Genomic DNA, 55,657 nt, shown 5'->3' on the forward strand with positions numbered 1-55,657 from the left:
AGATTTGCTGGTGTTCGGCGTTGATCCCCGCCAGGTAGGTGCTGCGGTTGCTCTGCCCGGTATAGGCGGAGTTCATCCGGGTGCGCGGGATCAGCTTGGTGCCCAGGTGTTTCATGATGTCGATGAGGTACGGGTTGCCGGCCGCTTTGGCGATCTTCAGGTGGAACTGGAAGTCGGCGTTGGTGGTACTGCCGGACTTTTCCGGGCCTTGCAGCAACGCCTGCAACGCTTGCTCCAGCTCGTCGATGGCCTGTGGCGTGGCCCGTTCGGCGGCCATGCCTGCAGCCTGGACTTCCAGGCTTAGGCGGAACTCCAGCAGGTCGAGGACGTCGGATAACAGCACAATGGTGGCGGGCCCGACGTTGAAGCCTTCGGGTGCCGGCATGTCGAGGACGAAGGTGCCGACGCCATGCTGGGTCTCGACCAGGCCTGCCGCCTGCATACGCGACAAGGCATCACGCACTACCGAGCGACTGACGCTTTCGGCGGCCATGATCTGCGTTTCGGTGGGCAGTTTGTCGCCGCGTTTGAGGGTGCCGTCACGCATGCGTTGGGCAAAGCGTTCGACCAACGATTCGGCCAGGCGGCGAGGTTTGATTCGGGCAATAGCCGTGAGGTCAGACATCATCGTGCTCTTGTGAGATCAGCGGGCATTATAGTGCGTTTTGACGTAAAACTGCGGTTACAATCGTTCATCGTCTGGTTTTTGAATGGATCCTCTGATGGAGCGTGTCAACCCTGAACGACGTGTCAGCCTGGCCCAGCAACTGGTGCTTGAACTGTCACGTAGCATTCTGGCCGGCGAGCTACCGGCAGGCACCAAGTTGCCGACCGAACAAGCCTTTACCGAGGCGCGCAAGGTCAGCCGTACCGTGGTTCGCGAAGCGATGTCGCGGCTGCAGGCAGAGGGCCTGGTCGAGACCCGCCGAGGCATCGGCACGTTCGTGGTCGACACCACCCGGCCAGGCGACTTTCAGGACAGCCAGCACGAGAAGGGCAGCGCCCTCGATGCGGTGGCGCTCATCGAATTGCGCCTGAGCCTGGAGGTGGAGTGCGCCGCGCTTGCTGCGCAGCGTGCTACGTCAAGCCAGTTGCAGGCCATTGCCGACGCCCTGGGCGAAGCCAATGCCGTGGGGCCGTTGCACCAGGACAGCACGCGCATCGTATTCGAGTTTCACCTGCAAATTGCCCTGTGCACCGGCAACAGCTTCTTTATCGATGCCATGCGCCACCTGGCCGATACCCTGATGCGTGGCGCGCAGAGCAACGTTGCCCAACAGCAACGCGCACAACAGGTGCGTGAGCGCGAGCAGATTCATGCTGCACTCGCGCACCAGGACGCCGATGCCGCCCGGGCAGCGATGCGGCTGCACCTGACCAATGAACTGCACCGTGCGCAACAAGCGGCCCAGCCCGCGGCGTAAAAACTCTGAATTTTCCCGTGGTGGGCGCAGTCGACCGTGTATAGCCCACTGACGGAGTACGCACATGTCTCGCCCCGATGAACCCAAGCCTTACACACCTACCGAAATCGACGACACCGAAGACCGCATGGGCAGTGTCCATGAGCTGGACTTCAGTGACCGTCACGACGAACGCGAAGGGCGGGTGGGCGACGAACGACCTGCCCGTGAAGATGAGCAGGAGTTTCCGCCACAGCGCGTCGCCGAAAGCGGCATGACGGGTGGCGAAGCGTTGAGCGACAGCCTGCACGAAGACAACGTCACTTATGACGACATGAGCCCGGATACCTTGCTGGACGAGACCGGTGCTCGCGACCCGTTTGAAGAGGGTGACGGCGAAGGGCCGGCAGACCAGTCGTTGCGGCAGGTCAATGCTAATGAGATTGGCGGCGGCTTTGGGTTGGATGAGGCTGAACTGGCGCGTTCGGCGCCATTGGACGGTGAGCCGTGGACCGATGATGTGGTTGATGAGGAGGATAAGTCCTAAGCGCTCGCTGTACCACGCTGGCCGTTTGTTAGGGCCAAGGGGGCCGCTGCGCGGCCCATCGCAGGCAAGCCAGCTCCTACAGGAGAGCGAGATTCCGTGTAGGAGCTGGCTTGTCGGCGATGGGCTGCGCAGCAGCCCCAATTCCCCGCGCCGATGCCCTGTAGAGCGCTAGGCCGGATTATCACGCTGGCGCATGGCCTTGGCGCGTTTCTCCAGAATCAGGTACGTGATCACTGCCAACAGCAGCGGAAGCAGGTAATACAGCGTGCGATACCCCAGCAATGCCGCTACCAGCGTGCCCTGTTGCATCTGGCCATGCAGCAACGCCAGAAATACCGTTTCAAGCACCCCAAGCCCGGCCGGGATGTGCGCAACCACGCCCGCTACGCAACTGATCAGCAGTATCCCGAGGATCGACGGGTAGAAGGCTTCCCCAGGCAGCAACCAGAAGATCAGCAGGGCCATCAACGCCCAGTTGCTGGCGCCAAGGGCAACTTGGGCCAGCGCCAGACGCCAGCCAGGCAAGGTGACTTCGTGCTCACGCCATTGCCAGGTGCGTTTTTTCGCAAAGCCGCAGGCCAGCAAGTAGCCGATGGCGATTGCCAGCAAGCCAAAACCGATCAGTTGCAACCCCGTTGCCCCGACTGCCCAGCTGTCCGGCAGGTCTACCAGGCGCAGGGCGAATACCGTACCCGCCAACAGCATGTAGCCCATCCAGTTGGTGAGTAAGCCAAGGGTCAGGATGCGGGTGATGGTCGCGGTATCCAGACCTAGCCGGCCGTACAGCCGATAACGCAACGCGACGCCGCCCACCCAGGTGGTGAAGTTGAGGTTGAAGGCATAACAGACGAAAGCCACAGGCAACACCTGCCTGGCAGGCAGGTTGTGGCCTGTATAGGCACGCGCCAGCAGGTCGTAGCTGGCAAACGTCAGGTAGCTGAACAGCGCAACCGCCAACCCGATCGCTAAAGTGCCAGGCTTGTAGGCCAGCAGCGACTGGCGCACCTCGTTCCAGTCCAGGTTGCGCGCCAGCATGAACAGCAAGGCTGGAATCAACAAAAGGAAGAGCAAGGTGAACAGGCGCTTGGCCCAGATTTGCCAACGTTTACGGGCCATCACGTCTGGCCCTCATGCATATCGCCGTGGGCTTCCACCTCCGGCTGCACCGAGCGCAGGCGCTGGCGGTGCGCCGGGAACCAGCCGGCAATGCGCGGAAAGTGACGTATGGCGTGGAAGCACAGGAAAATCAGCGGCGCCCGCCACCAGTAACCGCGGACCATGCGCTCCAGGGTGACGGCCTTGCACTGTTCGCTGGCCAGCGACTGCAGGTGCTGATGCAATTGTTGGTTGAAGCCGTGATCGCGGATGAACAGGTTGGCTTCAAGGTTCAACGACAGGCTCAAGGGGTCGAGATTGCTCGAGCCGACAGTGGCCCACTGGTCATCGACCAGCGCGACCTTGCCATGCAAAGGCCGGCGGCAGTATTCATGAATGTGCACACCGTCACGCAGCAGGTAGTTGTACAGCAGCCGCGACAAGGCCCGCACCCAGCGCATGTCTGGCTGGCCTTGCAAGATCAAGGTCACGTCCACCCCACGCCGCGCCGCATTGCGCAGCTCCCGCAGCAACCGGTAACCCGGAAAGAAATAGGCATTGGCCACCACGATACGCTGCCGGGCAGCGCGGAAGGCTTGCAGGTACTGGGCTTCGATGGCCGTTCTGCGCTGGCCATTGTCGCGCTCGACCAGCAGGGCAGTGATAGCCCCGGTGGGCTCGGTGACAGGCCGCACCTCACTGGGTGGCTGCAGCACGGGGGACATCAGGCGACGGCTGGTGGCATGCACTTGCGCAACCACCGGGCCGGTAACCTCCACGGCATAGTCCTGTTTGGCCATGGGGCCGTAGTCGCCCAGGTGATCGGCACTGTAGTTGATACCGCCGATGAACGCGCGCTGCCCATCGATGACCACGATCTTGCGGTGCAGGCGGCGGAACAGGTTGGTGCGCATGCCCACCAGCCTGGGCTGTGGGTCGAAGGCATGAAAGTTGACGCCGGCTTCGGTCATGGCCGAGATGAAGGTGTCGGGCAGGTCGGCAGTGCCGTAACCATCGACCGCCACTTCGACGCGCACGCCGCGCTGCGCGGCGTCTATCAACACCTGCTGCAACTGCTGGCCGACCTTGTCATCGAAGATGATGAACGTCTCCAGCAGGATTTCCTCCCGCGCCTGGGCCATCGCTTCAAACACGCGTGGGTAATACTGTTCGCCATTGATCAACAGCTGCACGCTGTTGCCCTCTAGCCAAGGTCGGTTCATAGGCTGATCTCCGCAGTGAGGGGGGCATGGTCGGAAAGGTGCGACCATGGGTATTTCGACAGCACCTGCGCCTTGCTCGGCATGGCATTGCGCAGGTAGATGCGGTCAAGCCGCAGCAGCGGCAAGCGCGCCGGAAAACTGCGCGCCGGGGTGCCGAAACGCTCGCCAAAGGCTTCGACCAGGTGTTCGGACAGCGCCACATCCGCTTTCAGGCGCCAGTCATTGAAATCGCCGGCAATGATCACCGGCGCATCGGGCGGCAAGCTGTCGAGCAGCTCCAGCAACAGGCGCACCTGGCGCTGGCGGTGTGATTCCCGCAGGCCCAGGTGCACGCACACTGCATGCACCTCTTTATGCCCAGGCACCTCCAGGCGGCAATGGAGCAGGCCACGCTGCTCATTGCCGTCGATGGAAACATCCCGGTTGTCGAACTGGCTGATGGGGAATTTCGACAGCAAGGCATTGCCGTGGTCGCCATGGGGGTACACAGCGTTACGGCCATAGGCGAACTGCGGCCACATGCTGTCGGCCAGAAACTCGTACTGCGGCGTTTCCGGCCAGGCTGCGTGGCGCTCGGCATGCTGCTGGTGGCTGCCGTGCACCTCCTGAAGAAACACCAGGTCGGCGCCGGTGGCGCGCACGGCATCGCGCAGCTCAGGCAGGATGAAACGCCGGTTGAAGGCGGTGAAGCCCTTGTGCACGTTGAGGGTCAGCACGGTCAGCCTTTGCACCGTGGTGACGTTGTCGATGATGCAACGCGGTGTGGGCAAGGTCTTGTTCACAGCTCAACCTCCGGCTCGACACCGGGTTCGGTGAGCAGGTCATAGTCCAGCTTCAACTTCTCCAGAAGGCGCCGGGCATCGTAGGGCGCATGGACCTTCTGGTCGTTGTCGAAGTAGCAGTAGATATCACGCGTGGCCCGCTTGGGCGGTGCGCCGGGTAGCACGGTGTGTGCGTCGTCGGCCTGGCTGCCTTGGCTCCAGCGCAGAATGCGCTGTTTCCAGCGGCGCAAGGCCTGCGCCGTGTAGCCACTGCTGTAGAGCTCCACATCACCGTGCAGGCGCATGTAGACGAAATCGGCCGTGACATCTTCGACATAGGGCCATTTCCCTGCACTGTCGGCCACGACCAGCGCCACACGGTGTTTGCGCAACAGCTTCACGAAGGCTTCGCAAAGAAAGCTCTCGTGGCGGATTTCCACGGCGTGGCGCAAGCGTGCGTTGCCTTTGATGTCAGTGCCGCCATTGCCCTTGAGCCGCTCGTCACACCCTTGTGCGCATTCGCGCGCCGCTTTTCGGTTACGCGGCAGCAGCGCCAGAAACCGCGCAAAGCGTGCTTCGTCGAACTTCATGTTGGGTGGGAACTGCCACAGAAACGGGCCCAGCTTGTCGCCCAGCAACAAAGGCCCGGAAGCAAAGAAATTGGCCACCGGCGCTTCGATGTCCTTGAGCCGCCGTACATGGGTGATGTAGCGCGGTGCCTTTACCGAGAATACAAAGCCGTCCGGCGTCTCCTCACGCCACCCCCGATACCGTTCGGGCGTCTGCAGGCTGTAGAACGAGCCATTGATCTCGATGCTGTTGACTGCCCGCGAGGCGAACGCGAGTTCACTGTCCTGGCGCAGCCCTTTGGGGTAGAAATCCTTGCGCCAAGGGCCATAGCGCCAACCTGATATACCAATACGGATCTCGCTCACGCTGCCTTCCTCATTGCCAGCTTTTTGAGAGGTCGCTCTGAAGGTGCGACTGATGCGCGGCCGTGAGGTTCAGCACGGTTGACCAACGGGGAATGCACGCAGAGTTGAACTTTGCCGCGGTTGGCGTCTCCACCGCATAGCGGGTGCAAAAGACGACTACACCCCCATGACGGATTGGCCATTCACCGGCATGAACCGCCAACCCTGGAGGCAAACATGGCCAGACACATCATCCATTTCACCGGGCCGATCAACTCATCCACTTGCGGCAACCTGATCAACACCTGTTCGCGCGCCATGCAGCAGGGCGCACAGCTGCTGCAACTGAACATCGCGACCATGGGCGGGGAGTGCAGCTACGGGTTTACCTTGTACAACTTCCTGCGGGCGCTGCCGATTCCGCTGCATACCCACAACCTGGGGACGGTGGAATCGATGGGCAACATCCTGTTTCTGGCGGGCGAACATCGCACCGCCTGCGCGTTCAGCAAGTTCCTGTTTCACCCCTTCCATTGGACGCTGCACGGGTCGGTCGACCACGCCAGGATGGCCGAATACGCCATGAGCCTGGATTACGACCTGCGGCTGTACGCTCAAATCGTGGCAGAGCGAACCGAAGGCAGTGCCGAAGTGCTGGACGTGCCCCGTTACCTGATGGCCTACCCGCGAATACTGGGGCCCGAGGAGGCACTGGAGAGCGGGCTGATCCATGCCATCGACGAACTGCCGATCGAGTCCGATTCCACCCAGTGGAGCGTGCATGCCTAATGCCGCCACGCAAGCATTTGGCCTGGGGACGTTTGGCGCCACCCGTCAGCCGTGTGCAATTCGATTGAGCATTGCCCGTGTTTGCTGGCTCGGAATCAAGGTACGGCCCAGCAACCTTTCCATCGCAAGGAGATACCACATGGCACGTGATCAAGAACGTACCAGCCAGCGCGGCGGCACCAAGGAAACCAACTCGGGCAATTTCGCCAACGACCGGGAAAAAGCCTCCCGCGCCGGGCACAAAGGCGGCAAGGTGTCGGGCGGCAACTTCGCCAACGACCGTGAACGCGCCGCTGAAGCCGGCCGCAAGGGTGGCCAGAACAGCCATGGCGGCGGACGGCGACCGTAGCGATTGACCTAGGTTGGCAAATTTTTTGAATTTTCTGGCACTGCCCAGATCAATCAAAAGGTCATCCATGGAGAAGAGGAGGCCCCTGCGATGCCTGGTCCACAGCTGTACATCATCGACTACCAACTGCATGGCCAACCGCGCAGTTTCATCATCCGCCTGGAACGGTTGGACAATGCCGAGGCCTGGCATTGGGCCAGCTGTGATGCGGGCATCGGCATCATTCCGAAATTCGGGCGGGAAAAGATCAAGAAAGTCAGCAGGCCAATGGCCGAACGGTATGGGATTACCGCCGTGAGCTGGCGTATTTCCGGGAGCAAGCCCAATCAATCGGTGGGTGACCCAGCCGTGGTGGGTTGATGAATGAATGAGCGATGGGCTGCGAGGCAGCCCATCGTTTGGCAGGTAGGCTACTCAGTCAACCTTCTTCAATACCAAGGTCAGAATGTCATAGCTGGCCACCAGCTCACCCAGCTGGTTGGTAACCTCAACGTCCCACGCCACCACGCCTTGCGGCTGCCCCAACGGGCTAGCCTTGCCCTGGTCGATCTTGCGCTTGCAGGTCAGGCGCGCCTGGATCGTATCGCCAATGCCTACAGGGTTGATGAAGCGCAGGGTATCCAGGCCGTAGTTGGCCAGTACCGGGCCGGCGCCAGGGGATACAAACAGGCCTGCCGCTGCCGACAGCACGAAGTAGCCATGGGCGATACGCTTGCCAAACTGCGATTCCTTGGCGGCGATCTCGTCGAAGTGCATGTAGAAGTGGTCACCCGACAAGCAGCCGAAGTTGACCAGGTCTGCCTCAGTTACCGTACGGCGGTGGGTTAACAGTGACTCGCCGATACGCAAGTCCTGGAAGTAGCGACGGAACGGGTGCACTTCGCTCTCGATCACTTCTGCGCCGCGCACGTACTCGCCCGTTACTGCCGTGAGCATGCTCGGTGAGCCTTGTACGGCCGCACGCTGCAGGTAGTGCTTGACTGCGCGCAGGCCGCCCAGCTCTTCACCGCCACCCGCGCGGCCGGGGCCGCCGTGCTTGAGTTGCGGCAGCGGCGAGCCATGCCCGGTGGACTCCAGCGCGGCTTCGCGGTCCAGCACCAGCAGGCGGCCGTGCCAGGCAGCCGCCACCGGGATGGCTTTGGCGGCAACGGCGCGGTCGGCAGTGACCAGGGTCGCCACCAGGCTGCCCTTGCCGCGGGCAGCCAGGGTCAGGGCTTCGTCAAGGTCATCGTAGGCCATCAGCGTGCTGACCGGGCCGAACGCTTCGATATCGTGCGCACCACCTTCAGCATGCGGGTCGCGGGCCTGGAGCAGGGTCGGCGCAAAGAACGCGCCCTCGGCAACACCCTCACCACGCGGCGCAAAACCGTCACTGGCGCCGAACAGCTGGTCGCAGCTCTGCAGCAGGCTGCGTACACGCTCGCCGACGTCGCGCTGCTGGTCATGCGAGGCCAGGGCGCCCATGCGCACGCCTTCCACTGAAGGGTCGCCCACCACCACCTTGCTCAGGCGTTCGCGCAGGCGGGTAGCGACGGCATCGATATGCTTGACCGGGACGATGGCGCGGCGGATGGCGGTGCATTTCTGCCCGGCCTTGGTGGTCATCTCGCGGGCCACCTCCTTGATGTACAGGTCAAACTCTTCGCTGTCCGGGGTCACGTCCGGGCCGAGAATCGCGCAGTTCAGCGAATCCGCTTCGGCGGTGAACGGTACCGAGTTGCGGATCAGGTTCGGCGTCACGCGCAGTTTGGCGGCGGTATCGGCGGAGCCGGTAAAGGTCACTACATCCTGGCCCTGCAAGCGGTCGAGCAAGTCGCCGGTGCTGCCGATCACCAACTGCAAGCTGCCGTCGGGCAACAGGCCCGACGCGTTCATCAGGCGCACCACGGCTTCAGTCAGGTAGCTGGTCGAGGTGGCGGGTTTGACGATGCACGGCATGCCAGCCAGGAAGGTCGGGGCGAACTTCTCGAGCATGCCCCAGATCGGGAAGTTGAACGCGTTGATGTGCACGGCGACCCCGGCACGTGGCACCAGGATATGGCTGCCGGCAAAGTGGCCTTGCTTGCCCAGCGGTATTGCAGGGCCTTCGTGCACCAGGTTGCCGGAGGGCAGTTCGCGGCTGCCGATGCCGGCATAGGCGAACAGTGTGGCGTTACCGCCTTCGATGTCGATCCAGCTGTCGGCGCGGGTGGCGCCACTGTGGTGGGACAAGGCGTACAGCTGCTCTTTGCGCTCGGCCAGGTACAAGGCCAGGGCCTTGAGGCGTGCGGCGCGCTGTTGGAAGTCCATGGCCATGAGGGCGGCCAGGCCACGGGCGCGGGCAAAGTCCACGGCTTCGGCGAAATCCGGGCGCTCTTCATGGCTGTAGGCCAGAACGTGACCGTTCAAGGCGCTGCGCAGGGCCTGGGCGCCGTGCTGGCCGATCCAGCGACCGGCAATGAAGCTTTGCAGGGTTGGGGCGTCAGACATGCTGTTCTCCATGCTGTTCTAATGGGGGAAGGGCGCTGTTACCACAGCGCCAAGGTGTAGCCGATGATCAGGCGGTTCTCGTCCACGGCATTGGTCAGGCCATTGCCGGAACGGAAGGTGACGTTGCGCCAGCGCAGGCTGACGTCTTTGAACGGGCCGCTCTGGATGACGTAGGTGAGGTCGGTGTCGCGTTCGCGCTCACGGCCGTTGCTGACCGTGGCGGTCTCGGCGTGGCGGCCGTCGGTGTAGCGGGTCATGAAACTCAGGCCCGGGATGCCCATGGCGACGAAGTCGTAGTCGTAGCGCACCTGCCAGGAATCGAGCCCGGCGCGGGTGAAGGTGTTGTAGGTCACCAGGTTGACGGTGAACGGGTCGCCGCCGTTGACGAAGGGGAAGGCGCTGTCGCCGGACATCTGTTGCCAGGTGGCGGTGAACTTGTGCGCCCTGACGCCGAGGGTGAACATGGCGTTGAAGTTACGGTTGTCGATGTTGCCGGCACGCTCGGCGCCGTCGTTACGGCTGTCGAAATAGCGCAGGTCGCTGCGCAGGCTCAGGCCTTCGCCCAGTGGACGGGTATCGACCAGGCCGACGAACTGCTGGCGGTAGATGTCTTCGAGCTTGGCGTAGTAATAGCTGACGCTGGTCTGTGGGGTGATGGCATAGCTGCCGCCGCCGAAATCCAGGTGGTCGCTGCTGGCTGCGCCGTAGCCCATGTCATCGCGGCCGGACGAATCGCGCAGGTTGGCCTTGGTGAGGCGCCCGGCGTTGACGGTGAGGCCATTGAGCTCCTGGCTGGTCAGCAGGCCGCCCTGGAACGTGGAAGACAACAGACGGGTGTCGTTGTACACCACCACCGGCAGGATCGGCTGCAGGGTGCCCAGGCGCAGGGTGCTCTTGGAAACCCGTGCTTTACCGGTCAAGCCCAGCTCGCTGTAGTCATCGACAGGCTCGTGGCTGTTCGGGCCAAAGGGCAGCAAGCCGGTGTTGCGGCGGTCGCGGCTGGAGTCAAGCTTGAGACCCAGCTGGCCCATGGCGTCCACGCCGAAGCCCACCCGGCCTTCGGTAAAACCGGACTCCACGCGGGCGGTAAAGCCTTGGCCCCATTCCTCGGCCTTGGCCTGCGGAGCATTGCTCTGGCGGAAATCGCGGTTGATGTAGTGGTTGCGCAGTTCCAGGCGTGCATGGCTGTCGCTGACGAAGTCGGCCATGGCCGGCAAGGGCAGGGCGAGCGTGGCAAGCCAAGCGGCAGAAGAGAAGCGAGTGCGGTTCATTGTTGTTGTACCCGACATGGTTGTTCTCGAAATCAGTGCTTGCTGGCGCCGGCAGCGCCGATACCGGTCATGGAGCGAATGAACTGCGCCAGGTAGCGACCACGCTCCTCGCTGGCACGCGCGGAGGTGTCGGTGACCGAGAACACCCAGGCGCCGAAAAACGCCAGGCTCATCGAGAACAGCGCCGGGTTGCTGTAAGGGAACAGCGCCTGTTCGTTGTGCAGCACGTTGACCCACACTGCCGGGCCGAGTACCACCAGCGCCACGGCCGAGAGCAAACCGGCCATGCTGCCGCACACTGCACCACGGGTGGTCAGGCCCTTCCAGAACATCGAGAGCAGCAGCACCGGGAAGTTGACCGATGCAGCCACGGCCAGTACCAGGCCGGAGAGGAAGGCGATGTTCTGCGACTCGAACACCAGCCCCAGCACCACTGCCAGCAAGCCGATCACCAGGGTGGCGATACGCGAGACACGCATTTCTTCCTGTTCAGTGGCCTGGCCTTTGCGTACCACGCAGGCATAGAGGTCGTGGGAAACCGCCGAAGCGCCGGACAACGCAAGGCCTGCCACTACCGCAAGAATGGTGGCGAAGGCCACGGCAGAGATGAAACCCAGGAACAGGTTGCCACCCACCGCCTGGGCCAGGTGCACCGCGACCATGTTGCCGCCGCCGATGATCGCGCCTGCCGCATCGCGGTAGGACGGCTCGGTGCCGACCATGACGATGGCGCCAAAGCCGATGACAATCAGCAGCAAGTAGAAGTAGCCGATGAAACCCGTGGCGTAGAACACACTCTTGCGCGCTTCCTTGGCATCGCTGACGGTGAAGAAACGCATCAGGATATGCGGCAGGCCCGCAGTGCCGAACATCATGCCCAGGCCCAGGGAAATCGCATCGATCGGGTTCGACAGCAAGCCACCCGGCGCCATGATCGCCTGGCCCTTGGCATGCACGGCCACGGCGCTGGCAAACATCGCTTCGGTGCTGAAGCCAAAGTGCTTGAGCACCATGAACGCCATGAAGCTGGTGCCGGACAGCAACATCACGGCCTTGATGATCTGCACCCAGGTGGTTGCCAGCATGCCGCCGAAGGTCACGTAGGCGACCATCAACACCCCGACCAGCATCACCGCGTACAGGTAACTGATGCCAAACAACAGTTCGATCAGCTTGCCGGCCCCGACCATCTGGGCCACCAGGTACATCAGCGCGACGACCAAGGTGCCGAATGCCGAGGTCAGGCGCACTGGGGTTTGCGCCAGGCGGTAGGACACGACGTCGGCAAACGTGTACTTGCCCAAATTGCGCAGGCGTTCGGCGATCAGGAACAGGATGATTGGCCAGCCGGCCAGTACGCCCAGGGCGTAGAGCAAGCCGTCGTAGCCGTTCATGAACATCATGGCCGAGATGCCCAGGAAGGACGCTGCGCTGATCATGTCGCCGGCGATCGCCAAGCCGTTCTGCATGCCGGTCAGGCCGCCGCCAGCGGTGTAGAAGTCACTCGCCGAGCGGGTCCGCAATGCGGCCCAGCGGGTCACCAGCAGGGTGAAGCAGACGAACACCATGAACATCGAAATGGCAGTCCAGTTCATTGCGCGCACTCCTGCTTGACCTTGTCGTTCAGCGGGTCGAGCACGTTGTTGGCGCGGTGCACGTAGATGCCGGTGAGGGCGAACGACAGCAGCACCATGAGCACGCCCACCAGCATGCCGACGGTAGTCACGCCACCGCTGAGCGATTGGCCGAGGGTGCTGGGGGAGAACGCCACCAACAGGACGAAGCCGTAATAGATCACCAGCATGGCCAGGGTCAGGGTGCCGTTGAGGCGACGTTTGCGCCGGACCAGGTGCTGGAAGTCGGGATGGTTGGCGATGCTTTCTATGCGTTCGGGGGTCATGGCAAGCGATCTCTTGGTGTTGTAGTTGTTTTTGAGGTCACACAGGTGTTGCGGTGGTGCTTAGGGCCTCAACGCGGGCCAGGTATCAGAGCTGGTCGAAGTCGAGCACCACTTTGTCGCTCACCGGGTAGGTCTGGCACGACAGCACATACCCCGCCGCCACTTCGTAGTCTTCCAGCGCATGGTTGCTGTCCATCTCGACCTCGCCTTCGATCACCCGGCACTTGCAGGTCGAGCACACGCCGGCCTTGCACGAGTACGGCAGTTCGGCGCCGATGGCGTTGCCGGCGTCCAGCACGTTCTGGCTGTTGCGCGGCAGGTCGAAGCTCAGCGCCCGGCCATCGCTGATCACGGTGATATGGCTGAGCGCCGAATCCACCTGGCGCGCAGCTTCACGGGCTTCGCGGCGCGCTTCGCTGCCCGCGGCGGCGAACAGTTCGAAGTGGATGCGGTCCTTGGCCATGCCGTTGGCCTGCAGGCTGTCACGCACGGTTTCAGTCATGGCCTGGGGGCCGCAAATGAACGCAGCGTCCAGCGTGGCGACGTCCAGCCAGCGGGAGAACAGCTGGCCGCATTTGTCGGCATCGATCCGGCCGTTGTACAGGTCGACGTCCTGCTGCTCGCGGCTGAACACGAAAATCAGGTTCAGGCGGTCCAGGTAACGGTTTTTCAGGTCTTCGAGCTTGTCGCGGAACAGCGCACCGGAGCTTGAGCGGTTGCCGTAGAGCAGGGTGAAACGGCTGTGCGGTTCAGTGGCCAGGGTGGTGGCGATGATCGACAGGATCGGCGTAATGCCGCTGCCGGCGGCAACGCCCAGGTAGTGGCCTTCGCGGGCGGGGTCGAGCGGCACGAAGAAGCTGCCCGACGGCGGCATCACCTCCAGTTGCTGGCCAGCCTTGAGCACTTCATTGGCAAAGGCCGAAAAACGCCCGCCTGGCACGCGCTTGACAGCCACACGCAGCTCGCCGTCCTGCACGGCGCTGCAGATCGAATAGGAACGACGCACTTCTTCGTCATCCAGCTGGGTACGCATGACCAGGTACTGGCCCTGGGTGAAGCGGAATTGCGTCTGCAGGTGCTCGGGTACGTCAAAGACGATGGACACGGCGTCGCGGGTCTCGTTGCGTACTTGCTTGATGGTCAGGCTGTGAAACTGGCTCATGGTGTTCTCCACGGCTCAAATGCATTTGAAATAGTCGAATGGCTCCAGGCAATCGCGGCAGCGGTACAGCGCCTTGCAAGCCGTGGAGCCGAACTGGCTGAGCAGTTCGGTATGCGCGCTGCCACACTGCGGGCAGCACACTTGGGGCGCCTCACCGAGCAGGCTGCGCTTGCTGGTGCTGCCTTCGGGCGGCGCTATGCCATAGGTGCGCAAGCGTTGGCGGCCCAGGTCGCTGATCCAGTCGGTGCTCCAGGCCGGGGTCAAGCGCCGCTCCAGTGCGGGGGCAGCAAAACCGGCCTGTTGCAGCGCGTCACGGATATCGGCCTCGATCACCTCGGTCGCCGGGCAACCGGAATAGGTTGGCGTGACGACCAGGTGCAAGTGGCCGGCGCGCCAGTCCAGGTCGCGGACAATGCCCAGGTCAACCACGCTCACCACCGGCACTTCCGGGTCCATGACCTGCTCCAGCACCGCCCAGGCTCGGGCCAGGTCGTCGCCTCGGGCGGCACGGGCGCCGAGGTCGCTGGCGATCAGCTCACCAGGTCGCATCGGGGTAGGCCCGTGGCAGGAACTGCATTTCGGCCAGCAACAGCCCCAGGTGCTCGGTGTGCAGGCCTTTGCGACCGTCCAGGTAGAAATAGCTGGCGGCTTTGGGCAGCGGCAGCTCGACCGAGTCGAAAATCGCGCTTACCTGCTTGAGCCAGGCCGCGCCGACGGCGGCCGGGTCAGCAGCGATGCCGGCTTCGGCCAGCTGAACTTCGCTGTCGCTACCCGCGGTCAGTTCAACGGTGAAGCGCCACAGCGCTGGGATGGCGTCTAGCATGCGCCGACGGCTTTCGTCGGTGCCACCGCCCAGGCGTTGCACCCACTCACCGGAGCGACGCAGGTGGTAGGTGACCTCCTTGAGTGCCTTGGCAGCAATGCCGGCGATACGCTCATCGCGGGACGCAGCCAGGCCCTGCAGCACCGCGAAGTGCCAGGCGTCGTATAAAAACTGCTTGGTCATGGTCACGGCGAAGTCGCCATTGGGTTGTTCGACCAGCAGCAGGTTGCGGTAGGCGCGTTCGTCACGGCGGTAGGCAAGGGCATCGGCGTCACGGCCGTCGTCGAGCAATTCGGCGGCGTAGTCCAGCCAATTGCGGGCTTGGCCGACCAGGTCGAGGCCGACGTTCATCAAGGCCAGTTCTTCCTCGATGGCCGGTGCGTGGCCGCACCATTCACAGAGCCGCTGGCCCTGCACCAGGGCACTGTCGCCCAGGAGCAGCAAATAGGGGATAAGCGCTTCTTTATGCATGGCCAACCTCACATGTGTCCGACTTCGTCGGGCAGCTCGTAAAAGCTGGCATGGCGGTAGACCTTGTCGTCCGAGGGGGCGAACAGCGGGTCTTTCTCGTCAGGGGAGGAGGCGGTGATCAGCGCCGATGGCACCACCCACAGGCTCACGCCTTCGCTGCGGCGGGTGTACAGCTCACGGGCATTCTCGATGGCCATGGCGGCGTCGGCGGCATGCACGCTGCCGACATGCTTGTGGTTCAGGCCGTGCTTGCTGCGCACGAACACTTCGTAGAGGGTCCAGACAGACATTTTCGATCTCCGCATCAATCGCCGCTCACGCGGCGTTCTTGTTCTGTTGCTTGCGCGCATAGGCCACGGCGGCCTCGCGTACCCAGGCGCCGTCCTCGATGGCTTTGCGCCGGGTGGCGACACGTTCCAGGTTGCAGGGGCCGTTGCCCTTGATGACTTCGTAGAACTCGTCCCACTGGATGTCGCCGAAATCGTAGTGGCCGCGGGCTTCGTTCCACTTCAGGTGCGGGTCGGGCGCGGTGCAGCCGAGCAGCTCGAGCTGTGGCACGGTCTGGTCGATGAAGCGCTGGCGCAGCTCATCATTGGTCTGGCGCTTGATCTTCCACGCCATCGACTGGGCGCTGTTGGGGGAGTGCTCGTCACTGGGGCCAAACATCATCAACGATGGCCACCAAAGGCGGTTGATGGCGTCCTGAACCATGTCCTTCTGAGCCTGGGTACCGTGGCGCATCATGGTCAGCAGCAGCTCGTAGCCCTGGCGCTGGTGGAAGCTCTCTTCCTTGCAGATGCGGATCATGGCGCGGGAGTAGGGGCCGTAGGAGGTGCGCTGCAGCACCACCTGGTTGACGATCGCAGCGCCATCGACCAGCCAGCCTACGGCGCCCATGTCGGCCCAGCTCAGGGTCGGGTAGTTGAAGATGCTCGAGTACTTGGCCTTGCCGCTGTGCAGCTTGGCGATCTCTTCGTCGCGGTCGGCGCCGAGGGTTTCCATGGCGCTGTACAGGTACAGGCCGTGGCCGGCTTCGTCCTGAATCTTGGCCATCAGTTGCAGCTTGCGTTTCAGGCTTGGGGCGCGGGTGACCCAGTTGCCTTCAGGCAGCATGCCGACGATTTCCGAGTGGGCGTGCTGGGAGATCTGCCGGATCAGCGTTTGGCGGTAGGCCTCGGGCATCCAGTTTTTGGCTTCGATCTTGATCTCGGCATCGATCTTTTTCTGGAAGTCGCGCTCTTCGGGCGACATTTCGTCCAGGGACTTGACGCGTTTGACGCCGGTTTCGACTAGCTGTGCGTACATGTTCCGACTCCTGCTAAGGCATGAGTCATTTGTAAGCGATACAAAACATAACGTCAAACAGTTTTATGTGTATCGAATAAGATTTATGTATCGCTTTGCGGACCTTTCGCAGCACAAGGCTGCTCCTACAAGGGCGCGCACCACCTGTAGGAGCAGCCTTGCACTGCGAAAGGGCAGGCAAAAAAAAGCCCCGGACTGAGCCGGGGCCGTAAAAAGGCAGCTGATAAGTCAGCTGGCCAACCGTTTGTCGAACACGTGGCACGCCTTGCCTTCAGAACGCTTGAGCGTGCCGCAGGGCTGCAGTCGCACCTGGGTGCTGATGCCGATGTAGGTCTTGATCTGCTTGGTCAGTTCACCGATCAGCAGCTTGCGCTGGCCCTCGTCCATCGCCTGGCATTCGCCACGCAGCTCCACGTGCACCTCGACACTGTCCAGGTTGCCATTGCGATACAGATGAATCTCGTACATCTCTGAAAGCTGTTTTATTTTGAGTACCTGCTCCTCAATCTGGGTCGGGAACACATTGACCCCACGAATGATCAGCATGTCGTCACTGCGCCCGGTGATCTTGCCGATCCGCCGCATCGGCCGCGCGGTGCCTGGCAGCAGGCGGGTCAGGTCACGGGTTCGGTAGCGCACCATCGGCAGCGCCTCCTTGCTTAGCGAGGTAAATACCAGCTCGCCCAATTGCCCGTCCGGCAGTACCTCGCCGGTAACCGGGTCGATGATTTCGGGGTAGAAGTGGTCTTCCCAGATGGTCGGGCCATCTTTGGTTTCGATGCACTCCATTGCCACACCGGGCCCCATGATTTCCGACAGGCCATAGATGTCGAGGGCCTGGATACCCAGGCGCTGCTCGATGGAGCGCCGCAGTTCGTCGGTCCAGGGCTCGGCACCGAAGATGCCCAGGCGCAGCTTGAGGTCGTGCGGGTCGATGCCCTGGCGCTCGATCTCGTCGGCCAGGTTGAGCATGTAAGAGGGCGTGACCATGATGATGTCGGGCTGGAAGTCGCGGATCAGTTGCACCTGCTTCTCGGTCTGGCCACCGGACATTGGGATGACCGTGCACCCCAGCCGTTCGGCACCGTAATGCGCGCCGAGCCCGCCGGTAAACAGGCCATAACCGTACGAAACGTGCACTTTGTCGCCTTTGCGCCCGCCGCCGGCGCGGATCGAGCGGGCGACCACATTGGCCCAGGTGTCGATGTCGTTCTGGGTATAACCGACCACGGTCGGCTTGCCCGTTGTGCCGCTGGAGGCATGCAGGCGCACGACCTCTTCCTGGGGCACGGCAAACATGCCGTACGGGTAGTTGTCGCGCAGGTCGTTCTTGCCGGTGAAGGGGAACTTGGCCAGGTCGTCGAGCGACTTGAGGTCATCGGGGTGCGCGCCGCATTCGTCGAAGCGCTTGCGATACAGCGGCACGTTGTCGTAGGCGTGTTTCAGGCTCCAGCGCAGGCGCTCCAATTGGTGCTGGCGCAGGGCGTCGACGCTGGCGGTTTCCATAGGGTCAAGCAGGGCACGATCGGCATCATGGTACATGTTCATGGCTTCACTCGAATTGTTCTTGTACGCCGACCGGCGCGGGTTCGCAGCCGGGCGGTGAGTGTCATGGGCGCAGCATAACCGGCTGCGTTGTGTTCGGTAACAAGCCGTTGGTCAGAGGCGCTCGATGACCATGGCGATGCCTTGGCCAACGCCGATGCACATGGTGCACAGGGCGTAGCGTCCGGCAGTTTCTTCCAGTTCGTGCAGTGCGGTGGTGACCAGGCGCGCGCCACTCATGCCCAACGGATGCCCCAGGGCAATGGCGCCGCCGTTCGGGTTGACCCGCTTGTCGTCGTCGGCCAGGCCCAGCTCGCGCAATACCGCCAGGCCTTGGGCAGCGAAGGCCTCGTTTAGCTCGATGACATCCATGTCGGCCAGCGACAGCCCGGTGAGTTCGAGCACCTTGCGGGTAGCCGGCACCGGGCCGATGCCCATGATGCGCGGCTCGACCCCGGCCACAGCCATGCCGACAATGCGCCCGCGGGCTTTAAGGCCATGGCGCCGGGCCGCTGCGCTGCTCGCCAGCAGCAGTGCACAGGCACCGTCGTTGACACCAGAGGCGTTGCCAGCGGTGACACTGCCACCCTCGCGGAACGGCGTGCCGAGCTTGGCCAACTGCTCCAGCGTGGTGTCGCCACGCGGGTGTTCGTCGTGCTCGACGCGCTTGGCCGGCCCTTTGCGCTGGGGGATTTCGACCGGCACGATCTCCTGGGCCAGGCGGCCTCGGGCCTGGGCGGCGGCAGCCTTGTGCTGGCTGCGCAGGGCGAAGGCGTCCTGGTCTTCACGGGAGATACCGAAACGGGCAGCGACGTTCTCAGCCGTCTCAGGCATCGAGTCGGTGCCATGTTCGGCCTTCATCAACGGGTTGACGAAGCGCCAGCCGATGGTGGTATCGAACAGTTCGGCGGCGCGGCCAAAGGCTTGCTCCGATTTGCCCATGACGAACGGCGCGCGCGACATCGACTCCACGCCGCCGGCCAGCATCAGCCCGGCTTCACCGCAGCGCAGGGCACGGGCCGCGTTGCCAATGGCGTCCATGCCAGAGCCGCACAAGCGATTGAGGGTGGTGCCCGGCACCTCGATCGGCAGGCCCGCCAGCAGGCTGGCCATGCGGGCAACGTTGCGGTTGTCCTCACCGGCTTGGTTGGCGCAACCGAGGATTACGTCGTCCACTGCTGCCCAATCCAACTCCGGGTGGCGGGCGATCAGGGCCTTGAGCGGGATGGCGGCCAGGTCGTCGGGGCGCACGCCGCTCAAGGCGCCGGCGTAGCGGCCGATCGGCGTGCGCACGGCGTCGATGATCAGCGCATCGGCCAGGGTGTGTTCAGTCATCTTGTGTCTCCTGCGCGAGCACCGTGCCGCGTACTTTGTAGGATTTGCCATGGAACATCGCCACCAGCTCACCGCGCTGGTTCTCGATGCGAACGTCATACAGGCCGGTACGGCCTTTGCGGCTGACTTCGCTGGCCGTGGCGGTCAGCACGTCGTCGCGCAGTGCCGGCGCCAGGTAGTCGATGCTGCAACCCAGGGCCACGGTGGCCTGGTCGTAACTGTTGCAGGCGAAGGCGAAGGCCGAATCCGCCAGGGCGAACAGGAAGCCACCGTGGCAGGTGCCGTGGCCCTGGATCATGTCGGCGCGCACCGGCATGCGCAGGCGCGCCTGGCCAGGGCCGGCTTCGAGCAGGCTGATGCCCAGCCCTTGGGTGGCGTGATCGCGGGAAAACATGGCATCGGCACAGGCTTGTGCCAGCTCGATTTCAGTCATGCAGATTGCCTCCTTGGGCTTCGCAGCGGCGCAATAGCAGGGAAGGGCGATAGCGGCTTTCGCCGTAGCTGCGCTGCAGGTTGTCGAGTACACGCAAGGTCTGGCTTATGCCTATGCGCGAGGCCCAGGCCAGCGGGCCGCAGGGGTAGTTCACGCCGGCGCGCATGGCCAGGTCGATATCGGCTGCCGAGCCAACACCTTGCAACACGGCATCGGCGGCTTCGTTGGCCAGCATCGCCACCGTACGCAGCACGACCAGGCCAGGCAGGTCGGCGACTGCGGTCACTTTCAGGCCGGCGCGGGTTAACAAGCCAACGGCCTGGTCGCGGGCCTCACGGGTGGTGTCGGCAGACCAACTGATCGCAATGCGGGAAGCCGTGCTGTAGTCCAGGGCCAGATCGACCAGTACCAGGTTGCGCAGGCCTTCTTCGCGGGCACGCTGCGTGGCCAGGCGGCCGTCGGAAAGCGCCAACGTGGCATCGCCGACCTGGATCACGCCACTGCCGGCGCGCTCGGTCACGGCGATGCCGCTGTCGCGCAAACGCTCGACCAAGGGCTGCATGGCGCCCAGATGCCCCTCGATAACGCAGGACTCAACCTGCGCCGTGCTTTGCAGCGCTGTAGGTTGCGGGCGCTCGGCGCCTTCGGCGTAGCTATAGAAACCTTGGCCAGTTTTGCGGCCAAGGCGCCCGGCATCCACCAACTCCTTTTGCACGAGCGAAGGCTGGAAGCGGAAATCGCCATAAAACGCCTCGAACACCGAACAGGTGACGGCATAGTTGACGTCATGGCCGATCAGGTCGGTGAGCTCGAAGGCCCCCATGCGAAAGCCGCCGGCGTCACGCAATAGCGCATCCAGGCTGGCGCAATCGGCTGCACCTTCCTGCAACAGGCGCAGGCTCTCGGCGTAGAACGGCCGGGCTACACGGTTGACAATAAAGCCCGGCGTTGAGCGGGCATGCACCGGCTGTTTGCCCCAGGCTTTGGCGGTGTCGTAAAGGCTGGCGGCCACGGCAGGGTCGGTAGCCAACCCCGAAACGACCTCGACCAGGGCCATCAACGGTGCCGGGTTGAAGAAATGCATTCCCACCACTTGCTGTGGGCGCTTCAAGCCAGCGGCCAGGCTGGTGATCGAGAGTGACGAGGTGTTGCTGGCCAGGATGCAGTCGTCTGCGCACAGCGCTTCAAGCTCGTGCAACAAGGCCTGCTTCACTGACAGGTTTTCAACGATGGCTTCGATCACCAGGCGGGCATCGGCCAGGGTGTCGAGGGTGTCGGCTGGGCACAGGCGGGCGACGATCGCTTCCCGCTCGCCCGCAGGCAACTTGCCTTTTTCTACCAAGCGGGCGAGCTGACGATCGATACCCGCCACTGCCTGAGCGGCGGCGCCGGGGCGGTTGTCGTAGAGTTTGACCGGGTGGCCGGCTTGCGCGGCCACTTGGGCGATACCTGCGCCCATGGCGCCTGCACCGATCACGGCCACTTGGGTGTTGCGGTCGAGTGCGCTCATGCTCAACGCCCCTTGAACGCAGGCGTGCGCTTGTTCATGAAAGCGCTTACGCCTTCGCGGTAGTCCTCGCTGCGGCCAGCCAGGCGCTGCAGGTCGCGCTCCAGTTCCAGTTGCTGGTCGAACCCGTTATCGAAACTGGCATTCAGGCTGCGCTTGATCAGGGCCAGGCCGTAAGTGGGCTGCGTGGCGAGGTGGCGGGCGAGGGTGAGGGCCTCGTCGCGCAACGCGGCATCGTCGACCACGCGATGGATCAACCCCCATTGCTGGGCCTGTTCGGCCGTAAGGCGTTCGCCCAGCATCGCCAACGCCTTGGCCCGCGCCATGCCGACTAGCCGTGGTAGCAGCCAGGTGCCGCCAGAATCCGGCACCAGGCCGATCTTGCAGAAGGCCTGGATGAAGCTGGCCGAACGGGCGGCCAGTACCAGGTCACAGGCCAGCGGAATATTGGCCCCGGCGCCCGCAGCCACGCCGTTGACGGCGCAGATGACCGGCAGCGGCAAATCGCGCAGGGTGCGCACCAGTGGGTTGTAGAACTTATCGATGGACTCACCCAGGTCCGGCATGTCGGCCCCTGGCGCGACATTGCGATCAGACAGGTCCTGGCCTGCACAGAAGCCGCGGCCTTCGCCAGTCAACAGCAACACCCGTGCATCTTTGCTCTGGCGTACTTGCTTCAAGGCTTCGCGCACTTCCAGGTGCATGGGCGTGTTGAAACTGTTCAGCTGCTCCGGGCGGTTCAGCGACAGGAGGGCAACGCCGTCCTCGATGGAAAACAGGATGTGTTCGAACGTCATGGCAGACTCGCTTGGTCAGTCGAATGGGGAGGTGCTCAGCAGCCTTTGAACCGGGCCTGGCGTTTTTCCTGGAAGGCGCGAATACCCTCATTGCGGTCGGCGGTGCCGGCGAGCAGGGTGAACGCGTGGCGCTCGAAGCGCAGGCCACTGGCAAGGTCGGTATCGCCGGCCTTGAGCAAGGCTTCCTTGGCCAGGCGCACTGCCAGCGGCGCCTTGGCCGCGATAATGCGGGCCACTTGCACGGCCCGCTCCACGGCCAGTTCCGGCTGGGTGATTTCGCTGATCAGGCCGGCTTGCAAGGCGTGCTGGGCGCTGATGGCTTCACCGGTCAACACCATGTGCATGGCCAGCGGCTTGCCAACCGCGCGCAGCAGGCGCTGGGTGCCGCCAGCGCCGGGGATGATGCCGAGGTTGATCTCCGGCTGGCCGAAACGGGCGTCGCTGCCCGCAATGACGATGTCGGCGCACATCATCAGCTCGCAACCGCCGCCCAGGGCGTAGCCGTTAACGGCGGCGATCAGCGGCTTGGAGAACGCGGCTATCCGTTGCCAACACGCAACGCGAGGGTCATTGAGGATGCCGACCAGGTCGCGCTCGGCCATCTCGCCAATGTCGGCGCCGGCGGCGAACGCCTTGCGGCTGCCGGTAATCACCACGGCATGGGTCTGATCATCACGCTCGGCGGCATCCAGCTCGCTGGCCAGCTCGGCCAGCAACGCTGTGCACAGAGCATTCAGCGCTTCTGGCCGTTGCAGGGTGATGAGCCGGACGCCGTGCTCCGGCGCTTGCGCATCGAGATAACGAGGCATATCGGGTTCCTCTGGCTGCTCGCACGGCACATCGATTGGCCGGCATTTCTTGGAATTGTTTGCAGGGACGTGGGCTGCACCACGTTCAGGTGCGGACAGTATATGCCTTATGCGATACACCAAAGCAACATCAAAAAGTGTTTCACGTATCTCTTTGTGATGATTTCTGCGCGAAAGATGAGCTATTCAAAAAAGTGATTTAACGATTCATCCTCAGATAAATAGGGCTTTTACTGCAAAAACAGCATGCAAATAAGGCTGGCAACAAAGCGATACAGGCATTCGCACAATTGACGCGCAACATTTTTGTGATACAAGGATTCGTCACATTTCAAATCATTTCAGGAGCTTTGCCATGCCTTGCTACCGGCTAGAAGGCCTGACCCCCGTGGTTCACCCAACTGCCTATGTGCACCCGAGCGCAGTGCTGATTGGCGATGTCATCGTTGGCCCTCATTGCTACGTCGGCCCGCTGGCCTCACTCAGGGGCGACTTCGGCCGCATCGTGCTGGAGGAGGGCGCCAACCTGCAGGACACCTGCGTGATGCATGGCTTTCCGGGGGGCGATACGGTCATAGAACGCAATGGGCATGTCGGCCACGGCGCGGTGCTGCACGGGTGCCGCGTGGGCGAAGATGCCCTGGTAGGCATGAATGCCGTGGTAATGGATGGTGCCCATGTAGCCCCGCGCTGCATCGTTGCTGCCACGGCCTTTGTCAAGGCGGGGTTCGAATGCGCCGAACAAAGCCTGGTGGTGGGTAGCCCGGCACAGGTCAAGCGCCCGCTGACCGACCAGGAGCTGGCCTGGAAGCAGCGCGGCACGGCGGAGTATCAGCACCTGACGCAGCGCTGCATGACCGCGCTTGTCGAATGCCCACCGCTGACCGAAGCCGAGCAGGGTCGCCCGCGCATGGGTGACTCCGGCATCCGGCCCAAAGGCAAGGCGCCGGCATGAGCCTGTCCGTGTCACGCAATGGCCAGGCAACCCGCCGCGCAGGTATAGTCGGTGCTTTCCCCGCGCACAGTTCCTCCATGAGCACACTTGCCCCACTGAACAACCTGATCACTCGTTTTCAGGAACAGACGCCGATCCGCGCCAGCTCGCTGATCATCACCCTGTACGGCGACGCTATCGAACCGCATGGTGGCACGGTGTGGTTGGGCAGCCTGATCAACCTGCTGGAGCCGATCGGCATCAACGAACGGCTGATCCGCACCTCGATCTTCCGCTTGACCAAGGAAGGTTGGCTGACCGCCGAAAAAGTCGGCCGACGCAGCTATTACAGCCTGACGGGCACTGGCCGTCGGCGCTTCGAAAAAGCGTTCAAGCGTGTCTACAGCCCCAGCCAACCCGCATGGGATGGCGCCTGGACCCTGGTGCTGCTGTCACAACTGGAAGCCGGCAAGCGCAAAACCCTGCGTGAGGAGCTGGAATGGCAGGGCTTCGGGGTGATGGCGCCCAACGTGATGGGCTGCCCCCGTGCTGACCGCGCGGACTTGGCCGCAACCCTGCGCGAGCTGGAGGCCAGTGATGACAGCATCGTGTTTGAAACGCACACCCAGGAAGTGCTTGCTTCCAAGGCCATGCGCGCGCAAGTGCGCGAGAGTTGGCGTATCGACGAGCTGGGGCAGCAGTACAGTGAATTCATCCAGTTGTTCAGGCCGCTGTGGCAGGGCCTTAAAGAGCAACCGCAGTTCGATGCGCAGGATTGCTTCCTGGCACGCACGCTACTGATTCACGAGTACCGTCGGCTGCTGCTGCGCGACCCGCAACTGCCTGATGAGTTGCTGCCAGGTGATTGGGAGGGCAGGGCAGCACGGCAGCTGTGTCGCAACCTGTATCGGCTGGTGTTTGCCAAGGCTGAAGAGTGGTTGAATAGTGCGCTTGAAACGGCTGACGGCCCACTGCCTGACGTGAATGAAAGTTTTTACAAGCGCTTTGGTGGTCTTGCATAGCGATTATTAAGGTTAACCTTGGTTAACCTTATTCAAGATAATGCTTACCAAGATGAGCATTATGAGTTTCTTATAAAATCTTTAAGTGTGCTATGGTTAACCTTAACTCAGTTAACGTTAACCATGGCGAGCCTTATGACGACTTTTTTTCCAGTCGCTTGCGCCGATACCCTCAGTAAAATCGGCCTTTTGGTCAAGGCACGGCGCCTAGCACTCGGCCTGCGCCAAGCGGACATTACCGCTGCCATCGGCGTCTCCGCGCATACCCTTCGCAAGATCGAAGGCGGCTCGGCGCTCGTCGACCTGCGTTCATTCATGCTGGTGTTGTGGCGCCTGGGTATCAGCGAAACCGTTTTCGCCTCGCTGGAAGGCATAGAGCAAACCTCCCAGATCACCCGGTTCAGTGATGACGATGATGCCCACCAGAGCCTGGCATCCCGCCGCGTGCGGCTGGCCAAACCCAAGCCTGAGGAGTTCTGATGCCCCGTGCCTACATCTATATGGAGCACCCCGAGACAGGTGAAGTCATGACCCTTGGCCGGCTGACCCTCAAAGGCAAGCTCGGTGAATTTCTTTATGCACCTGACCACGTCGCGCGCGGCGGCTGGGTCCCCGACCCAATCAATTACCCGTTACGCGCCGAGGCCTACACCGGCATCGCCAAGAACCGCGGCATACCCGGCTTCATCAATGACGCCATGCCCGATGGCTGGGGCGAGCGGCTGCTGCATCGGGCGTACGGCCAAGAACTCGGCCCCCTCGACTTCCTGCTCAAGTCACCCAATAACGACCGCGTAGGCAACCTGATGGCAGGCGGCGCAACAACGCCCGCACCCGGCCTGGGCGATGGCGCAGTACCGACCTTGAAAGGCCTGGCCAAGTTCGTCGCTGCGTGCGAAGCGGTGTACGACGGCCAGCTCGACGCTGAGTCGGTGGCCACCCTCAACGTGCGCCAACAGCGTTCGGCCCTGGGTGGCGCACGGCCAAAACGTACGCTGCAGGATAACGGCATGCTGATTCTGGCCAAGCCGCGTGATCGCTTCGACCATTATGACCTGCCCTCGATCGAATACGCCTGCATGACATTCGCCGCAGGGAAGGGCTTGAACGTGGCCAAGACCGCGCTGCATGCTGAAACCCCTTCGACGTTGCTGATCGAACGCTTCGACCGCACGCCCATTGCACAAGGTGCCCGACGTATCCCGATGCTCAGCGCGCTGACCTTGCTGGATTCAGAGTGGAACGGCGCGCACCATCGGGATTGGCGCTATGCTGCTGTGGCCGATGAAATGCGCCGCCGAGGTGTGCCCGAGACCGACCTGCAGGCGCTGTTCAAGCGCATGTGCTACAACGCCCTGGTGGGCAACTCCGACGACCATCCACGCAACCATGCGGTGATCTGGGTTGACGGCGGGTGGCGCCTGTCGCCCATGTACGACGTGCTGCCCATGCTTGAAGAAGGCCCCGCACAGACCTTGGCCATGGCAGTTGGCCGGGAAGGCAGCCAGATTAGCCGCGCGAATATGCTCAGCCATCACGCGCACTTTGCCCTGACGCGGGAGCATGCAGAGCATCTGCTGGTGGAGGTGGCGGGCTGGGAGGACGAACTGAAGGCGTATTACGCGCAGGTGCTTACCGGCAGCGACCTGGACATGGCGGTTGATGCGGTGAGCTCGGTTCGCATGCTCGGTTAAGAAGAAGGCGGAGGCGGGTGACACTGCTTTCAAATGACATGCATTCCCATTTATACTTGCATCTCATTTCCTCTCTGTTATCGCTACCGTGCAGGCAGATCCTCCAAAGCCATCCTTGCTCGCCACCCTGGTCCGTCACTACGACGACCTGGTCGATCATGTGCGCCGACGCTTCGGCGAGCGGGTGTTCGCGCGTGAAGTCGTTCACGACCTGTGTGTTCAGTTGCTGGAGGATGACGAGAAAGAAGGGGTGCGCAAGCCCCTGGCGCTGTTACGCAAGATCGCCCACGACAACGCCATCTCGCATTGCCGCCGCGAGCGTCGGCGCAGCAGCTTGATTGTCGCCGTGGCAGAACTGCCCGACGTCGCCTGTAGCGCAGCGCCACAGGAGCGCCATGTCGACGCGGCGAAGACACTGGACAGGCTGATTGCGGCTATTTCCCGATTGCCGCCGCGTTGCCAGGCCGTGTTCATCATGCACAAGCTGCATGAGGTCCCCCAGGCTGAAGTCGCGCAGCGCCTGGGGATCTCGCTGAAAACCGTAGAAAAGCATTTGCGCGTCGGTATGATCGCTTGCCGTGAACATCTGCAATCCGAGGTGGCGCAGTGAGCCGTCCACGAAACAAAGACGATGCTGCAGTCGATGAGGCGCTGGCCGAGTGTCGCGAGACCTTGAAGCAGCGCTTCCCTTTACCCAGCTCGCCACCTGCCCGCAAGCCCCGCAAAGGCAGCAAGGTACTCCCGCTAGTATTGCTGGCCCTGGCCGCAGGTGTGGCCTGGAAGGATCCTGCGTACCGCAACGAACACTTTGTCACGCAGGTGGGGCAACGCCAGGCGATACAGCTGGCTGATGGCAGCAAAATCAAGCTGGATGGGGGCACTGAGGTACGCGTCAGCTGGCATTTGCGCACCCGGCAAGTGGCACTGGTGCGTGGCCAGGCCTTATTCGACATTTCGCCCATGCACTATCGGCCGTTCTTGGTCGATGCAGGCAACGCCGACATACGCGTGGTCGGCACCCGATTCAACGTCAACATGTACGCGGGTGACGTGCGGGTTACCGTTGCGCAAGGCAAGGTGGCAGTCACAGGGCGCGCGGCGGACCGTACCTCGCTGCTCATGCCTGGGCAGCAGGTGGTCGTGCAACAGGGCATCCCCGGTGAGGTTGTCAAAGGCAATGCCGAAGACGCCACCGCCTGGCAAGAAAGCCGCTGGGTTTTCGCCGGTACGCCACTGGCTGAGGTGGTTGCTGCACTGCAACGGTATTACGCCCAGCCGATCGAACTGACGGACCCTGATGTCGGCAAATTGCCGCTTTCAGGTGTTTTCAGCAGCGACAGCGTCGAAACGCTGTTGGCGTTACTGCCAGAGATTCTCCCGGTGAAGCTGAGCAGGGAAGGCGGGGCCGTACGCATTCAGCCCCAAGCGGAAAAAAATAATTCTCCAACGAGGTAGGGTTGGGGCCGTCACGAAGCGGCTAACTCTCTGCACCTCATCTCCTGGAGAATAACAAGTGAGTCAGCTCTTCCTGCGTACACCTTGGCACGTTTCGATTTTGACCAGCACCTTGATGGCCAGCCAGTGGTCGTTCGCGCAAACCATGGTGGTTGTCGACTTCAATATTCCTGCATCAACGCTGGAAAGCTCGCTGAATGCAGTGGCTCGCCAAACAGGTGCTCAAGTGCTGTTTTCCAGCGAGCTGACTGCGGGCAAGCAGGCGCCGGCGCTGCATGGGCGTTACACAGTGGCGCAGGCGCTGGGTCAGGTGCTCGAGCAGAGTGGGCTGGTCGTCCAGCCGCGTGATGAGCGGACTTTCATCGTTTTACCATCAAACGAAGCAGCGTCAGGTAATGCGCCGTCTACGACCGCCAGCACCATTGAACTGGCAGGCACGGAGATCACGTCCTCTCGGCTTTCCAGCGGTGTAGTACCGCAGGCACGCCAGGTCAATGTGATCGAACGCGAGCAACTGAAGCAATTGCGCCAGGGCTCTGATGGGCTGGCGACGCTGCTGGCCAAAAGCATCCCTGGGATGGCCGACTCCAGCCGTACCATCACCGATTACGGGCAAACGCTGCGCGGCCGTACGATGCTGGTCCTGGTCGACGGCGTGCCGCTGAACACCAACCGCGACTCTTCGCGAAACTTGGCCAATATTGACCCTGCATTGATCGAGCGCGTCGAGGTGATTCGCGGCAGTAGCGCTATCTACGGCGCCGGTGCGACGGGAGGGATCATCTCCATCACCACGCGGCCCGCTGGCGGCGAGCAAATGGCCGAGACCACGCTAACGGGCGTTTCGCCCTTGAGCCAAGTGGACAGCGATGGCCTGGGAGGGCAGTTGCAGCATCATGTTGCCGGCGCGCAGGGTGCACTGGATTACGCATTCGATTTCGGTGCACGCCATATCGGCGCCTCTTACGATGCCAAAGGGCACCGCATTGCGCCCGAGCCTAGCCAAGGTGACCTGTTCGATTCCAACAGCTACAACATTGGCGGAAAGGTTGGTTGGCGCATCGACGAGCTGCAACGTATTCAGCTGTCCCTCAGCCATTACAACGCCGAGCAAAACAGTGACTATACCGCCGACCCAGCGGTCAGCCGATTGCCACCTGGTTCCGTACCCGCACAACCGTTGTCCGGGTTGTCACTCGACGAACAGAACCAGATCAAGAACACCTTGGTGAACCTTGAATACGGTCACTCGGAAGTGCTCGGGGGAACATTCAATGCCCAGCTTTACTACCGCGACTATTTCACCCGCTTCACGCCCTTCGATGCCCGTGGCGTTGCCACACGTGGGCGCAATGTCGATCAAGTCATGCAGAACAGCGAAGTCGTTGGTAGTCGCATTACCTTGCGAACCCCGATCGGCGGGTCAGATACCGAACTGTTGTGGGGCGGCGACTTCAACCAGGAGCGCAGCGACATGCCGATCGATATCTTCGACCCGCAAGCGTTTGATGCGAGCGGCGGAACGGTATTCAATAAAATCGGCAAGTTGAGCTACATGCCTGACCTGACGTCACGCAGCGTAGGTGCGTTTGCACAGTTACAGCACCGTTTCAACGAGCAGTGGTCCATGGAAGGCGGCATCCGTTATGAATATGCCACCGCCGAATACGGGGACTTCATTCCGCTGTCTGAATCAAGCACCGCCAACCCCGCCACGGTGGAAGGCGGCAAAGTCCATTACGATGCATTGCTGTCCAATATCAGCCTGACTTACTCGCCCGTCAGCGGCCAGGCGGTTTATGCCGCCTTCAGCCAAGGCTTCCAGTTACCTGACATTGGCGTGCAGCTGCGTAACGCACGCCGTGGTTTCGATATTGGCTCGTCCAACCTGGAGCCGGTCAAGACCAATAACTACGAACTCGGGTGGCGCGGCGAGCTGGGCGAGGAGACCCTGGCGTCGCTGGCTGTTTTCTACACCACATCAAAACTGGGTGATGTTCAGAGCTTCAACAATGGCCTGATCCTGACCCGCACTCAGGAGCGCATCTATGGCGTTGAAGGCAGCGCTGACTGGTTGACCAGCGACGAGCATTGGGGGGCAGGGGGGAGCTTCACTTGGATGAAAGGGCGCGAGCAACCAGACGGTGGCGATTGGCAAGACATGACAGGCTATCGCATTCCACCTGTGAAACTGACAGCGTATCTTCAATACAAGCCAGACGAGGATTGGAACCATCGCGTGCAGGCGACTTACTTCGGTGCTGAGGATTACCGCCTCAAAGGTGTCGAAAGCTTTGGCAGACGCAGGGTAGATGGCTACACCACGGTGGATATCATCAGCCAATACCAGCTGAGTGAGCATGATCAGATCAGCGTGGGCGTCCAGAACTTGTTCAATCGTTATTACTATCCGCTGTACAGTCAACTGATGCGCAACAGTAACAACACCAGCCATTTGCCTGCGCCAGGCACCGTTTTGACGGCAAGTTATACCCACCAGTGGTGATCGGTAGGGCCTCTTTAGGCTGGTTTAAACATAACTACACTAAATGAATATTTAGCGTAGTTATGTCACGAAGTTGCGAACATCAAGCTGCCGTCGCTTGCCTGAAAGGAGCAGGCGACGGGCTTTGCAGGCCTTGCAGCCAATCACAATACAGACTTACACCTTGTTCGACCGTCAATGTTGCCGTCTTGTAGCCCACAGCCCGCAAGCGCTCCAGGTCTGCACAGGTGTAACACTGGTACTTGCCGCGCAAATGTTCAGGAAATTCACTGTATTCCAGTATGCCTTCCAGCAAGGCCATCTCCAGGGACAATGGGGGTTGGCCTTGGTATCTACGTAATCGGTTGATCACTGCCAGCGCAACATCATTGAACGACTGCGCGCGTCCGCTACCTACATTGAAAATGCCGCTCAGTTGCGGGTGATCAAGGAAGAATAAATTGACCCTGACCACATCATCCACCGAGACGAAATCACGCAAATGGCTACCGCTGGGGTAACCGCCGTAGCTGCCGAACAGGCTGACTTTTCCGCGGGCCTGGTACTGGTTGAAACAGTGCAGGGCCACCGATGCCATCGCGCCTTTATGCTGCTCATGGGGCCCGTAAACGTTGAAATAGCGCAGTCCAACGACCTGACTGCGCGAAGCTGACAACTGCCGGCGCACATGCTGATCGAACAGGAATTTGGAATAGCCGTAGACGTTCAACGGGCGCTCACAATCGCGCTGTTCACGAAAGTCCTGGCCAGCACCGTAGACTGCTGCCGATGAGGCGTACAGGACCGGAACCTGTTGGGCCTGGGCAATCTCCAGCAAGTCCCGGCTGTAGCGATAATTGTTGTCCATCATGAAACGGCCGTCGGCTTCGACGGTACTGGAACATGCGCCTTGGTGCAGCACCGCGCGTACGTTGCCAAATTGTCCGCGCCGAAACCGGTCCAGGAAGTCATCCTTGTCTAGGTAATCAGCGATGTCATAGTCAGCCAGGTTGAGGAATTTGTCGCCTGCGGTGAGGCCGTCGACGGCGATGATCTCGGTTTGGTTGCGTTGGTTGAGCGCCTGTACGAGGTTGCTACCGATGAATCCCGCGGCGCCGGTTACGATGATGGTCATGCCAGATCCCCATAAGGGTGCGGAGATCGGATTTTAGTGGAGGGAATCTGCAGGGATGTTAACCAGGGTCAAAGGATGGGATGGTTTGGTGGGTTGCCGGCGTTAGGCTGGTTTCGAATCTGGGTATCCACGGGCGTGTGGGTCTATACGAGTGTGCGCATAATGCATATTATGTTAAATGAAGTGTTGCGGAGAGGTTCTCATGTTTGTCACCAGCCCCCGAAAACCAAACTTGCCTCGATTGACCATACAACCCTCGAATCAAGCCGTTACGCTCCTTCTCATGCCTGTGCTCTGCTCGACGATCGGCACAATTGCGTAATCCAGCGTACAAGCCAATTCACAATCAAGCTTCACGGCTACTGCCTCCGCCAGCATCCTTTGGCGTCTACAATTTCTTTTGTTAATTTGGCACTCCACAGCCTAGGCCCCAGCGTCGGCTCACCTTGGGCCAAGCCCGGATCCCAGCAAGCAGCTCAATGCCGGCGGTCTTATCACGCCGCGTCCTAGAGACCTAAGTGCGTCTCCTCGCCTGCGCTTTCCTTTGCATCCTCAGTTCGCGGCGTATTTCCGTCGTTACGCCCAGTTCAGGCGCAGTCAGAATTCAGATATTACCCCTCAGAGTCCGCTGCTGCCTTTGATGGATGGTACTGGCGGACTCGGCTGCCGACACAGCGGGCAAGTGAGATTGTAAAGTTGTTACCCCAATGCTGGAGTCATTCATCGTCTCAAGCGATCAGTCATTCTTGAGCTTGCTCCATGCTCAGCAAAAAACCTTAGTCGAGTGGATTGAATGATCGATTCATGGCTATCACGTCGCCATGGGTCGGGTTCGGCCCGAGCCACTTGAAATGCTCAGGCAATTGATCTCGTTTAGCGGCTGCCTGCCCCCTGATAGCTGCTGATAAAGCTCTGCGCATAGTCTCAGCATCGTAATCACAGCAATAGCCTGGTGTAGACGGCTGTTGCTTCCAGGACTCCTCAAGCGAGCCTGCGTCAACCGGATCGAAACCAACCTGACCTACCAGAGTCATCACTGTTTCTTTGGCTTTCTCATCATCACCCGCTACCGCCGCTGCCAAACGACCTGGTGTACCGTCCGGAACGCCCAACTCTGCCAATGTGTACGCGAGCACATTGTTGAAAGCCTTGATTACCGGTCGCCCAATCTGCTTCGTCACCCAAACGCTTTCCGTCATCCCTTGATCAATTTCAGCAATGCGCGGGTCACGCAAACCAGGGTAGTAGTTGCTGGTATCCACAACAGGGATGCTATCCGGTACGGAGATAAATAGGTCAGGAGGGAGTGCGCTCAATGCTGGCAGAGGTATCGACAGCACTACCACATCCGCGCCGTCCACTGCGCCCCGAATGTCTGCAGGCTCTGCTCCGATTTCTTCGGCGAATGCACGAACGCCGTTGACACCTCCAGAATTTGCCACGCGAATCTCATGGCCAGCAGCTCTTAACTTACGAGCAATGGTGCCGCCGATGTTACCCGTTCCAATGATGCCGATTTTCATGGTTAAGCCTCAGTAATCGTTTGCTTGCACCGATTCTAGGCGGCTGATGTAATAATGGTAAGTACCCACCAAAAGGTGGAGTGTACCCGTTGGTAAGCGCTTGCTGAGCTGCACACCTCAAAGAATACAGGCACATCGAACTTCTGACGAAAGCGTGCAATGGCCGTTGGAGCCAGGAAACTTCCATACGCGGGATGCACTGCCAGTCGCAGACTCGATTTAACACTGCTCTTCAGCGACCGAAGCTTGTGATCAAGCATCGCCAAGCCGTTGAAGAAGGTCTCAACCTCTTCCATCAAGGCGTGTGATACACCGCCATGCTCTGCATGATGGCGTTGGAACGCCATGGACTGAAGCCGGCCAATGGCCCCGTGCTGGTGACAGGCGCCACAGGTGGTGTCGGTAGCTTCGCAATCAGCCTTCTGGCAGCTGCTGGGTACACCGTCACTGCCGCCACCGGAAAATCCAGCGAAGAAGAAGCGTATCTGAAGAGCCTGGGGGCGACGACGATCATAGGCTGACCTTCGACGACAAAATAGCGTCCGTCTAGTGTCGTTGGATGCATAGAGCAGATCTCTTGAGCGATACGTCGAATTCAAGTATCAGAACTTCCGCCTTACTGTAGCGAAAGCCCTTTCTCCACGCCCTCCTGCGCTGCCTTTGTCAGCAAACGTGTGTCGTCCGAGGGATACGGCAATGTCATCAGAACTCGATCACATAGCCAAGGATCAACCGATTCTCGTCTGCTGCATCGGCAAAATTAGAGCGCATGCTTGCATTGCGCCAACGTAGAGATAAGTTTTTCAAGAATCCTGACTGCACCACGTAAGTGATGTCTGTGGTGCGCTCCCATTCCTCGCCCTCCCCCCCGCGCGCCTTGAGCGCCCTGCCCTTTGCTGTGGCAATGCGCTGCGGATCAACCTGGTCACCCTTCACGTATCGCACGTTAAAGGTAAGACCCGGAATGCCCAAGGCAGCAAAGTTGTAGTCATAGCGCAACATCCAGGCGCGCTCTTTGGCCAGGGCGAAGGTGCTGACCTGTTGTTCGCTGAACAGGTAGGTATCGGTGCCGCCCACATAGGCGTAAGCGGTATCGCCGCTGACTTTCTGATAGCCGCCGCTGAAGGTATGGCCGAACAGGTTGTAGCCGAAGTTGGTGCTCAGGGTGCGGCTGTCCACCTCCCCTAGCAACGCCCTACCCTGATCCTGGGCGTTGAACCAGCGCCACTCAGTGAATACCTCACCTGGCCCCGCAGCGACGCGATACTTGAAACTAGCAAAATCACGGCGGAACAGGTCTTCGAGGTCGCTGGTGTGCAGGCTCACGGTGAGGTTCTTCAGCGGCTGGTAATCCGCCCCGGCGTAATACAAACGGTCACTGCTCACCGTCGCTGGGTAGGCGCCCTGTTGCGCCATTGCCGTCAGGTCTTCGAAATCGGTGGAGTCGCGCAGCTTGGTCGCATTCACCTGCAGAACGGTGAAGGTGAAATCGTCCAGATCCTTACTGACCAATTGCACCCCGTTAAACCACTGCGGAAATAGGCGACTGTAGTTCGCTGCTAGCAGCGGCAGTTGCGGGCTTAGCCCACCGACCAGCAGTTCAGTCTGCGACAGCTTCGCCTTGAACGTGGTAATTGCCTTCCCGTAGTCGCCCGCTGCACGCTTGTCGCTGCCACGCGGCAAGAGGCCGGTGCCGCTGCGGTCGGGCGAAGAGTCTAGCTTGATGCCCAACATACCGACTGCATCCAGGCCAAAGCCGACAACGCCATCGGAATAACCGGACTGCCACTTGAGCATGAAGCCCTGGGCCCACTCGGCGCGTCGCGACTGGCTGGCGGTATCACCATGGAAATCGCGGTCGAAGTAGAGGTTGCGCAGCTCCAGGCTGCCCTTGCCGTCGTCGGCAAAGCCTGCCTGGGCCGCCTGGCACGCGCAGCCAAGCGCCGCGAGCATCAGCGATGCCCGCCGGGAGGAGGATACATTCATGGTTACGCCTTGTTTTTCTTGTTGGAAAGCGCTGTTGTTCAAGCCTTGGGATTTCTGACGCAGCGCATCACCACCAGGCAAGCGATCAGGATCAGCGGTGCAATCGACAGCATGCCCATGTAGCTGCTGCCGGTAAGGTCATTGATTTTACCAACCATCACCGGCGCGACGATGCCGCTCAGTTGGCCGACCGAGTTTATCGCCGCAGTGCCCGTGGCGATGGCCAGCCCTGAGAAAGTCGATTGGGGAATTGTCCAGAAGATCGGGATGGCGATGAATGTGCCTGCGGTGGCCAGCACCAGCGCAGCCATCATGGCCACCGACGAGTCGGAGTACAGGCAAGCCAGCAGATAACCGCAAGCGGCGGCCAGAAGGCAGTACACCAAGTAGCGCTTGCGCTCACCCGTACGGTCGGATCGGCGGGTCAACCACACCATGCCAATGCAGGCCACTGCATACGGCAATGCCGACAGCACGCCGACCCACAGCATGTCCCGCACGCCGGACGACTTGATCAGGTGTGGCATCCAAAAGTTCAGGCCGTAGGAAGCAGTTTTCACCACGTAGTAAATGAACGCCATGATCGCCACTTCGCGGGTCAGCAGCACCTGCCAGATCGACCCCAGCATTGGTTTCTGCACGCGCCTGTCCTGAGCCAAGTTCTCCGCCAGCAGGTCTTTCTCCTGGCGGCTAAGCCATCTGGCCGACTCGATGTCGCGGTCAAGCTTCCTTAGCACCAGCAGCCCCAGAAGCACGCATGGCAAACCCGACATCAGAAACAGCCAGTGCCAGCCCGCCAGGCCCAATACGCCATCCATGGTTCCCAGCAGGAAGCCCGCAGCCGGCCCGCCCACCGCTCCGGCCAAGGGCACGGCAAGGAACCACAGGCCGTTCATTTTTGCCAAGTGTTTCTTAGGGAACCAGCAGGCCAAGTAGAACAGGATCGCCGGGCCGAAACCCGCTTCCATTACTCCGATCAGAAAGCGCAGGAAATACAGCGTGTAATGGGTGTAGGCGAATACCAGGGCCGCCGTGGCCAGGCCCCACGACACCATGATCCGGCAGATCCAGGCCGGCGCCCCATAGCGCTTGAGGCCCAAACTGCTCGGCACTTCGAACAGCACGTAGCCGATGAAGAACATGCTCGCGGCCAGTCCGTAGGCGGCGTCGCTCAGGCCCAGCTCAGCCTGCATCTGAGTCTTGGCGAAACTGATGTTGATGCGGTCAAAGTAGGAAAAAAGGAAACAGATGATGGCCAGCGGCATGATGCGCCAAGCCACGCGGCGGTAAAGCAGCAGTTCGTCGATGTGGCTGTCGGCGCGCTCGCGCGCCACTTCGCCAGTCAAGGCAACCATGGTGAATCTCCATTTTTGTAATTATTGGAGAGCGACGGCGCCCGTTGAGGGCGCCGCGTACAACGTATCAGCCAATGCGCACGAGCTTTTCCTTGAAGGCCTGGCCCTTGCGCACGTACTCGGCGGCATTGGCGTGCATGCCGGCGACGGCTTCGGGGCTCAGCTCACGCACCACCTTGGCCGGCGCGCCGAGAATCAGCGAGTTGTCGGGGAACACCTTGCCTTCGGTGACGATGGCGCCGGCTCCGACCAGGCAGTTGCGGCCGATCACCGCGCCATTGAGCACCACCGCCTGGATCCCGACCAGCGCGCCATCGCCGATGCTGCAGCCGTGCAGCATGGCCTGATGGCCGATGGTGACGTTGCGACCCACGGTCAGGGCAAACCCTGGGTCGGCATGCAGCACCGCCCCTTCCTGAACATTGCTGTGCTGGCCGATGCGGATCGGCTCGTTGTCACCGCGCAACACTGCCTGCGGCCACACGCTCACGCCCTGCTCCAGGGTGACATCGCCGATTACCGTGGCGTCCTCGGCGATGAAGGTTTCCGGGTGAAGGGTCGGGGTCAGTGTGTCGTATCGATAGATGGCCATTCAGTGCACTCCCTGGGCCGGGTCGTCGGTTTTCAGCACCCCCGCCGCACACAGCTCGGCGATGCGTTCATCGCTATAGCCCAGCTCGCGCATGACCTTGTGCGTGTGTTCGCCAATCCGCGGGATCGGCCGGCGCGGCTGCAGGCGCTGGCCATCCAGCGACAGCGGCAGCAAGGGCATCGGCGTGCTGCTGCCATCTTCCAGCAGCAGGTTCGCCATGCCACCGCTCTGGATCAGGTGCGGGTCGTCGAACAGTTCTTCTGGGCGGCGGATCGGCGCGAACGGAATACTGTTCGCCTCCAGTTCCGTAGCCAATTGCTGGGCATCGAGATTGGCGAACACCTCGGCCAGATGCGCCAGCAGCCGCGGCCGCTGCAATACCCGGTCATTGTTGGTCGCCAAGGTCGGGTCGTCGAGCAAGGCGGTCTGGCCCAACAACTGGCACAGGGCCTGCCACTGGCCTTCACCCGTGGCAGCGACGAACATCTGCTCGCCGCCCGCGAAGGTGAACACGTCGTAGACCGCCCAGGCACTGATGCGGTTGGGCATCGGCGCCGCTGCCTGGCCGGTCACCACGTACTGCTGCATGTGCTGGGCCGCGAGCAACACGCAGTTTTCGTATAGTGCACTCTGCACTTCGCGGCCGACACCCGTGGTGTTGCGCTCGTTGAGCGCGGCCAGTACACCAATGGCGCCGAACATGCCGCCCATGATGTCGTTTACCGAACTGCCGGCGCGCAAGGGGCGGCCCACCGGCCCGGTCATGTAGGCCAGGCCGGCCATCATCTGCACCACTTCGTCCAAGGCTAGGCGGTTGTCGTACGGGCCACTGAGGAAGCCCTTGTGCGAGGCATAGATCAACCGTGGATTACGCTGGCGCAGCGTGGCGTAGTCGAAGCCCAGTGTGTGCATGCGCCCGGGTTTGAAGTTCTCGATGAATACGTCGGCGCTGTCGATCAGCGTCAGCACCGCCTCACGGCCCTGGAGGGTGTCGAGGTCGACGGCGATGCACTGCTTGTTGCGGTTGAAGGTGCGGAAGAACCCCGCCCCCGCCCCGAGCAAGCGGCGAGTGCCGTCCCCGCGGGTGGGTTCGATCTTGATCACTTCGGCACCCAGGTCACCCAGGATCATGCCGCAGGTGGGGCCCATGACCATGTGCGAAATCTCGACGACACGAATGCCGTCCAAGGGGAGTCTGGACATTACGCGTTCCTTCGGTAGTTGAGCGGCAGGCCGGCGCGGGCAATAGCGCCGTAAAGCGGTTCATCCGGCAGCACCTCGCGCAGCAGCTGGCGGGAAGCGATCAGCGCTGGCAGGTCGATACCCGTGTCAAAACCCATGCTCTGCAGCATGAACACAAGGTCTTCGGTCACCGTATTGCCCGACGCACCTGGTGCGAACGGGCAACCGCCAAGGCCGGCAAGCGATGCATCCAGCTCGCGAATACCCTGCTGCACCGCCACCAGGCTGTTGGCCAGGGCCAGGCCACGGGTGTCGTGGAAGTGCGCGGCACGCAGTCGCTCGCCGGCAATGGAGCGAACGGCCTGGATCACAGTAGCCACCTGGCCGGGGTTGGCGTAGCCGGTGGTGTCGCCCAGCGAGACCAGGTCGCAGCCCGCCTCGATCACCTGGCGGGTCAGCTCGCACAGGTCGGCCAATGGCACATCGCCCTGGCGGGTGCAGCCAAAGGCCACCGACATGCCGGCGATCATCTGCACATCGTGACGCCCCAGCTCGTTGCGCAGTTGGCACATGCGCCCCAGTTCCTCGACCATTTCCTGCGGCGTACGGCGCACGTTGGCCAGGCTGTGGGCGGTGCTGACGGATACCGGCGCGACGATACGCTGGGCGCCTGACTCCAGCGCATCCTGCGCACCACGCAGGTTGGGTGCTAGCACCGTTACCAGCAGATCGGGGTACGTCAGGGCATGGCCCACCACCTGTCTGGCATCGGCCATCTGCGGCAGCAGCCGGGCCGGCACGAACGAGGCAACTTCCATATGGCGCACGCCAGCGGCATAGGCGCGATCGATCCAGCGCAGCTTGGCGGCAGTCGGCATTACCGTGTGCAGGCTTTGCAGGCCATCGCGCATGCCGACTTCGTTGATTGTTATTGTTGTCATCGCGGTCTCTCTGTCTGAAGCGTGGGGCCAGACTAAGAGCAGGACGACAGGCAGAAAAGACGTGTTTCACGGGTTGATCCATCGTCAGCCGCGATGGATCAGCTCCGTGTTTGCCAAGCCGGCGCACGCAGCAGCAAATGGTCGAGCAAGCGACGCGCAGACAGGCTCAAGGCATGGCGGTCGCGCATGCAAATGACGAACTCGCCAAGCGCCCAGTCATCGGTCAGCGGGATCACTCTCAGGTCGAACAGCTGCGCATAGCGCGCCACCGCCTCCTGCGGGAACACTGCGAGGCCCAGGCCGAACTGCACCAGACGATAGGCCGCGTCAAAGGACGACACGTACGAGCGAAAACGCAATTCCTTGCCCGCCGCCTCAGCGCTGTTGCGCATGAAGGTATTGAGCGTGGCGAATGCAGACAAACCCAGATGCTCGTAATCCAGCGTCTCTTCGAACGCGATACTGCCCCGCCCGGCCAGCGGGTGATCGGCGCCAACTACCACGGCCAGATGATCCTGCCGGTACGGCACGAACTCCAGGTCGCCAACGGCCATCGACTTGCGGCAGATGCCCAGGTCTGCATTGCCCTCCGCTACCCCGCGCACCACATCCGGACTGAAGCGTTCTTCGATATCCGCCTGAATCAACGGATTGTCGAGCATGAAGTCCGATAATTCCTCGGGAAGGAACTCCATGATCGACGAGACATTGGCTAGCACACGCACATGCCCGCGTGCGCCGTCCGCGTATTCACTCAGTTCGCTTTGCAGAGATTCGATGGCGCGGGTCAGTCCTCGTGCATGGCGCAAAAGTGCGACACCCGCCGGGGTAGATTCGACGCCACGCTTACTGCGTTTGAGCAGAGTAATACCAAAGCGCGCCTCAATGTCCGAGATTCTCTTGCTGACAGCGGAGGGCGCCATGTATGCACGCTCGCTGGCTCGGGCGATAGTGCCTTCTTCGCAAATGATTACGAACAGGTGCAACGATAAGTGATCGAGGTGCTGCATCACATTTCCCACTACTAGAGACGACGAGCATAGCTGCCGCAGCAGCTGAGCCAGGGTGCTTGCATTTCCTTCATCGCCTTAGCTTGACTCCGCCGGCGGGGATTTCCAAGAAGCCAGTGCACACCGTCTGATTCTCCAGCGTCAACGCCTTGGGCTTCGGCAGCTCAAATTGCTTGAGCCGATAGTGCTTTGAACATCCACTGCTTAAACTGAGAAACTGCATGGGGCTGCCTAGGTCGGCGTGGATGCACTAGGTAGTGACCAACGTACCGAACGCTATTGCTGACATGGCGAAGCGGACTGACCAAGCGACCGCTCGCCAATTCCTGCTCGGCTAACAAATCAGATTCAAGTACTACGCCCAGACCTCCTGCAGCAGCAGCTATGCCCATAGAGCTCCGGTCAAACGCCAAGCCGTAGTTACTCGGTGGCTGCATTCCATTCGCTGCAAACCAGCCTCTCCACTGGACGGACTGACCGTCGCTTTGGATTAGGAACTGAGAATATAAATCCTGAGGGGTGCGCAGATGCTTGGCTACCTCCGGGCTGCACAGCGGTGTTAACTCCTCGATGCGCAGCGGCGTCTTCTCATGAGGCGACGGTCTGGGCTCACCGTAGACGATGTCCAGGTCGAAATCATCGTTATCGAACAGCGCATAGTCTGTGCTCGCTGAAATACGCAGATCAATTCCTGCGTGGTCTTCTAGGAAACTCGCTAACCGCGGCACCAACCACTGGCTGGCGAAGGTGGGCGCCGTGTGCAGACGTAGAGGTACCGCAGGCTCGTTGGTCGCGATCGCAAGGCCTCGACTCATTTCTTCAAACCCGCGCTGAACGTGATCCAGCAGCATGGCGCCTTCTAGCGTCAGGGATGTGTGGCGCGTGTTCCGCGTGAAGAGGGTAAGTCCTGCGGCCGCTTCCAGTTTGCGAATCGCATGGCTGACCGCGCTCGGGGAAAGATCGAGCTCCTTTGCTGCCTCGACAAAAGAGCAGGTACGACCCGCTGCTTCAAAAACTCTGAGGGCAGGGAGAGGCACCCGTTTCAAAAGCTTCATAGATGAATCCAGTTCATTAGTTGACGAATTTAAACCTTTTGTCGAGCCACTATTTTTACATGAATATCAGGGCATTACCCAATACGGTTGCTGACTGATGAATAGATTGCGTCAGTAAACCCGGATCGCTGGTCACCAATGGAGAACAATATGACCGAGATTCACCACCCGCCTTTGGCCAGGATGTCGGAACACGCGTGGCGTATTCGGCGTTTCGCCTTGCGCATGGGAGAGGTTCAAGGCCAGGGCTATGTGGGCCAGGCGCTGGGCTGGGCCGACGTGCTTGCTGTCGCCTACTGCCACGCCATGAATATTCGTGCTGATGACCCGAAATGGGAAGGTCGTGACCGCTTCCTACTGTCACACGGGCATTACGCCATTGCTCTATACGCCGCCCTCTTGGAAGCAGGGGTTCTTCCAGAAGAAGAGCTAGAAACCTACGGCTCCGACGACAGCCGACTGCCGATGTCCGGGATGGCGACCTATACGCCCGGCATGGAGATCTCGGGTGGTTCACTCGGTCAAGGCTTAGCGATCGCGGTAGGCCAAGCTCTTGCTCTGCGCATGAAGGGCAACGATGCCTTCGTCTACAACTCGATGTCCGACGGAGAACTGGATGAGGGGGCGGTGTGGGAAGCAGCTATGTCGGCATCGCATCATCAGTTGGGCAACCTGATCAACTTGGTAGACATCAACCGCCAGCAGGCTGATGGCCCCTCCCATGACATCCTCCAGTTCGAACCCCTGGCCGATAAATGGGCAGCGTTTGGCTGGCATGTACAGCGTGTAGACGGCAACGACCTGCAAACCGTGATCGAGGCGTTCGACATTGCTCGCGGTTTTACGGGGGACAAACCTCGCGTGATCCTGTTCGACACGCTAATGGGTAAGGGTGTGCCTTTCCTGGAGCAGCGGGACAAGAACCACTTCATCAGGGTCGAGCCCGAGGAGTGGCAGCAAGCACTTACAGACCTCGACGAGATCTATGCGACCCGGAGCCCACAATGAACGCCGCCTCCTCTACAAAGCCGAAACTCACCACTTCGTCCATGATCGCCTCTATCGCAAGCGAGGGTCAGCGCACCACGTCAGCACCGTTCGGCCACGCCTTGATAAAGGCAGGCCAAAAGAACCCACGCATTGTCGGCATGACTGCAGATTTGGCCAAGTACACTGACTTGCACATTTTCGCCCAGCGCTATCCAGAGCGTTTCCTGCAGATGGGCATGGCTGAGCAGTTGCTCATGGCTGCTGCCGGCGGCATGGCCAAGGAAGGCTTCGTGCCTTTCGCCACCACCTACGCGGTATTCGCCACCCGACGCGCTTATGACTTCATTCATCAAGTGATCGCTGAGGAAAACCTGAACGTCAAAATCTGCGCAGCGCTGCCGGGCTTGACGACTGGGTACGGCCCGAGCCATCAGGCTACAGAAGATCTGGCGATGATGCGCGCGATTCCGCAGATGATGGTTATCGATCCTTGCGATGCATTGGAAACCGAGCAGTGCGTGGCCGCGATCGCCGAGCACGACGGCCCTGTCTATATGCGCCTGCCTCGTGGGCGGGTACCGCTGATTCTCGACGAGTACGATTACCGATTCGAACTCGGTAAAGCCCAGCTCCTACGAGATGGCAACGATGTGCTGGTCATTTCCTCCGGCCTTATGACGATGCGTGCTCTGGAAGTCGCAGACGAACTGGCCAAGCACAAAGTGGACACCGCCGTTTTGCACGTTCCGACAATTAAGCCGCTCGATGTCCAGACCATCCTGGAGCAATGCCGGCGCGAAGGCCGTCTGGTGGTCATTGCGGAAAACCACACTCAAATCGGCGGCCTGGGTGAGGCCATCGCCATGGCGTTGTTGCAGGCCCGCGTACAGCCTGAAGTACGTCACGTTGCGCTGCCCGATCAGTTCCTGGATGCAGGCGCACTGCCGACATTGCACGACCGCTACGGCATCTCCAAAGACGTCATGGTCGCCAACATTCAGCGCTGGCTAGGCTGACCATTCTCTGGCCATACGGTGGTACCCGCTCACGTTGAACGCCCTTCTGCCTGGGCTCGTTGAGCGGGCTCGTGCCGTACAGCCCGATACTCCTCTGGATCGTCCCAATAAGTACAAAGGTGATGGCGATGCAAAAAGGCACCAGTCTCCTGAAGAAAAAACGTGTATGGATCTATGCGTTTCTCTTCACCCTGACCTTGATCAACTACGTCGACCGGGTCTCGCTCTCAGTCGCATCCAAAGTCCTCAAGGAAGAATTCGATATCTCGCCAGTTGCGATGGGATACCTCTTCTCATCGTTCGTGTGGCTCTATTTCCTCGCTCTCATCCCCATGGGCTATCTGGTGGGCCGCTTCGGCCCCAAGAAGGTTAATGGTTATGGGATCGGTGTTTGGTCGGTTGCAACGGCCTGCACTGCATTGTCGACTGGTTTCATCTCTTTGCTCAGTTGCAGGCTGATCATGGGCATGGGAGAAGCTACCACCTACCCCGCCGGTGCCCGGGTCATTCGCGAATGGATGCCGCTTAAAGAGCGCGGTATGGCCACTGCGGTCTTCCACAGCGGCAGCCTGGTTGGGCCGGCCATTGGTGCCATTGGTTTCGGCTGGCTGATCAGTACATTCGGCTGGCGCATCGCATTTGTCGTGGCCGGTGCATTGGGCTTCGTCTGGCTGGCTGCCTGGTTGAAGTGGTACAGCCATCCCGCTAAAGCGCCGTGGCTGGGGGATGCCGAACGCGCAGAAATTGCCGCTGGCAGCGTCTCTTCCAGTGCAGACCCTGCCCGGACTGTTTCCCTTGGTCTGAAAGGCCTCGCTCGCTCTAGCAGCATGTGGGCCATCGCCTTGTCCCATGGATGTGCGGTCTATGCCACCTACTTCTTCCTGACCTGGTTGCCAAGCTATCTGCAAGCCGAGAAAGGTCTGACGGTGATGTCGAGCGGTATCTACACCGCGATTCCGTATCTGGGCGCTGCAATTCTTGCCATCGTCATTGGTCGCTGGAGTGACAAAGTGATGCGCCCAGGGGCCGCAGAATCGGGACAGAGGCGCATGGTCGTTGCCAGCGTCTTGCTGGCGTCTTCGGTCATCTTCCTGGTTCCTGCAATCGACAATACCTGGGCAATTCTTTTCGTAATCACGCTTTCGCTAGCCACTTGTGCCTCAGCGATTTCCCTGAACCTCTCGCTGGTCAACGATCTGGTGCGCTCGGAAGACGATGTCGGCACTGCAGCTGGCTTTATCACTGCAGTCGGCAATCTGTTCGGTCTCCTCGCTCCGATCGTGACTGGCTACGTGGTGGCCGGCTCTGGCAGCTTCGCCTTGGCCTTCGTCGTCGTCGGCGCATTACTTGTGATCGGCTCAGTCCTCTCGATGTTCTGCACACGTCGGCCCATCGGCTTTACAGCCTCCGGCAAACAGGCCGTGGCCTGAATCAATAGCAAATGAAGGAAGTAGTGGCGTCATGAATCAACGTAGTAGTGAATCCCGCAGCAACGGCCGGGCCTCGGCTGGTCACAGCGGGAAATGGCGGCTGGCGACCGTCGTGTTAGCCCTGGCGCTGGGGGCATTTGGCATGGCCCTTTTTGGCGGAGGCGTATGGCTGATGGCTTTGGGCGGTAGCTGGTATTACGCCCTCACTGGGGCGGGATGCGTAGTAACCGCTGTTCTGCTGTGCAGGCAACGATTAGCAGCTGTGTACCTGTTCGCCGTGATCTGGGGCCTGACACTGGTCTGGGCTTTATGGGAAGTCGGACTCAACTGGTGGGGGCTTGTACCACGTCTCGTGGCAATCACCGTCATCCTATTGTTGATCCTTGCCGTGTCGCCGTCATTGCGTCGCGCCCCCCGCTCTGCTGCGTAAAGAGGTTTGTAATGTTCCTAACAGTCAAATGCAGAAGCGCACTGGCGCTCGCCGTTTCTTGCGCGCTTCAGGTGCAGTTCGCTCAAGCTCAGCAGATGCCGCAGGTCGGCAGCGATTGGCCATTCTATGGCGGCGATCACGACGCTCAGCGCTTCAGCCCACTCAAGCAGATTACCCCGGAAAACGTCGGGCGCCTGGAGCGCGCATTTGTGTATCACACACGGGACTTGCCGAATCCTGGCAGTCGGTACTCGCCTGAAACAACCCCGGTCAAGGTCGGCAACGACCTGCTGATGTGCTCTGCTAAAAACATCCTTATTTCGATCAATGCTGCAACCGGCAAGGAAAACTGGCGTCACGACCCTGGAGTTCCTGATCAGGCCATTCCTCACGCAGCAGCATGCCGCGGCGTAGCGGTGTATACCGCGCCAGAGATCCCTGAGTCCGCACAATGCCGCAGCCGTGTGGTAGAAGCGACACTGGATGCGAGGCTGGTAGCTGTAGATCTGCGCACGGGCGAGCCTTGCAAGGACTTCGGGCAAAACGGCACCGTAGATCTTTGGGAAGGTCTGGGCAAAAAAGTCCCCGGCTGGTATGCGGTTACAGCGCCACCTACCATCGTCAATGGCGTGGTGGTCACGGGAGCACAAATCCGCGACGGTCAGGACGAGGATGCACCTTCTGGGGTGATTCGCGGCTACGACGCGATCACCGGGAAAATGGCCTGGGCTTGGGATCTGGGTAACCCTGAAAACGTTCATGGCCCAGCCGAAGGCAGCACCTACACCCGTGGCACCCCGAATATGTGGACGGCTGCAGTGGGCGATGAGCAGCTTGGCTACGTCTACCTGCCGATCAGCAACTCTTCAATTGATTACTTCGGTTCCAACCGTAGCGAGGAAGAAAACAAGTATTCGACCTCACTGGTGGCCGTCGACGTGAAGACGGGCAAGGACGTATGGCACTTCCAGACCATCCGCCATGATGTGTGGGATTATGATCTGGGCAGTCAGCCAACCCTTCTTGATTTCCCTGATAAGGACGGAAAACCAGTGGCTGCAGTGCTGCTGCCGACGAAGCAGGGTGACATCTACATCCTGGATCGCGCAACTGGCGAGCCTCTGGTTCCGATTGGTGAAGTCAAGGCACCAAAAGGCGGCTCCGTTGAACCCCAATTCCTGGCTAATACTCAACCTACCTCCGAGTGGCACACTCTACGCAAGGCGCCGAAAACCGAAGCGGACATGTGGGGCTTCTCACCACTCGATCAGTTGATGTGCCGCATCCAGTTCCGCCAGGCCAACTACGAAGGCTACCTGACGCCGCCATCGGTGGATCGTCCCTGGATTCAATACCCAGGCTACAACGGTGGCTCCGATTGGGGTTCGGTCGCGATCGACCCAGTTCGACGACTGCTAATCGCCAATTACAACGACATTCCTAACCTCAACCAGCTCATACCGCGTGAACAGGCAGACAAGATGGGGCTCAAACCTATCTATGCGCCAAAGGTTGATGAGACCTCGCTGAACAAGGCTGGCAGCAAATCGGGCAAGGGCGAAGGTGGAGCATCGACCTATCCGCAGGTCAACGCGCCTTACGCGATCAGTGTGAATGCGGGATGGCGTAACTGGGGCACCGGCGTACCGTGCTCGGCACCACCGTATGGCGGAATTCGTGCAATCAGCCTGGATACCGGCAAGACCGTGTGGGACGAGCCGCTGGGTACCGCGCGTCGCAACGGGCCTTTCGGCATCCCGTCGCATCTGCCACTGAATATCGGCTTGCCGAACAATGGCGGAACGGTGGTCACCGCAGGTGGACTCACCTTCGTCGGCGCGGCGACTGACAACTTGTTCCGAGCCATCGACACGACTACCGGTGAGGTGCTGTGGGAAGACGCATTGACGGCGGGCGCCCAAGCCAACCCGATCTCGTACGAGGTTGATGGCGAGCAGTATGTGCTCGTCTCAGCGTCTGGCCACGCCTTCATGGAAACCGGCACCAGCGACGAAATCATCGCATACAAGCTGCGTAAGTAATGCCTTGACGGGGCCCACTTGGGCCCCGTCTTGACACTGATTCACAGAGGAGTTTGATCATGGATTTGGGCTTGCAAGGTAAACGCGTACTGGTTAGCGGAGCTTCCAGGGGTATCGGGCGGGCAATTGCCAAGTTGTTTCTCGATGAGGGCGCCAAGGTGGCATTCTGTGCTCGGGGTACCGCAGGCCTCCAAACGACGCAACAAGCACTCGGTCATGACGCCATCGGTACCGCCGTTGATGTCACCCAGCCCGACCAGGTGCAGGCCTGGGTCACGGATGCAGCGCAGCGTCTTGGAGGAATCGATATCGTCGTGCCGAACGTGAGCGCTCTGGCTGGCGGAGATGACTTGCAGACATGGCGGCGAGCCTTCGACACCGATTTACTGGGAAGTGCGACGATGGTCAAAGCCGCCTTGCCCGCCCTGCGTGAATCGCAAGCCGCATCGGTTGTCCTAATTTCCAGCGTATCGGGCCGCGAAGTCGATATGTTCGCCGAGCCATACGGCGTATTGAAAGCAGCCTTGCTGCACTACGGTAAAACGCTTTCTGCACGCCATGCGCGCGAAGGTATTCGGGTGAACTCTGTCTCCCCAGGAAACGTATATTTTCCTGAGGGCGTATGGGGTGACATAGAGCGCGACCAGCCCGAAACCTTCGCGAAATGCCTAGCTGAAAACCCGTTGGGCCGCATGGCTACACCCGATGAAGTAGCCAAAGCAGTCGTATTCCTGGCCAGCCCTGCTGCAAGCTTTACCACCGGCACAAACTTGCTCGTGGATGGCGGACTGACACGCTCAGTACAGTTCTGAGCATCCAGGCCCAACGGCAGTAATCCGGATAAATTTGAATGATGAAACTCTATATTTACGAACATTGCCCGTTCTGCACGCGTGCTCGGATGATCGTTGGACTCAAGAGTCTCCCGGTGATGCTTCAGGTCATCATGGAGAGCGATGCCGAAACGCCCCTGCGCCTGATTGGAAAAAAGGCTGTGCCGATCCTGCAGAAGGAAGACGGCAGCCATATTGGGGAAAGCCTAGATATCGTGCGATATCTCGATGGCATCGGCCCGACAGTACTGGTGGCGCCGCAAGACCCAACCTTGGACGCTTGGGTCAAAGAAGCCTGGCCCACGGCACTCAAGCTATTCATACCACGCTTCGTCCAGGCAGACTTCGCAGAAATCAACACGCCAATGGCAAGAGAGGCGTACCGGCTGCGGGAGGAACAAGCCTTCGGGGATCTGGAGGCTTTGCGTGGAGCCACATCCAAGCTGGTGGCGGAACTGCAACCTCTGATCAACGACCTTGTTCCGCTGGTTAAGGACAGAACAACAATCGGCATCAACGATGTGACGCTTTGGCCCGTATTGCGATCGCTCTCCATCGTTCGAACCGTTGAATTCCCAGATCAAGTGCGCGATTACATGCATCGATTGAGTGAGGCATGTGGCGTTCCCCTGCTCTTCAACCAAGCTGCTTGACCAACAGATAGATGGCTATTTTAGAGCCCAGCGTAAGCGCCCAGAAAGGCGTGGGAGGCAATTCCTACCTAGGACATCTTGAAGATCAGCAAGCTTTCACGACGCCCGTACGTGAGCTCATCGTGGATGCAAGCACGCGGACTGTCAGATTCGAAGATCTTCACTTTCCGCTCAAGGCCACGTCTTGCCGCCTTTTGACATTGCTTCTTCGCCATCAAGAAAACGTCGTGAGCCGAACGACGATCTATGAGGAAATTTGGGGATACCAGTTCAATCCCGGTACCAAGATCATAGAAGTACAAATTTGTTATCTGAGAAAAGTGCTTAAGGCCCTACAAGCGCCGTTCGAAATCAGGACACTACGCGGTAGAGGGTTAACCATTCGGGGGGTTGAGTCATCTTCGTCACTACGGACTGAGAGGGGCTTCTGAGCCAATCTACTGGGTACGTGAATCTCTGAAGAATGAGATGCCGAGCCTCGGATGACGAGACAAGCGACTAGCCGACAAAGGGGAGCTTTCGCTCCCCTTTGCGCCCAGGTGATCACCTCACCTTCACCACTACCTTACCTTTGGCTCTGCCTTGCGCGACGTATGCCAAAGCATCACGCGTCGAATCCAATGGGAAGGTGCGATCCACTACAGGCTTGATAACCCCAGCCTCAACCAGCTTGGCCAGATCAGCCAGTTGCGCACCACTCTCCCTCATGAACAGAAACTTGTAGCTGACGCCCTTCTGCTCAGATTTTTTCCTGATCCCACGGCTGATCAAACGCACGACCTGCTTGAACAACCAGGAAAGGCGAAGCTGCTCAGCAAACTCAGGGGTAGGTGGGCCAGAGATGGAAATCAACTGACCACCTGGCTTCAGTACCTGGAGGGATTTTTCGAGAACATCACCGCCCAGCCCACTGAGCACGACATCGTAATCACTCAACTGCGATTCGAAATGCTGGGTCTTGTAATCAATCACCACATCGGCACCCAGCGCCTTTACCCACGGCACATTGACGGTACTCGTGGTTGTTGCGACGAATGCTCCCAGGTGCTTGGCGACTTGGATGGCGATGCTACCGACGCCACCGGAACCGGCATGAATCAGAACCCTTTGCCCTGGTTGAACCTTGGCCATTTCCGCCAAAGCCTGCCAGGCTGTGAGGCCCACCAATGGCAGCGAAGCCGCCTCCTCCATGCTCAGATTGGTAGGCTTGGGCGAGACTGCCGCTTCGTTGACGGCCACGAATTCCGCAAAGCCGCCCATACGCGCCTGGCCGACACGTGCGTACACCTCGTCGCCCACCCGGAAGCGGCTGACTTTCCCACCGATCCGTTTCACGATGCCAGCGACATCGTTACCCAAGATCAGGGGCATCTTGAAAGGCAGCATCAACTTGAACTCGCCCTTCCGAATTTTGATATCAAGAACGTTCACGCTTGCAGCGTGGGTCTCAACGAGAACATCGAAATCACCCACCTTTGGCTCTGGAACTTCAGTGATATCACCAACGACGTCTTTGCCGTAGCGATCAATCAGAAACGCTTTCATATCTTCAAAATTCCAAAATGTAGAGGTGCCCGAAGTGCAGGTGATCAGGCGATCACCAACTTTCTTTGAACGGCCTAAGGTCGAGTTCTTGAGTCCAGGCGGATCGTGGCTGGCAATGCAACGTCCAGTAGTTCTCAGCAATCGCCTCGTATCCCAACAGCCCTTCTGACCCGATGCTCTCCACCCTGGCCGGGGCAGCATTTCGCAGTCGGTCACCCAGGATGCCGCCATCGATGACGACATGAGCAACATGAATACCCTTAGGCCCATACTCGCGTGCCATGCTTTGAGAGATCATCCGCAATCCCGCCTTGGCGGCGGCAAAGTGGGCAAAGCCAGGCTTGCCCCTCAAGCTTCCTGAAGCACCGGTAAAAATCACGGTGCCACGACCCAAAGGAACCAGCCGCCTGGCTGCTTCTCTGCCAACGAGGAAGCCCGAGTAGCAGCCTACTCGCCAAAAGTCCTCGAACTGGCTGGCTGTGAGCTGAGTGAAATCGATCAGGGCGTTATTGCCCGCGTTGAACACCACGACGTCGGCAGGGGCTCGGCCCGCGCCTGGATACATCGCAAGATCAAACGCTGCGATGACTTGCTCTTCGACGGTGACATCAGTCTGCAACGCTTCGGCGCTCCCTATGCCGGAACTCCGAATGTCTGCAACGACTTCCTCGATCTTTTCCAAAGTTCGGCCTGTGACAATGACGTGATACCCCTCTTGGGCAAAACGCTTACAGACCGCTCCCCCGACACCTCGGGTAGTGCCAACACCGAACACGATTGCAGTAGGCTGACTCATTTGTCCGACTCCTGGCTGCGGTTGTCTTAGTCACGAAGAAATGCGAGAGCTTTCGAAGAGAAGTCAGCATGGTTCTGGAGAATTCCTCCGTGACCAGCATCCTCGTAGATAACCAGCGTAGAGCCAGAAATGCGCTCTGCCATATCGCTGCTAAGTGCGGACGGAACCATGATGTCTTGGTCACCGTTGGCGATAAGCACCGGAATATCCAGGCTAGACAAGTCCTGTGGAGCTTGCTGCCCCCAGGCCTGAATGGCTTGAAGCTGGCGACCGAAGACTTCCTGAGTGACAGGAAGATCGCGGTCGCTCTGGCGTTCAAGCATGGCATTCAGAAAAGCATTAGCAGCCTGCTGGCTCGCCTCGCTCGACGTGAAGAAGAGATAGGTCTTCGGATCAATTCCTTCGGACATCGCCTTCTGGATCAGCGGCATGGAAACCACGGCGACTTGGTCAATGTCCTTGCCCCCGGCAGGGCCGGTGCCGGTCAGGATCAGTTTACGCACCAGGCCAGGCTGGGTGATCGCGATCTCCTGAGCAACGAAGCCACCCAACGAGAAGCCGAAGAGGTCGACCTTGTCGAAGCCCAGCGCCTTGATAAACGCCACGGAATCGCGGGCCATTTCTGCGACGGTAAGCGGCGCGACACCACCAGACAAACCAATGCCGCGATAGTCCGTGGCGATTACATGGTGATGCTTAGCCAGCTCGTCGACGATGCGTGGATCGAAGTTGTCGAGAACGGCTCCCCAATGATTCAGAAGGATGAGGGGAACGCTACCTTGGCGCCCGAGCTCACGGTAAGCGAAGGCAACACCATCGATCTCGAGGGTCTGGTTGGGTGCGGCGATGTACTGGGTCATATCAATGATCTCGAATTGAAGATAGACGCGCTGGGCTTAAGCGTTTTCCAGTGCGGGGTAATCGATGTAACCCGCTGCACCGCCGCCGTAGAGTGTCGCGGGGTCGAAGCTTGCCAACGCAGCACCGGAGTTCAATCGCTCGACCAAGTCAGGGTTTGCGATGAAGGGCCGACCAATCGCAAACAGATCTGCTTGACCTGACGTCAATTGAGAGGAAGCGAGCTCCACGTCGTAGCCGTTGTTGACGATCACGGTGTTGGTGAAGCGCTTGCGCAGCCCGGCGTAGTCGAACGGAGCAATATCACGTGGGCCACCCGGCACACCTTCAATAACGTGGAGGTACACCAGGCCAAGCTCATTGAGCTTGTCGATCAAGTAGTCGTACTGCTCTTGAGCGTTGGTGCTGGAAACATCATTGAACGGAGAGACAGGCGAAATGCGGATGCCCGTGCGCTCGGCGCCAATTTCTGATACCACCGCCTGGGCAATTTCCAGAACGAGCCGTGCCCGGTTGGCTACCGAACCACCATAAGCGTCGGTACGTTTGTTCGCGCTGTCCTTCAGGAATTGATCCAGCAGGTAGCCGTTGGCTGCATGGATCTCGACCCCATCGAAGCCGGCCTTGATGGCGTTAGCTGCAGACTGTCGGAAGTCTTCGACAATGCCTGGGAGTTCTTCGATACGAAGCGCACGAGGCTCGGAGACATCCACAAGTTCGTTATTCACGGAGACCTTGGTAGCAGCTCGAATTGCAGAAGGTGCTACAGGCGGTTGACCGTCTTGGTAAACGACGTGCGATACCCGGCCAACGTGCCAGATCTGAAGGAAGATACGACCTCCCTCAGCATGGACGGCCTCGGTCACTTCGCGCCAAGCGTTCACCTGTTCTTGGGTGAAGATACCAGGCGTGTTCTGGTAGCCCTGAGCTTGCTTTGAAACCTGGGTAGCTTCAGTGATCAACAACCCTGCAGAAGCGCGCTGGCTATAGTAGGTAGCGGCGAACTGGCTCGGCAGCAGGCCCTCCTCCGCTCGGTTGCGCGTCAGCGGCGCCATCACGATACGGTTGGAAAGGGTGATTGCCCCAAGGGTGTAGGGCTCAAATACGGATTTCTCAGCCATTCTCAACATTCCGATACTACGAATTAGGTTTCAAACACACCGCTATTGAAGACGCTTACGCGCTCCCAGCAGCCCAGGTGGGGGTGGCCTTACTCTTCCAAGAATTGGAGAGCGTGTTTCAGGAAGCGCTCGGGATACTGGAAGTGAGCGGCGTGACCGGAGTCCGGGTAGATCAGCAGCTGGGCATTCGGGATGTTCTGCACCAGGCTCCACGAATTGATCGAAGGGATCATGACGTCGTCGACGCCATTGACTACCAAGGTGGGCTGCTTGAGCTCGTTGAGGTAAGAGAAGCGGTTCTCGCCCTGTGCCGACTGGACATAGGCTGCAAAAGCAGCGCCCTGTGCCATGGCGACATCAATCGAGCTTGGGGTGTCTTGATCGGCGCGCTGGTTGCGGCGCTCCCAGAACGCCAGGCCCGCTTTCTTGGCTGCTTCCGAACGACCGAAGAAGAGGAACAGGAAGTTTTCGATGGTCGGAGCGGGGTTCGAAGCGGCCTCTCTCACCCCCTCCGCCATGGTTGGATCACCACCGCGCAGTCCGGTGCCGAGCAGCAAAAGCTTGCGTACCAACTCGGGGTGACGAAGCGCCACCTCCTGAACTTGCAGACCACCGATGGAGAAGCCAAGCAGGTCGACTTGGGTCAGCCCCAGTGCCTTGATGGCCGCTGCAATGTCATCCGCCATTTGCTCAATGGTCGTGGCCGGTGTTCCCGACGACGACGCTACACCCCTACCGTTCAGCAGGATCACTTCACGATCCGCAGCCAGACCATCAGTGATGATCGGATCCCAGTGATCGAGCCCGCCACGGAAGTGGGCAATGAAGACCAGGGGAACACCAGAAGGATTACCCCAGCGACGGTAGGTGAAGGTGTCGCCGCCTACTTCTACTGTGCGGGTCGGAACGGTGAGATGGGTATAGCTCATGACGTTTTGCTCTCTCAGTGGAAGACATAGCCTAATGATGATGATCGTCATCAATCCAGTCAACAACTTTGATTATGAACGTCATCAATGTATGATATTGGCTGCCTTGATAGCGAAGAGAGCTGAGAAATGAAGGTCACCAAGGCCCAAGCACAAGCTAACCGGGCCCATATCGTGGAAACGTCTTCCACGCTATTCCGTGAGCGCGGCTACGACGGCGTGGGTGTTGCAGACCTCATGGGAGCTGCCGGCTTCACTCACGGCGGTTTTTACAAACACTTCAAATCCAAGGCGGATTTGATAGGTGAATCCGCGACGTGCGGAATCAACAAGACGGTCGAGCAGATGCAGGGCATCGAACTCGCCGACTTCGTCAATTTCTACCTGTCCCGCAAGCACCGCGATGAGAAAGGGAAAGGTTGCACCCTAGCGGCACTGGGCGGAGACGCCGCTCGACAGTCCAATGACATCAAAGCAGCTTACGAGGCTGGGATTGAAAAGTTGCTGGAGGTTTTACAGGGCAAGGATGACGAACCGAAAGCAAGTCGTGCGGAAATCATCGACACCTTCGCACACGCCCTAGGCGCCTTGATTCTGTCTCGCGCTTGTCCGGACGACTCACCACTTGCTGATGAAGTGCTCAGCGTGTGCCGTGAGCAGATCATGGACAAATTGACGCCCTGAGGCAGGCCCATCCATTCCCCATGAGCGTCACTGCTCGAGCATGAGTCCTTTCCACTTCCGTTCGATCCGAATGCGACTTACTTGAATTCCAGGCGAAAAAACCGCCAACAGGGGCGGTTCGCAACGAACCACCATTCGGCATGATCAATGCCATCGATATGCACACCCGTAAAGTGCTGTGGCAGAACCCGCTGGGTACTGCTCGTGCGAACGGCCCGTTCGGCTTGCCAACCGGCCTGCCAGTTCGTTTCGGCGTACCAAGCAACGGCGGCCCGATCACTACCGCAGGCGGTCTGGTATTCATCGCTGCTGCGACCGACAACCTGAGACCGACTTCGTCGGGGCAGACAACTACGTCGGCATACAACTCGCCACCCAGCACTTGATTGACCTCGGGCATCGGGACATTGCCTTCGTCGGGCGCAACAGCACCTATTCGGTAAGCATGGAGCGTTTGCACGGCTACATGGAGTGCTTGGAGAAAAACGGGATTACCCCAAATCCGGACTGGATGATCGAAACTGCCATCAGCCTGGCTGGCGGCAAAGACGGCATGAGTCGCCTGCTCGACATGGATCGTCGGCCGACAGGAGTGGTTTGCTACAACGACCTGATTGCCACTGGCGCGCTCAGCGAGCTGGGCAACCGAGGACTTAAGGCGGGTGAGGACATCGCTTTGATCGGGAGTGACGGGGTCGCGAGCTCCGCATACTGCAACCCTCCCCTCACCACCGTGGCCCTGGAGCCTGAGCGTATTGGAGAGGTTGCTAGCGAAATGCTCATGAAGCGCCTGAAGAACCCAGACACCCCTGCCATGAAGTTCTTACTCAAACCGAAGCTGATTGTGCGTAAAAGCTGCGGCCTGACGCGTAACTAATCAACCCGAGAATTGGCAGCTATGCAGGAGGCTCGGAGAATTATTTAATTCTTATTAGCACGCGCAGGTTGGTTACCTTTCTGCCGCCTGTCAATCCTCAGCGAGAGCCGAGCAGCTTCATAAAAACAGACTTTGTTCTTTCCGAATGTGAGCTGACGAGCCGCACCTTGCGGCCC

The 55,657-nt window shown here is 60.3% G+C and carries 56 protein-coding genes and 2 pseudogenes (1 of these 58 only partly in view); 24 read left to right on the forward strand and 34 right to left on the reverse strand.

All coding sequences use genetic code 11. The features are described 5' to 3' along the window. Positions 1-625 carry the 5' portion of a FadR/GntR family transcriptional regulator gene (locus D886_RS0107055; RefSeq protein WP_027593227.1) on the reverse strand. It extends 119 nt beyond the left edge of the window, so 625 of the gene's 744 nt are visible here — the first part of the coding sequence; its start codon is at positions 623-625; its stop codon lies off the left edge, out of view. Positions 626-722: 97 nt separating this feature from the next. On the opposite strand from D886_RS0107055, the gene D886_RS0107060 reads away from it, so the two are divergent. Together D886_RS0107060 and D886_RS0107065 are read left to right on the forward strand one after the other, a co-directional pair. Beyond that, positions 723-1,424: a FadR/GntR family transcriptional regulator gene (locus D886_RS0107060; protein WP_027593228.1), complete on the forward strand. Its 702-nt coding sequence runs from the start codon at positions 723-725 to the stop codon at positions 1,422-1,424. Positions 1,425-1,488: 64 nt separating this feature from the next. Next, positions 1,489-1,950, forward strand: a complete 462-nt coding sequence (locus D886_RS0107065) for a hypothetical protein (protein ID WP_027593229.1) — start codon at positions 1,489-1,491, stop codon at positions 1,948-1,950. 168 nt (positions 1,951-2,118) lie between these two features. Here the strand turns inward: D886_RS0107065 and D886_RS0107070 are convergent, their stop codons facing one another. Genes D886_RS0107070 through D886_RS0107085 form a run of 4 tightly spaced genes read right to left on the reverse strand, consistent with a single transcriptional unit; the run spans position 2,119 to position 5,964 of the window. After that, on the reverse strand, positions 2,119-3,066 hold the full coding sequence (locus D886_RS0107070; protein ID WP_027593230.1) for a lysylphosphatidylglycerol synthase domain-containing protein: 948 nt from the start codon (positions 3,064-3,066) through the stop codon (positions 2,119-2,121). Continuing rightward, complete coding sequence (gene clsB, locus D886_RS0107075; RefSeq protein ID WP_027593231.1) at positions 3,066-4,268, reverse strand: cardiolipin synthase ClsB; 1,203 nt, start codon at positions 4,266-4,268, stop codon at positions 3,066-3,068. The genes D886_RS0107070 and clsB overlap by 1 nt, the downstream gene beginning before the upstream one ends. Then, positions 4,265-5,050 (reverse strand): endonuclease/exonuclease/phosphatase family protein, encoded by a 786-nt coding sequence (locus tag D886_RS0107080; RefSeq protein ID WP_027593232.1) that lies wholly within the window; start codon positions 5,048-5,050, stop codon positions 4,265-4,267. Before D886_RS0107080 ends, clsB begins: the two co-directional genes overlap by 4 nt. Continuing rightward, positions 5,047-5,964, reverse strand: a complete 918-nt coding sequence (locus D886_RS0107085; RefSeq protein WP_027593233.1) for a DUF72 domain-containing protein — start codon at positions 5,962-5,964, stop codon at positions 5,047-5,049. The genes D886_RS0107080 and D886_RS0107085 overlap by 4 nt, the downstream gene beginning before the upstream one ends. A gap of 216 nt (positions 5,965-6,180) precedes the next feature. Here D886_RS0107085 and D886_RS0107090 point away from each other — a divergent pair, with 216 nt between their 5' ends. From D886_RS0107090 to D886_RS0107100, 3 genes and pseudogenes are all read left to right on the forward strand, one after another. Then, positions 6,181-6,732, forward strand: a complete 552-nt coding sequence (locus D886_RS0107090) for an ATP-dependent Clp protease proteolytic subunit (RefSeq protein ID WP_027593234.1) — start codon at positions 6,181-6,183, stop codon at positions 6,730-6,732. 193 nt (positions 6,733-6,925) lie between these two features. Then, a pseudogene (locus tag D886_RS0107095) lies at positions 6,926-7,081 on the forward strand (general stress protein); the annotation flags it as partial. A 90-nt stretch (positions 7,082-7,171) separates the two neighbouring features. After that, positions 7,172-7,441, forward strand: coding sequence for a DUF6555 family protein (locus D886_RS0107100; RefSeq protein WP_027593236.1), 270 nt, complete (start codon positions 7,172-7,174; stop codon positions 7,439-7,441). A gap of 54 nt (positions 7,442-7,495) precedes the next feature. Here D886_RS0107100 and paaZ read toward each other — a convergent pair whose 3' ends face one another. The 15 genes from paaZ to paaF all read right to left on the reverse strand — a co-directional run bounded on the left by paaZ (position 7,496) and on the right by paaF (position 22,908). Then, positions 7,496-9,550: a phenylacetic acid degradation bifunctional protein PaaZ gene (gene paaZ, locus D886_RS0107105; protein ID WP_027593237.1), complete on the reverse strand. Its 2,055-nt coding sequence runs from the start codon at positions 9,548-9,550 to the stop codon at positions 7,496-7,498. 38 nt (positions 9,551-9,588) lie between these two features. Continuing rightward, positions 9,589-10,821: an OprD family porin gene (locus D886_RS0107110; RefSeq protein ID WP_027593238.1), complete on the reverse strand. Its 1,233-nt coding sequence runs from the start codon at positions 10,819-10,821 to the stop codon at positions 9,589-9,591. 32 nt (positions 10,822-10,853) lie between these two features. Beyond that, a complete protein-coding gene (locus D886_RS0107115; protein ID WP_027593239.1) occupies positions 10,854-12,416 on the reverse strand; it encodes a cation acetate symporter in 1,563 nt (520 codons plus the stop codon). Beyond that, complete coding sequence (locus D886_RS0107120) at positions 12,413-12,721, reverse strand: DUF485 domain-containing protein (protein ID WP_027593240.1); 309 nt, start codon at positions 12,719-12,721, stop codon at positions 12,413-12,415. Before D886_RS0107120 ends, D886_RS0107115 begins: the two co-directional genes overlap by 4 nt. An 85-nt stretch (positions 12,722-12,806) precedes the next feature. After that, on the reverse strand, positions 12,807-13,883 hold the full coding sequence (gene paaE, locus D886_RS0107125; protein ID WP_027593241.1) for a 1,2-phenylacetyl-CoA epoxidase subunit PaaE: 1,077 nt from the start codon (positions 13,881-13,883) through the stop codon (positions 12,807-12,809). A 15-nt stretch (positions 13,884-13,898) separates the two neighbouring features. Beyond that, positions 13,899-14,432, reverse strand: a complete 534-nt coding sequence (gene paaD / locus D886_RS0107130) for a 1,2-phenylacetyl-CoA epoxidase subunit PaaD (protein ID WP_027593242.1) — start codon at positions 14,430-14,432, stop codon at positions 13,899-13,901. Continuing rightward, complete coding sequence (paaC, locus tag D886_RS0107135; protein ID WP_027593243.1) at positions 14,419-15,177, reverse strand: 1,2-phenylacetyl-CoA epoxidase subunit PaaC; 759 nt, start codon at positions 15,175-15,177, stop codon at positions 14,419-14,421. Before paaC ends, paaD begins: the two co-directional genes overlap by 14 nt. 8 nt (positions 15,178-15,185) lie before the next feature. After that, positions 15,186-15,467: a 1,2-phenylacetyl-CoA epoxidase subunit PaaB gene (gene paaB / locus D886_RS0107140; protein ID WP_004374528.1), complete on the reverse strand. Its 282-nt coding sequence runs from the start codon at positions 15,465-15,467 to the stop codon at positions 15,186-15,188. A gap of 25 nt (positions 15,468-15,492) precedes the next feature. Next, positions 15,493-16,482, reverse strand: coding sequence for a 1,2-phenylacetyl-CoA epoxidase subunit PaaA (gene paaA, locus D886_RS0107145; RefSeq protein ID WP_027593244.1), 990 nt, complete (start codon positions 16,480-16,482; stop codon positions 15,493-15,495). A gap of 228 nt (positions 16,483-16,710) precedes the next feature. After that, positions 16,711-18,030 carry a phenylacetate--CoA ligase PaaK gene (paaK, locus tag D886_RS0107150; RefSeq protein ID WP_027593245.1) on the reverse strand — a complete coding sequence of 440 codons (1,320 nt, stop codon included), beginning with the start codon at positions 18,028-18,030 and terminating at the stop codon, positions 16,711-16,713. 111 nt (positions 18,031-18,141) lie between these two features. Then, positions 18,142-19,362: a 3-oxoadipyl-CoA thiolase gene (gene pcaF / locus D886_RS0107155; RefSeq protein WP_027593246.1), complete on the reverse strand. Its 1,221-nt coding sequence runs from the start codon at positions 19,360-19,362 to the stop codon at positions 18,142-18,144. Further along, on the reverse strand, positions 19,355-19,795 hold the full coding sequence (gene paaI, locus D886_RS0107160) for a hydroxyphenylacetyl-CoA thioesterase PaaI (protein WP_027593247.1): 441 nt from the start codon (positions 19,793-19,795) through the stop codon (positions 19,355-19,357). The genes pcaF and paaI overlap by 8 nt, the downstream gene beginning before the upstream one ends. Then, the gene (gene paaH, locus D886_RS0107165) at positions 19,788-21,305 is read right to left on the reverse strand and encodes a 3-hydroxyacyl-CoA dehydrogenase PaaH (RefSeq protein ID WP_027593248.1); all 1,518 of its coding nucleotides are present in this window, start codon (positions 21,303-21,305) and stop codon (positions 19,788-19,790) included. Before paaH ends, paaI begins: the two co-directional genes overlap by 8 nt. A 2-nt stretch (positions 21,306-21,307) precedes the next feature. Continuing rightward, positions 21,308-22,099 carry a 2-(1,2-epoxy-1,2-dihydrophenyl)acetyl-CoA isomerase PaaG gene (gene paaG, locus D886_RS0107170; protein ID WP_027593249.1) on the reverse strand — a complete coding sequence of 264 codons (792 nt, stop codon included), beginning with the start codon at positions 22,097-22,099 and terminating at the stop codon, positions 21,308-21,310. 35 nt (positions 22,100-22,134) lie between these two features. Then, a complete protein-coding gene (gene paaF / locus D886_RS0107175; RefSeq protein ID WP_027593250.1) occupies positions 22,135-22,908 on the reverse strand; it encodes a 2,3-dehydroadipyl-CoA hydratase PaaF in 774 nt (257 codons plus the stop codon). 355 nt (positions 22,909-23,263) lie between these two features. Here paaF and paaY point away from each other — a divergent pair, with 355 nt between their 5' ends. The 7 genes from paaY to D886_RS0107210 all read left to right on the forward strand — a co-directional run bounded on the left by paaY (position 23,264) and on the right by D886_RS0107210 (position 30,519). Next, positions 23,264-23,863, forward strand: coding sequence for a phenylacetic acid degradation protein PaaY (paaY, locus tag D886_RS0107180; RefSeq protein ID WP_027593251.1), 600 nt, complete (start codon positions 23,264-23,266; stop codon positions 23,861-23,863). A 77-nt stretch (positions 23,864-23,940) separates the two neighbouring features. Continuing rightward, a complete protein-coding gene (gene paaX, locus D886_RS0107185; RefSeq protein ID WP_177323886.1) occupies positions 23,941-24,864 on the forward strand; it encodes a phenylacetic acid degradation operon negative regulatory protein PaaX in 924 nt (307 codons plus the stop codon). Positions 24,865-24,882: 18 nt separating this feature from the next. Continuing rightward, positions 24,883-25,344, forward strand: coding sequence for a transcriptional regulator (locus tag D886_RS0107190; RefSeq protein ID WP_256214955.1), 462 nt, complete (start codon positions 24,883-24,885; stop codon positions 25,342-25,344). Then, entirely contained in the window at positions 25,344-26,558 is a 1,215-nt protein-coding gene (locus D886_RS0107195; RefSeq protein WP_027593254.1) for a type II toxin-antitoxin system HipA family toxin, read from the forward strand. The genes D886_RS0107190 and D886_RS0107195 overlap by 1 nt, the downstream gene beginning before the upstream one ends. Positions 26,559-26,646: 88 nt before the next feature. Then, a complete protein-coding gene (locus D886_RS0107200) occupies positions 26,647-27,168 on the forward strand; it encodes an RNA polymerase sigma factor (protein ID WP_033694012.1) in 522 nt (173 codons plus the stop codon). Beyond that, positions 27,165-28,013 (forward strand): FecR family protein, encoded by an 849-nt coding sequence (locus D886_RS0107205; RefSeq protein WP_027593256.1) that lies wholly within the window; start codon positions 27,165-27,167, stop codon positions 28,011-28,013. Before D886_RS0107200 ends, D886_RS0107205 begins: the two co-directional genes overlap by 4 nt. A 115-nt stretch (positions 28,014-28,128) precedes the next feature. Beyond that, positions 28,129-30,519, forward strand: coding sequence for a TonB-dependent receptor (locus tag D886_RS0107210; RefSeq protein ID WP_081717473.1), 2,391 nt, complete (start codon positions 28,129-28,131; stop codon positions 30,517-30,519). 82 nt (positions 30,520-30,601) lie between these two features. On the opposite strand, the gene rfaD is transcribed toward D886_RS0107210, so the two are convergent. Both rfaD and D886_RS0107220 read right to left on the reverse strand, forming a co-directional pair. Further along, positions 30,602-31,633, reverse strand: a complete 1,032-nt coding sequence (rfaD, locus tag D886_RS0107215; RefSeq protein WP_027593258.1) for an ADP-glyceromanno-heptose 6-epimerase — start codon at positions 31,631-31,633, stop codon at positions 30,602-30,604. A 776-nt stretch (positions 31,634-32,409) separates the two neighbouring features. Then, positions 32,410-33,156 carry an NADPH-dependent F420 reductase gene (locus tag D886_RS0107220; RefSeq protein ID WP_027593259.1) on the reverse strand — a complete coding sequence of 249 codons (747 nt, stop codon included), beginning with the start codon at positions 33,154-33,156 and terminating at the stop codon, positions 32,410-32,412. A 308-nt stretch (positions 33,157-33,464) separates the two neighbouring features. On the opposite strand from D886_RS0107220, the pseudogene D886_RS0107225 reads away from it, so the two are divergent. Continuing rightward, a pseudogene (locus D886_RS0107225) lies at positions 33,465-33,671 on the forward strand (NAD-dependent epimerase/dehydratase family protein); the annotation flags it as partial. 187 nt (positions 33,672-33,858) lie between these two features. On the opposite strand, the gene D886_RS0107230 reads toward D886_RS0107225, so the two are convergent. The 7 genes from D886_RS0107230 to D886_RS0107260 form a co-directional block, all read right to left on the reverse strand. After that, positions 33,859-35,142, reverse strand: a complete 1,284-nt coding sequence (locus tag D886_RS0107230) for an OprD family porin (RefSeq protein ID WP_027593261.1) — start codon at positions 35,140-35,142, stop codon at positions 33,859-33,861. 38 nt (positions 35,143-35,180) lie between these two features. Beyond that, positions 35,181-36,497 carry an MFS transporter gene (locus D886_RS0107235; RefSeq protein ID WP_027593262.1) on the reverse strand — a complete coding sequence of 439 codons (1,317 nt, stop codon included), beginning with the start codon at positions 36,495-36,497 and terminating at the stop codon, positions 35,181-35,183. Positions 36,498-36,564: 67 nt separating this feature from the next. Continuing rightward, complete coding sequence (locus D886_RS0107240) at positions 36,565-37,089, reverse strand: gamma carbonic anhydrase family protein (protein WP_027593263.1); 525 nt, start codon at positions 37,087-37,089, stop codon at positions 36,565-36,567. Beyond that, entirely contained in the window at positions 37,090-38,292 is a 1,203-nt protein-coding gene (locus D886_RS0107245) for a CaiB/BaiF CoA-transferase family protein (RefSeq protein ID WP_033694013.1), read from the reverse strand. Continuing rightward, positions 38,292-39,212, reverse strand: coding sequence for a hydroxymethylglutaryl-CoA lyase (locus D886_RS0107250; RefSeq protein WP_027593265.1), 921 nt, complete (start codon positions 39,210-39,212; stop codon positions 38,292-38,294). Before D886_RS0107250 ends, D886_RS0107245 begins: the two co-directional genes overlap by 1 nt. A gap of 98 nt (positions 39,213-39,310) precedes the next feature. Further along, positions 39,311-40,222: a LysR family transcriptional regulator gene (locus D886_RS0107255; protein WP_027593266.1), complete on the reverse strand. Its 912-nt coding sequence runs from the start codon at positions 40,220-40,222 to the stop codon at positions 39,311-39,313. Between the two features lie 164 nt (positions 40,223-40,386). Continuing rightward, positions 40,387-41,277 carry a LysR substrate-binding domain-containing protein gene (locus D886_RS0107260; protein ID WP_027593267.1) on the reverse strand — a complete coding sequence of 297 codons (891 nt, stop codon included), beginning with the start codon at positions 41,275-41,277 and terminating at the stop codon, positions 40,387-40,389. A gap of 150 nt (positions 41,278-41,427) precedes the next feature. Here D886_RS0107260 and D886_RS0107265 point away from each other — a divergent pair, with 150 nt between their 5' ends. The 8 genes from D886_RS0107265 (at position 41,428) to D886_RS28750 (ending at position 49,102) form a co-directional block, all read left to right on the forward strand. Continuing rightward, positions 41,428-42,285 carry a transketolase gene (locus tag D886_RS0107265; protein WP_027593268.1) on the forward strand — a complete coding sequence of 286 codons (858 nt, stop codon included), beginning with the start codon at positions 41,428-41,430 and terminating at the stop codon, positions 42,283-42,285. Further along, positions 42,282-43,283, forward strand: a complete 1,002-nt coding sequence (locus D886_RS0107270) for a transketolase family protein (RefSeq protein WP_027593269.1) — start codon at positions 42,282-42,284, stop codon at positions 43,281-43,283. The genes D886_RS0107265 and D886_RS0107270 overlap by 4 nt, the downstream gene beginning before the upstream one ends. A gap of 128 nt (positions 43,284-43,411) precedes the next feature. Continuing rightward, entirely contained in the window at positions 43,412-44,713 is a 1,302-nt protein-coding gene (locus tag D886_RS0107275) for an MFS transporter (protein ID WP_027593270.1), read from the forward strand. Positions 44,714-44,744: 31 nt separating this feature from the next. Continuing rightward, positions 44,745-45,143: a glucose dehydrogenase gene (locus D886_RS0107280; protein ID WP_027593271.1), complete on the forward strand. Its 399-nt coding sequence runs from the start codon at positions 44,745-44,747 to the stop codon at positions 45,141-45,143. An 11-nt stretch (positions 45,144-45,154) separates the two neighbouring features. Next, positions 45,155-47,185 (forward strand): pyrroloquinoline quinone-dependent dehydrogenase, encoded by a 2,031-nt coding sequence (locus D886_RS0107285; RefSeq protein WP_027593272.1) that lies wholly within the window; start codon positions 45,155-45,157, stop codon positions 47,183-47,185. Positions 47,186-47,244: 59 nt separating this feature from the next. Then, positions 47,245-47,997: an SDR family NAD(P)-dependent oxidoreductase gene (locus D886_RS0107290; protein ID WP_027593273.1), complete on the forward strand. Its 753-nt coding sequence runs from the start codon at positions 47,245-47,247 to the stop codon at positions 47,995-47,997. A gap of 38 nt (positions 47,998-48,035) precedes the next feature. Then, on the forward strand, positions 48,036-48,671 hold the full coding sequence (grxB, locus tag D886_RS0107295) for a glutaredoxin 2 (protein ID WP_218186928.1): 636 nt from the start codon (positions 48,036-48,038) through the stop codon (positions 48,669-48,671). An 11-nt stretch (positions 48,672-48,682) separates the two neighbouring features. Continuing rightward, a complete protein-coding gene (locus D886_RS28750) occupies positions 48,683-49,102 on the forward strand; it encodes a winged helix-turn-helix domain-containing protein (protein WP_081717464.1) in 420 nt (139 codons plus the stop codon). Between the two features lie 112 nt (positions 49,103-49,214). On the opposite strand, the gene D886_RS0107300 is transcribed toward D886_RS28750, so the two are convergent. The 5 genes from D886_RS0107300 to D886_RS0107320 form a co-directional block, all read right to left on the reverse strand. Continuing rightward, on the reverse strand, positions 49,215-50,216 hold the full coding sequence (locus D886_RS0107300) for an NADP-dependent oxidoreductase (RefSeq protein ID WP_027593275.1): 1,002 nt from the start codon (positions 50,214-50,216) through the stop codon (positions 49,215-49,217). A 52-nt stretch (positions 50,217-50,268) separates the two neighbouring features. After that, complete coding sequence (locus D886_RS0107305; protein ID WP_027593276.1) at positions 50,269-51,012, reverse strand: SDR family NAD(P)-dependent oxidoreductase; 744 nt, start codon at positions 51,010-51,012, stop codon at positions 50,269-50,271. 26 nt (positions 51,013-51,038) lie between these two features. Further along, positions 51,039-51,872 (reverse strand): alpha/beta fold hydrolase, encoded by an 834-nt coding sequence (locus D886_RS0107310; protein ID WP_027593277.1) that lies wholly within the window; start codon positions 51,870-51,872, stop codon positions 51,039-51,041. Between the two features lie 36 nt (positions 51,873-51,908). Then, positions 51,909-52,991, reverse strand: coding sequence for an alkene reductase (locus D886_RS0107315; protein WP_027593278.1), 1,083 nt, complete (start codon positions 52,989-52,991; stop codon positions 51,909-51,911). An 89-nt stretch (positions 52,992-53,080) separates the two neighbouring features. Further along, entirely contained in the window at positions 53,081-53,920 is an 840-nt protein-coding gene (locus tag D886_RS0107320) for an alpha/beta fold hydrolase (RefSeq protein WP_027593279.1), read from the reverse strand. 129 nt (positions 53,921-54,049) lie between these two features. Between D886_RS0107320 and D886_RS0107325 the strand changes: the two genes are divergently transcribed. The 3 genes from D886_RS0107325 (at position 54,050) to D886_RS27705 (ending at position 55,481) form a co-directional block, all read left to right on the forward strand. Then, positions 54,050-54,604: a TetR/AcrR family transcriptional regulator gene (locus tag D886_RS0107325; protein ID WP_027593280.1), complete on the forward strand. Its 555-nt coding sequence runs from the start codon at positions 54,050-54,052 to the stop codon at positions 54,602-54,604. A gap of 140 nt (positions 54,605-54,744) precedes the next feature. Beyond that, positions 54,745-54,990, forward strand: coding sequence for a hypothetical protein (locus D886_RS28185; RefSeq protein ID WP_050580728.1), 246 nt, complete (start codon positions 54,745-54,747; stop codon positions 54,988-54,990). Then, on the forward strand, positions 54,987-55,481 hold the full coding sequence (locus D886_RS27705) for a substrate-binding domain-containing protein (protein ID WP_256214957.1): 495 nt from the start codon (positions 54,987-54,989) through the stop codon (positions 55,479-55,481). The genes D886_RS28185 and D886_RS27705 overlap by 4 nt, the downstream gene beginning before the upstream one ends. Positions 55,482-55,657 lie beyond the last annotated feature (176 nt).

Source organism: Pseudomonas sp. LAIL14HWK12:I7, assembly GCF_000483465.1.
Classification (GTDB): Bacteria; Pseudomonadota; Gammaproteobacteria; order Pseudomonadales; family Pseudomonadaceae; genus Aquipseudomonas; species Aquipseudomonas kermanshahensis.

Excerpts from the sequence above, each read along its gene's own strand:
- D886_RS0107060 (WP_027593228.1), top strand. The coding sequence starts at position 723 with ATGGAGCGTGTCAACCCTGAACGACGTGTCAGCCTGGCCCAGCAACTG.
- D886_RS0107065 (WP_027593229.1), top strand. The coding sequence starts at position 1,489 with ATGTCTCGCCCCGATGAACCCAAGCCTTACACACCTACCGAAATCGAC.
- D886_RS0107070 (WP_027593230.1), bottom strand. The coding sequence starts at position 3,066 with ATGGCCCGTAAACGTTGGCAAATCTGGGCCAAGCGCCTGTTCACCTTG.
- clsB (WP_027593231.1), bottom strand. The coding sequence starts at position 4,268 with ATGAACCGACCTTGGCTAGAGGGCAACAGCGTGCAGCTGTTGATCAAT.
- D886_RS0107090 (WP_027593234.1), top strand. The coding sequence starts at position 6,181 with ATGGCCAGACACATCATCCATTTCACCGGGCCGATCAACTCATCCACT.
- D886_RS0107100 (WP_027593236.1), top strand. The coding sequence starts at position 7,172 with ATGCCTGGTCCACAGCTGTACATCATCGACTACCAACTGCATGGCCAA.
- paaZ (WP_027593237.1), bottom strand. The coding sequence starts at position 9,550 with ATGTCTGACGCCCCAACCCTGCAAAGCTTCATTGCCGGTCGCTGGATC.
- D886_RS0107110 (WP_027593238.1), bottom strand. The coding sequence starts at position 10,821 with ATGAACCGCACTCGCTTCTCTTCTGCCGCTTGGCTTGCCACGCTCGCC.
- D886_RS0107115 (WP_027593239.1), bottom strand. The coding sequence starts at position 12,416 with ATGAACTGGACTGCCATTTCGATGTTCATGGTGTTCGTCTGCTTCACC.
- D886_RS0107120 (WP_027593240.1), bottom strand. The coding sequence starts at position 12,721 with ATGACCCCCGAACGCATAGAAAGCATCGCCAACCATCCCGACTTCCAG.
- paaE (WP_027593241.1), bottom strand. The coding sequence starts at position 13,883 with ATGAGCCAGTTTCACAGCCTGACCATCAAGCAAGTACGCAACGAGACC.
- paaD (WP_027593242.1), bottom strand. The coding sequence starts at position 14,432 with ATGCGACCTGGTGAGCTGATCGCCAGCGACCTCGGCGCCCGTGCCGCC.
- paaC (WP_027593243.1), bottom strand. The coding sequence starts at position 15,177 with ATGCATAAAGAAGCGCTTATCCCCTATTTGCTGCTCCTGGGCGACAGT.
- paaB (WP_004374528.1), bottom strand. The coding sequence starts at position 15,467 with ATGTCTGTCTGGACCCTCTACGAAGTGTTCGTGCGCAGCAAGCACGGC.
- paaA (WP_027593244.1), bottom strand. The coding sequence starts at position 16,482 with ATGTACGCACAGCTAGTCGAAACCGGCGTCAAACGCGTCAAGTCCCTG.
- paaK (WP_027593245.1), bottom strand. The coding sequence starts at position 18,030 with ATGAACATGTACCATGATGCCGATCGTGCCCTGCTTGACCCTATGGAA.
- pcaF (WP_027593246.1), bottom strand. The coding sequence starts at position 19,362 with ATGACTGAACACACCCTGGCCGATGCGCTGATCATCGACGCCGTGCGC.
- paaI (WP_027593247.1), bottom strand. The coding sequence starts at position 19,795 with ATGACTGAAATCGAGCTGGCACAAGCCTGTGCCGATGCCATGTTTTCC.
- paaH (WP_027593248.1), bottom strand. The coding sequence starts at position 21,305 with ATGAGCGCACTCGACCGCAACACCCAAGTGGCCGTGATCGGTGCAGGC.
- paaG (WP_027593249.1), bottom strand. The coding sequence starts at position 22,099 with ATGACGTTCGAACACATCCTGTTTTCCATCGAGGACGGCGTTGCCCTC.
- paaF (WP_027593250.1), bottom strand. The coding sequence starts at position 22,908 with ATGCCTCGTTATCTCGATGCGCAAGCGCCGGAGCACGGCGTCCGGCTC.
- paaY (WP_027593251.1), top strand. The coding sequence starts at position 23,264 with ATGCCTTGCTACCGGCTAGAAGGCCTGACCCCCGTGGTTCACCCAACT.
- paaX (WP_177323886.1), top strand. The coding sequence starts at position 23,941 with ATGAGCACACTTGCCCCACTGAACAACCTGATCACTCGTTTTCAGGAA.
- D886_RS0107195 (WP_027593254.1), top strand. The coding sequence starts at position 25,344 with ATGCCCCGTGCCTACATCTATATGGAGCACCCCGAGACAGGTGAAGTC.
- D886_RS0107210 (WP_081717473.1), top strand. The coding sequence starts at position 28,129 with ATGGCCAGCCAGTGGTCGTTCGCGCAAACCATGGTGGTTGTCGACTTC.
- rfaD (WP_027593258.1), bottom strand. The coding sequence starts at position 31,633 with ATGACCATCATCGTAACCGGCGCCGCGGGATTCATCGGTAGCAACCTC.
- D886_RS0107220 (WP_027593259.1), bottom strand. The coding sequence starts at position 33,156 with ATGAAAATCGGCATCATTGGAACGGGTAACATCGGCGGCACCATTGCT.
- D886_RS0107230 (WP_027593261.1), bottom strand. The coding sequence starts at position 35,142 with ATGAATGTATCCTCCTCCCGGCGGGCATCGCTGATGCTCGCGGCGCTT.
- D886_RS0107235 (WP_027593262.1), bottom strand. The coding sequence starts at position 36,497 with ATGGTTGCCTTGACTGGCGAAGTGGCGCGCGAGCGCGCCGACAGCCAC.
- D886_RS0107240 (WP_027593263.1), bottom strand. The coding sequence starts at position 37,089 with ATGGCCATCTATCGATACGACACACTGACCCCGACCCTTCACCCGGAA.
- D886_RS0107245 (WP_033694013.1), bottom strand. The coding sequence starts at position 38,292 with ATGTCCAGACTCCCCTTGGACGGCATTCGTGTCGTCGAGATTTCGCAC.
- D886_RS0107250 (WP_027593265.1), bottom strand. The coding sequence starts at position 39,212 with ATGACAACAATAACAATCAACGAAGTCGGCATGCGCGATGGCCTGCAA.
- D886_RS0107255 (WP_027593266.1), bottom strand. The coding sequence starts at position 40,222 with ATGCAGCACCTCGATCACTTATCGTTGCACCTGTTCGTAATCATTTGC.
- D886_RS0107260 (WP_027593267.1), bottom strand. The coding sequence starts at position 41,277 with ATGAAGCTTTTGAAACGGGTGCCTCTCCCTGCCCTCAGAGTTTTTGAA.
- D886_RS0107265 (WP_027593268.1), top strand. The coding sequence starts at position 41,428 with ATGACCGAGATTCACCACCCGCCTTTGGCCAGGATGTCGGAACACGCG.
- D886_RS0107270 (WP_027593269.1), top strand. The coding sequence starts at position 42,282 with ATGAACGCCGCCTCCTCTACAAAGCCGAAACTCACCACTTCGTCCATG.
- D886_RS0107275 (WP_027593270.1), top strand. The coding sequence starts at position 43,412 with ATGCAAAAAGGCACCAGTCTCCTGAAGAAAAAACGTGTATGGATCTAT.
- D886_RS0107280 (WP_027593271.1), top strand. The coding sequence starts at position 44,745 with ATGAATCAACGTAGTAGTGAATCCCGCAGCAACGGCCGGGCCTCGGCT.
- D886_RS0107285 (WP_027593272.1), top strand. The coding sequence starts at position 45,155 with ATGTTCCTAACAGTCAAATGCAGAAGCGCACTGGCGCTCGCCGTTTCT.
- D886_RS0107290 (WP_027593273.1), top strand. The coding sequence starts at position 47,245 with ATGGATTTGGGCTTGCAAGGTAAACGCGTACTGGTTAGCGGAGCTTCC.
- grxB (WP_218186928.1), top strand. The coding sequence starts at position 48,036 with ATGATGAAACTCTATATTTACGAACATTGCCCGTTCTGCACGCGTGCT.
- D886_RS28750 (WP_081717464.1), top strand. The coding sequence starts at position 48,683 with ATGGCTATTTTAGAGCCCAGCGTAAGCGCCCAGAAAGGCGTGGGAGGC.
- D886_RS0107300 (WP_027593275.1), bottom strand. The coding sequence starts at position 50,216 with ATGAAAGCGTTTCTGATTGATCGCTACGGCAAAGACGTCGTTGGTGAT.
- D886_RS0107305 (WP_027593276.1), bottom strand. The coding sequence starts at position 51,012 with ATGAGTCAGCCTACTGCAATCGTGTTCGGTGTTGGCACTACCCGAGGT.
- D886_RS0107310 (WP_027593277.1), bottom strand. The coding sequence starts at position 51,872 with ATGACCCAGTACATCGCCGCACCCAACCAGACCCTCGAGATCGATGGT.
- D886_RS0107315 (WP_027593278.1), bottom strand. The coding sequence starts at position 52,991 with ATGGCTGAGAAATCCGTATTTGAGCCCTACACCCTTGGGGCAATCACC.
- D886_RS0107320 (WP_027593279.1), bottom strand. The coding sequence starts at position 53,920 with ATGAGCTATACCCATCTCACCGTTCCGACCCGCACAGTAGAAGTAGGC.
- D886_RS0107325 (WP_027593280.1), top strand. The coding sequence starts at position 54,050 with ATGAAGGTCACCAAGGCCCAAGCACAAGCTAACCGGGCCCATATCGTG.
- D886_RS28185 (WP_050580728.1), top strand. The coding sequence starts at position 54,745 with ATGATCAATGCCATCGATATGCACACCCGTAAAGTGCTGTGGCAGAAC.